Genomic DNA, 43,388 nt, shown 5'->3' on the forward strand with positions numbered 1-43,388 from the left:
TACGATGGAGGACATAGAAAAATCAATAGAAAACACTGTGCCGCTATCTATCACTCAGGCTGAACAGATAGGGAGAATAAGGGAATGGGCGAATGTCCGCGCCGTGGCGGCTACTCCCCAAGCGGACCGTTCTGAATATACCAAAAAAACCGAACAGGCGGGGGGCGATATCCTTTCCTCCCGTGGCGGCCGGACATTGGATTTTTAGATATGAAAATACGTATTTATAAGTTTCTCACGAGAACCAGGGTGGAAGGACCGGGAGAGAGGGCGTGCATCTGGGTTCAAGGTTGTCCGATTCGATGCCCCGGATGCGCTCTTCCAGATACATGGCCTTTTGAAGGCGGTCATGATGTAGATGTTGAGGAGCTTGCCGGGGCAGTGCTAAACGAGTCTCATATTGAAGGGGTGACTTTTGTTGGCGGTGAACCCTTCGAGCAGGCGGAAGCTCTGGCGCAACTAGGCAGTGTCATGCAGAAACACGGCCTGTCCGTAGTTACGTTTACGGGCTATCTGTTCGAAATGATTAATAAATATGACCGCCCGGGGTGGCGTGAATTGTTATCGGTCACAGACCTATTGATAGACGGCCAATATATTAAGGAACTGTCTGATTTAAGCAGGCCTTGGGTTGGTTCTTTAAATCAGAGATATCATTTCCTGACCCCCCGCTACAAAGCCCTGCAGCAGGATCTCAGTAAGATATTAAACCGCATTGAGGTTCGAATAGGAAGCAACGGTGAAATATATGTCAACGGAATGGCAGATATAAAAAACATCAACCAGCTTTTTACCTCAATAAATGATTAAAACGGAGGAAGCTGGTTTTAAATAAGGGTGCTTTTGGCCTCTGAAAGGATTATCTTACTTTTATAATTACGGAAGGATCTTAAAGAAATAAAGCTCATCCCAGTAAGGGTTGAGCTTTTGACATTTTAAATTTAACAGTGTATGTTATTTTTAAATATTTTTGCTAAATTCTCTAAGGGCTTATGCCGGATGACATCCGTGGCATCTTGCGCCGCTCATGTTCAGCATTTTTGATAACCGCTTGGTTTCCTGGCAGACTGCCCAGAAGAGGCAGTTTTCCTCGGAAGCGGTAAAGTGGTCTCCGGTCTGCTCGAAGTTAACGGAATAGCAGCCGCCGGTGCATTTCCTGGAGCACTGCCTGCAGAAGCGGGGCTGATAGCAGATTGGCTCCTGGAAGGGCTTCAGCAGCTTATAGTCAATTCCCGTGTTCACATTGCCGACGATATGTTTCCCTTTTTCATCAGTCAGGCCGAGCATCTTTGAACAGGGGCTCACATCCCCGTTAGGCGCCACGGCCAGCGAGGTGCTGCCCGCCCGGCACCCCCAGCCCCGGTATTCATTTTCGTCCTTTTCAAACTCCTCGATAAAAATCGGGTAACCTTCGCGTTTTAAACAATGGTAATAACGCAGTATTTTTACCAGGTTCAGCCCGTACCGCTCTATCTGCTCTTTGCTCCAGCACTGCGCGCCCTGGGCCGGGGCGATAATAAACTGATTAACCCCCAGCCCCGCTATTACTTTAAAATCCTCCTCCATATCGTCTATCGCTTCGGTGCTTACTGTCATCCTGACCCCGACCCAGGGCTGGTAGCTCTTGATCAGGGGGATTAAATCAACAATTTTGTCCCAGGTGCCCTCTCCGCTTTTGGTCCTCCGGTAGCGGTCATGGTTTTTCCGCCCCCCGTCAAGGCTTAGGAGCATGTTGATTTTGTTGTGGGCGAAAAATCTTAATATTTCTTCGTTAACCAGGGTACCGTTGGACGTTATGGCCCAGGTCACTGTTATGCCGCGCTTTTGGGCGGCCTCCAGCGCGTAGGGGGTGATCCGTTTGATTAAGTCAAACTCCAGCAAAGGCTCGCCGCCGATAAAGGTGATATTCACAAACGGATATGCCGCCCGTTCCATCAGCAGGTCAACCGCGTTTTTGGCCGTGGCAAAGGACATCCTCTCGTGTGCGCCTTTATCGTGGATGAAACAGTAGGCGCAGGTCAGGTTGCAGTTGAAGGTAAGGTTCAGCTCGACAGCTGCCAGGCCTGCCCGGCCCGCGGCTGTTTCGTTTGCTGCCAGGGACGCCAGTTTTAACGCGTCTGCCGGGTCGATAAAAAACTTCTCTGCCAAAACAACGGCAAGGTCCCGGGGGGAGTACCCGGGGTTTTCCCCGGTATACTCCCCGATGAATTTTACCATTTCATTCTGCCAGGTTTGATGATCGGTTTTCTCCATTAACTTATTCCTTTGTTTCTTTTTTTTCTTCGTCCTTGCTGTCATCCTTTACTGAAAATTCCGTTGGCGCCAGGGGCGGTTTTTGCGCCATCGGTCCGGGAGGCGCTCCTACCAGCCCTATAAACTGCTGTCCGCTGCAAACGAAGCCTCCAGGTACGCCGCACTGCGATCCGCCGAACACAAAAGGTGAACACGGCTGGCCAAACTGGAATGGCCCGCAGGGCTGACCAAACTGGAAGGGTCCGCAGGGCTGCCCGAATTGAAAAGGACCGCACTGGAACAGGAAAGTGCAGGGCTGACCAAACTGGAAGGGCCCACAGCCCCCAAACGTGAAAGGCCCACAGGGCTGGCCAAACTGGAATGGCCCGCAGACGAAGATCGGGCAGCCGCCGCCTGAAGGAGGTGCGGGCGCGTAACTGCCGGGGCAGGCAAATCGAAACGTGCAGGTGTCAGGAGGCCGGCAGATATAGCTGCGGGCACAGCTGAAGCCGGGGAAGGAGGTGCAGGCTATTTGCGCCTGCGGGTCCTGGCCCTGGCCGGCCAAACCGGCTGCCGGCTGCTGCTGCTGCATCTGGCCGGGACCCACTATGCCGAAAAACTGCGTGCCGGCGCAGACAAAGCCGCCTGGTACGGTGCATGTGGAGCCGCCGCCCCCTGGTACATAACTGCCGGGGCAGTTGAAGGAAAAGGTGCAGGTGTCGGGCGGCCTGCAGATATAACTTTGGGAGCAGGTGAAGCCGGGGAAGGATTGGCAGGCTATTTCGGCTTTTACGCTGTCTCTTAACTTTTCCGCGATTTCATCCATGTTCAGAGTCCGGGAGGGTGTTTCCCAGACAATATATACAGCCTGAACAGGTATGGTGCCAATTCCCTCATCGGATTCAAGACGTACATACTGCTGGTCCGCCGACAGGACTGTTCCGGATATCTTCCTGCCGTTGGCCAGCTCGATAACGACTGTTTTGCCGGTGTTAGCTTTTAATTGCTCCAACAACTCAAAAACTCCTCTCGTGGATATATTATCCTTTTAACCTAAAATATGTTCCAAGCAGACGTTTTGTTAAAAAACATGTCGTTTGTTTTAATTTTTAAGTAAAAATGTGGCTGACAAAAGATCACAATCTCAAACATACAGGGCTGCAGTAAATGGATAGCCTGCCAATTAATAGTACTTTATGCCCCTTTGCAAGCATAAAATTTTTGCAGGAGGGGATTTTTATGGCTTTGCATGATTTAGGGAAGAAAGTAAAAAAACAGTTTTCCGATTTTCTGGAAATGCCTGGCGATGTAATGATGGACATGCCCAAAATAACCATGGTCGGCGATATCAAGCTGTATATTGAAAACCACCGCGGCATTATCGAATACAGCTCGACAGGGGTAAGGGTCAGCGTGATGGAAGGGGAAGTGGCCGTCGCCGGGGAAGGCCTGATGCTGCGCAACGTGCTGCCGGATGAGATCTGCGTGGAAGGTAAAATCAAGTCTTTGAGTTTTCTTTAATTTTAAAACGGGGTGTTTATTATGATGTTATTTAGGATGATGTCCTGGCTCCAGGGTTACCTGGTCATACACGTTACGGGGGAAGCGCCTGAAAGGTTCGTGAATATGGCCGCCAGCAGGGGGATCTACCTCTGGGATGTGGAGAGGCTGAGAAACGGGGCAGTTATGTTAAAGGTCCACCTGAAAGCGGTCAGGCCTTTGCGCCATATCGCCAGGCGCACGCGCTGCAGGTTTCGTATCCGGCAGCGTTCCGGCCTGCCGTTTTATTTTGCGGCGCTGCGCAGAAGAAGGGCCCTGGCGCTGGGAGCCCTTTTGTTTCTTACAGCACTATATTTTTTATCCTCGTTTATATGGTTTGTTGAAGTGAAGGGTAACGATAAGCTGGATTCGTCCCAGGTGCTGCAGGCGGCCGGGCAGGCCGGGCTGCGCCGGGGCGCGCTTAAATGGAATGTCGATCCCGCCGCGATAGAGAACAAAATTGTAGAACAGCTGCCCCTGGTTTCATGGTCCGGTGTCTATATTAAGGGCACCAAAGCTACCATTGAGGTGGCTGAACGAATAGTTCCCGCGGAGGAAAACAACCGGCCGGCCCACATAGTCGCCAAAAAAATGGGGGTGATCAAAGAGGTGCTGGTTATAAACGGCCGCCAGGCAGTGAAGGAAGGAGGCACCGTTTCTAAAGGACAGGTGCTTATTTCAGGGGAGATACTTCCTGTCGAAGAGCCGGTGAAGAGCGAGGCGGGAAAAAAAGCCGAGCCCCCAAAACCCTCGCGCTATGTGCATGCCAAGGGCATCGCCCGGGCCAGGGTCTGGTACGAGGGCTACAGCGAGGTCAGCCTGGTGGAGACGGGAAAGCGCCCCACCGGCAGGGAAGAAACCCGCGTCAGTATTAAATTCAAGGGCAAGGAAATAATTTTATCTGGAGGCCCAAATGAACCCTTTGAGCAGTATGAAACCAAGACTTTTGTCAGCCGGACGCCGCAATGGAGGAATCTTACTCTGCCTGTCGAACTTATAACTATGAAATATTTTGAATTGGCTGATTTCAGGGAGGAACGCAGCCGGGCGGCCGCCCGCAGGACTGCCGAGGAACGCGCCTATGCCGCGGCTGCTCAGTCCATGCCGGGTGACGCCAGAATACAGGAACGGTGGGTTGAGGAAGTCGCCACAGGCGATTCGGATAAACTGGTAAGGGTGAAGGTGGTAATTGAAACAGTGGAGGATATCGGTGAGGAAGCTGCCTTCAAGCCTTAAAAAGGAAGCCTGATATACAAGTTGTTTATTCAGTTGTGTTTTTAGTACTGCTTAAATTTAAGGAGGTACAATCTGATATTGGCGGAAAAGTATGATGCGAGGGTTGAACTGGATGACATAGGCGCGGCGGCTGAAATATTCGGCCGGAACGACGAGCACCTGTCACATATCGAGAAGACCCTCGGAGTCAGGTTTGTGGCCCGCGGCCAGGAACTGGTAATCAGCGGCGACAGGGAGAAAGTAGAACAGGCGGTTGAAGTGCTGAACCAGCTGCAAAAGTATTACCGGGCGGGGAACCGTCTGACGGCCCACGAGGTCAGCTACGCGATCAGGGCCGCGGTGAGCGGGGTAAAGGACTCACTTGGAAGCCTGGCGGCGGAAGTAGTTATGACTACACCCCGCGGCAAACAAATTAAGTTAAAAACAAAAGGACAGCAAAAATATATCAATGCCATAAAAAGAAACGACGTGGTTTTTGCCATCGGGCCGGCCGGGACGGGTAAAACTTACCTTGCCGTGGCTATGGCCATAAAAGCTCTGCGCAACAAGGACGTAAGCCGCCTGGTGCTGACCCGCCCCGCGGTGGAAGCAGGGGAGAAACTGGGCTTTTTGCCCGGCGACCTGCAGGAGAAGATCGATCCCTATCTCAGGCCGCTGTACGACAGCCTTTATGATATCCTGGGATTGGAGAACACGCAAAAATACCTGGAAAAAAACATAATAGAGATCGCCCCCCTGGCTTATATGCGGGGCAGGACACTGGAAGACTCGTTTATCATCCTGGACGAGGCGCAAAACACCACCCCGGAACAGATGAAGATGTTTCTGACCAGGCTCGGTTTTGGCTCGAAAGCGATCATTACGGGTGATATCACCCAGATCGACCTGCCCCGGGGGCAGGTGTCGGGGCTTATCAACGCGCTTAACGTGTTAAAAGATATCGCGGGGCTGGGTATCCATACCATGACCGGGGAGGATATTGTCAGGCACCCGCTGGTCGAAGAGATCATTAATGCCTACGAAAAAGAGAAATGAGGCACTGTAAAGGCGACTTTAGGGGAGTGAACCATGCTTGCTATCAGCGAGTTAAAGAATAGATTATCAGCCGTCCTGTCCTTTTTAATAAAGCAGCGCAAAGTGCGGCGGGGCAGTGCGGCGGTTTTGTTTTTGCTTCTGTTTACACTGATCATGGCCATCCAGTTCGTGCCGGAGAATTCCAGTGTGGTGGTCGGCCAGGTATCGCCCAAAACATTTAAGGCGCAGAAAAACCTTGTATTTGAGGACAAGGAAAAGACCTCTGAACAGCGGCGCCTCGCCGCGGAAAAGGTTGAAAAGGTTTATTCAAAGGACCCGCAGGTGAGTATCGCGGTACAGAAAGATATATCAGACCTTTTCGCCAGGGTGCGTGATATCCAGGGCGACAACAGCCTGGACGCCGCCGGTAAAACCACCAAACTCAAAGCGGCCCTGCCTTTTGTAATACCGGAAGCAGATATAACTGGCCTTGCTGATTTCGAGTCGAAAGACAGTCAGGCCGTGGAAAACTCAGTGAACAACCTGGTCGGGAACATCATGGACAGCAGGGGCGGGGTTGTCCAGGACCGCCTGGAAGAGGCCAAGAAAACTTTATATGACCAAGTCGAAGGGCTTGGACTGGCCGGTCCTTATGACAGTTTTTCCAAGGGGGTCGTAGGCCGCTTTTTACGTCCCAATACGTTTGTTAACTATGAAATGACACAGCAGAAGCAGGAACAGGCAATGGCTTCAGTACTCCCCACCATGATCTCCGTAAAGGAAGGCGAGAAGCTGATCGGGGAAGGTGAGATCGTCACTGAGGAGCAGTATGTCAAGCTCCAGGCGCTTGGTTTAATAAGGGAGAAACCACCCCTGACTTCCGTGCTGGGCATTTTTTTGCTTGTGGCCATGCTGATGACTGCCGCCCTGATTTATCTTTACCAGCAAAACCGGGAAATATATGAACATGCGGGCCACCTTTACCTGCTCGGGATTATTGTCCTGGTCGTGATGGGTGTTGGGAAAGCAATTATCGCTATTAATGTTACCCAGTGGCCTGAGTTCGGCGCCCAGTTCGGCTATATGGTGCCGGTTGCCGCGGCCGGGATGCTGATATCAATACTGCTTGATTCAAGGCTGGCCGTGCTCATGGTGGCGGTGTTGAGCCTGTTGCTGGGGGTTATGACCGAAAACCAGCTGCGTTTCGGTTTGGTGGGGCTTATTGGCGGCATAGCCGGTGTTTACAGCGTTTCCAAACTCAGCCAGCGGGGCGACCTCGTGCGCGCGGGTTTTTACACCAGCGGCGCCAACGTGGTGGCAATATTCATAGTGGGGCTCGTGAACGGGAGTCCCCTGGCGCTCCTGCTCTCGACCAGCCTTGCCCTCGGCGTGCTCAACGGCATTTTGTCGTCGATCCTGACCAACGGATCCCTGCCGTTTCTGGAAAATACATTTCATATTACTTCGCCTGTGCGGCTGCTGGAAATATCAAATCCGAACAACGCCCTGTTAAAGAGGCTCCTGACGGAAGCCCCGGGGACCTACCACCACAGCATTATCGTGGGGAACCTGGCCGAATCAGCCACGGACGCGCTGGGGGGCGATTCTCTTATGGTCCGGGTGGGAGCGTATTATCATGACATCGGAAAGAGCAAGAGGCCCTATTTCTTTATCGAGAACCAGATGACCGCGGATAACCCGCATGATAAAATAACCCCTTCGCTCAGCACGCTGATCCTGACGTCTCACGTTAAGGACGGGGTGGAGATGGCCAGGGAACATAAACTGCCCCAGGGCATCATCGATATAATTGAACAGCACCACGGCACCAGCCTGGTATCATATTTTTACCACAAGGCCCTGGAAAACGACCGGAACGAGACTGTCACCGAGGAAGAATTCCGGTACGAAGGGCCCAAGCCGAGGACCAGGGAAGCGGCGATAGTGATGCTGGCGGATTCGGTTGAGGCGGCGGTCCGTTCCCTGCAAAACGCGACCCAGGGTCGGGTTGAGGGGCTGGTCAGGAAAATAATCAAGGACAAGCTAAACGACGGCCAGCTGGAGGAGTGCGACCTTACTTTTAAAGATCTCAATGTTATTGCCAGCGCTTTTGTCCGGGTCCTGTCGGGGATCTTCCACAGCCGGGTGGAATACCCGGAGATGTCCCAGGAAATTGAAAGGAGAAATACGAATGGCGGTTCTCGTAAACAACTTGCAGGAAAAAACGGCAGTTGACGATAACACGGCCGCTTTTCTGGCTGACGCGGCAGGTAAAGTTTTAAGCGCCGCCGGATATGGCGGGGATGCTGAAGTGGGCCTGGTTTTTGTCGACGACGACTACATCCATAAGTTGAACCACCAGTACCGGGGCGTGGACAGCCCTACGGACGTGCTTTCCTTTGCCATGATGGAAGGAATTCCCATGGCCGGCGGGGAAGAAGAAACAATCCTGGGCGACGTGGTGATTTCCCTGCAGGCTGTCGGGCGGCAGGCCAAAGAATACGGCCACAGTTTTCTGCGCGAAGCGGCCTACCTGACCATACACGGGGTCTTGCACCTGCTCGGGTACGACCATATTGATGAAGATAAACGAAAAATAATGCGCCTGAAGGAAGAGGAAATAATCGCCGCCCTGGATTTTCGGGGAGCGAAGTAAATATGAGACCATTTTGGATTTATCCGTTGATGCGAGGTAAGGGTGCCCATGAGCCTGCGTAAGTTTTTGAACAGTTTTAACTATGCGGCGGCCGGAATAGTCCATTCAATTCAATCACAGCGCAACATGAAAATTCACATGGCCGCGGCCCTCCTGGTTTTAGGACTGTCAGTTTACCTCAGGATCAGTTCCCGTGAATTTTTAATAATATTCTTTGCGATCACCCTTGTGATCATGGCGGAATTGTTCAACACGGCGATTGAGGCTGTGGTAGACCTTTACGTACAGGATTTTCACCCCCTGGCGCGGACGGCCAAAAACGTAGCGGCCGGCGCGGTCCTTTTGGCTGCGCTGAACTCAATTGTGGTTGCCTATATCATAATCTTCCCGCGGCTGGAGGGTTATTCTTTTTACCTCGCGCCTAAGATAAAAGAAACGCCGCTTAACGTGACCCTGATTGCCCTGGTTATTGTCGTATTGGCCGTGGGTGTGGGCAAGGCTTTTACCAGCAAAGGGACTTTTGTCAGGGGAGGCCTGCCCAGCGGGCATACGGCCGTGGCTTTCGGCGGGGCGACCGCGTTAACCCTGCTGACAGGCAATATCATCGTGGCCACGGTTTCTTTAGTCATGGCCCTGCTGGTGGCCCACAGCAGGCTTGACGCCGAGGTGCACACAATGTTTGAGGTTATTACCGGCGCGCTCCTGGGCATACTGGTCACTATGGCGGTATTTGCCCTGGCCGGCTGGTGACAAAACCGTGTCAAGGGGACGGTTCTTCTGACACGATCGTGTCAAGGGGACGGTTCTTCTGACACGATCCAGAGCAAGAAAACGGAAAACGTGTCAAGAGAACCGTCCCCTTGTACAGATGAATGGGGACACACCTCTATTTAGAGCCTGCTTTTGGGCCGAGGAATGTCCCCGATCGGTATGCCTGTCCTGTAAGAGAGGGACGTTTCTGTAGGCAAGCATTGCTAGACATGAATAAGGTGGGTATACAAAGTGATTTTTCCTATTGAGAAACTGATCAACGCCGCGACCGCGGCCAGGGAAAGAGCATACGCGCCCTACTCGAATTTCAGGGTCGGCGCCGCCATCCTGACAAAAGAAGCCCGTTACTACACCGGCTGCAATATTGAAAACGCGTCATACGGGTTGACCTGCTGCGCCGAGCGGGTCGCCCTTTTCAAGGCTGTTTCCAACAATGAACGGTTCTTTGAAGCTATCGCCATAACGGTCGGCACAAGCGAATTCTGCCCCCCATGCGGCGCCTGCCGCCAGGCGCTGGCGGAGTTCGGGGCGAATATTAAGGTTTATATGGCCAACAATGAGGGACAATATGTCATGAAGACTGTGGACGAGCTGCTGCCGGACACGTTTAGATTAAAAGAGCCAAATCAGGCGGGAGACTGTCCGGAGGTCGAGAGAACAGTGACTAAACTGATCGAGCCGGTCAACCGCTGAACGGCAAAGGCGACAGCGTGTCAAGGGGACGGTTCTCTTGACACGATCGTGTCAAAAGAACCGTCCCCTTGACACGCGCGCGTGGTCGGCTAAAGCCGACCCTACAACTATTGAGCGAAAAGGTGGTCTCGTTTGTCTAAAAAAGAAGGTTTTAAGTCCGGTTTCGTGACCCTGATCGGTAGGACCAACGTCGGTAAATCCAGCCTTTTGAACAAAATTGCCGGCCGGAAAGTGGCTATCATGTCAGATAAGCCGCAGACTACCAGGAATAAGATACTGTTCGTTTTTAACCGGGAGGGATCCCAGGTTATTTTTTTGGACACTCCAGGCGTCCACAAACCCAGGCACAGGCTAGGCGAACAACTGGTGCAGGTGGCGCTGCAGACCCTGCGAGAGGTCGACGCGATCCTGTTTTTAGTCGAGGCTGACCAACCGCCCGGGCCGGGTGACAGTTTCATTATTAAAAAGTTCCAGGATATCAAGACCCCGGTTCTGCTGGTAATCAACAAGATCGACCTGGTCAGGCGGGAGGAACTGCTCCCCCTGATTGAACAGTACAGCAAGCTCTACAATTTTTCTGAGATCGTGCCGGTGTCGGCGCTGACAGGGGAGAACCTGCCCAGCCTGCTCGAAACGCTCGAAGGTTACCTGCCGCCCGGGCCGAAATATTACCCGGACGATATTGTTACCGATCGCCCGGAGACCTTCATCATGGCTGAGCTGATCAGGGAGAAGGTGCTGCAGCTCACCAGCCAGGAAATTCCCCACTCGGTGGCGGTGGTGATTGAAGAGATTAAAACGCGGCCCAACGACGTGGTGGCCGTCCGCGCGGTAATTTATACGGAAAGAGAGTCTCAGAAAGGCATCCTCATTGGGAAGGGCGGCCAAGTGCTGAAAAAAGTAGGCCAGCTGGCGCGGGAAGAGATGGAAGGCTTGCTTGGCTCAAAGATATTTCTCGAGTTGTGGGTAAAAGTCAAGCCGGGCTGGCGAAATAAGGAAGACCAGCTGTGGAGTTTTGGCTACAGGGGTGAGGAGTGACGTACTAAAGGCATTTGTACTATAAAAAATGATTATACCGTTAGCTCATTGAAGTTTTATATCATAAATTTTAATATTCTTGTTAATCCGGTGTGAATATATAAATAAATCTAATATTAATCTTGTTAATCTTTATAATCTTGTTAATCCTGTGAAAGATTCGGCTTGTCATCTGCCCCAGCGCCGGAGAAGGTCGTTCTCGATGCCCAGCAGGTCCAGGGCCCGGCCGGCCGATTGCTTCACTATATCGTCCACCGCCGCGGGGCGGTTGTAAAAAGCCGGCACCGGCGGCATAATCGCCACTCCAATCCTGGCCAGTTTGAGCATGTTCTCCAGGTGGATCGCGCTGAGCGGTGTTTCCCTCGGCATTAAGACAAGTTTTTTGCCTTCCTTGATGGTTACGTCAGCAGCCCTGGCGATAAGGCTGTCGGAGAAGCCGCACGCTATGGACGCCAGTGTTTTCATGCTGCACGGGGCAATGACCATGCCGCTGTGGACGAAGGAGCCGCTGGAAACTGCCGCTGCCATGTCATCAGCCGCGTAACAGCGATAAGCCAGCGCCGCTACCTGTTCGGGCCGGTAACCGGTCTCCAGTGTAATTGTCTGCTCAGCCCAGCGGCTTATGATCAGGTGGGTCTCGATCTGCCGGAGTTTTAAATATTCCAGGATGGTTATACCATACACCGCGCCTGAAGCCCCGGTTATGCCGACTACTATCCTCAAAACTGTCAACTCCCAGGTGAAATTTATAATTGACAACTATTTTTAGCATTTAGCTGGAAAGAGTAAATATATTTGTTATAGTGTCATTATTATAAGAACATTATATATATTTTAAGATTTTTTTCCACCCCGAAAAATATTGAACACGGGCGGGCATTATGAAACTGTATAAAGTCGACGCGATTGTACTGAGGTCTATAGAGTGCGGCAACGGTGACAAGCTGCTGGTCATTTTTTCGCGGGAACACGGCAAGATGAAGGTCATGGCCCATGGAGTGACTAAACCGTCCAGCAGGAAACGCGGCTCCGTGCAGCCTTTCACCTATACCAAATTTCTAATCCACCGGGGCAGGGAACTCGACTCTGTCAGCCAGTGTGAAGGGATTGAGATGTTTCCCTTTCTCAGGGCCGACCTGGGGATAATCAGCTATGCGAGCTACCTGGCCGAACTGGTCCAATGCCTCATACCGGAAGGAGAACAAAACGAACCGCTCTTCCGCCTGCTCCTGGAGACAATGCGCCTGATGAAAGAGAGGGAGGCTGAAATACTAACCCGCTCCTTTGAGCTTAAGGCCGCCGGGCTGATGGGCTACCTGCCCGTGCTTGAGGCCTGCGCGCACTGCGGGGAACCTCCGGCCGGAAGTCTTTTTTTCAGCGCTGAGACCGGCGGAGTGCTGTGCGAGGCATGCGGCGCCGGTGACCCGCGGGCTGTTCCCGTCAGCAGGGGTATGGTGGAGACGTTGAAGGCGCTTTTAAACTGGCCCCAGGACAGGCTGCGCCAGCTTAAAATCAGCCCTGCCGACAGAAAGCGGATTAAAACTTTGTTATACGATTACCTGAAATATTACCTGGAGCGGGACCTGAAGTCAGCTTCCTTTATAAACCGGTTTGCCGAAGAGCCTTGAGGATGTATAAAAATTTGCCCGCCGGGAGTAAATAATACCAAGGAAGGGGGATATAAATGACCAGTGAGCTGGAGAAAATCGACATACTGAGGGCCCGCCTGGACATCAGCTATAAAGAAGCGAAAGAAGCCCTCGACGCGGCAGGCGGAGATGTAGTCCAGGCGCTGATTGACCTAGAAAAGAGAGAAAGCGATTTTGGCGAATACTTTCAAGATAAGGGCCAAGACGTGCTGGGGCGGGTAAAAGGGTTTCTGCATAAGGGGCGTGATTACCGGATTAAAATTAAGCAGGGGGACAGGGTGGTTTTTGAAGTCCCCGCTTCCCTGGGCGCGCTGGGGATCCTCGGGGCGCTTGCCAGCAGCGAAATTGCGTTGGTTGGAGCGCTGGGCGCGACTGCGGCCATGGCGAAAAAATATACCCTGGAATTTGAACGCAAGCCCGGTGAGGGCGCCGAAAACTGCCCCGCAGATGAGGAAGAAGATATTTAACGTCCCAAGGGCATTGACTTTAAACCGTTAATTTGATAAATTGGTAAAAAAATAAATGGGCGATGAGGAAAAGGTAGCCGGACGGTTGTTTCGAAGAGAGCCCGCTGGTGGTGAGAGAGGGCAAACAATGCCGGTGAAAGGCGTTTCCGAGCTGCGAGAGGAACACCAGATTCAGTCGTGGGTCGTGAGTCGTGGGACGTGGGAAGAAAACCACGATGACGGCTGGTTTGGTTAGTAAAGCTTGCGCATGAAAAAGTGGGCTTTTTCTAATGTCCGGTATCTGGAGCCGCGGCGGAGGACAAAGCCAAACAGGGTGGAACCGCGGGAAAAACTCCCGTCCCTGGTAGCAATACCGGGGCAGGGGAGTTTTTTAGTTATTGTTTAATAACATTTGGATACAAGGAGGCAGGACATGAATTTTCAGGAACTCATCCTAAAGCTGAACAGTTTTTGGTCCGCACAAAACTGTATCATCCAGCAGCCTTACGATGTGGAAAAAGGAGCCGGCACCATGAACCCGGCGACTTTTTTACGGGCGCTGGGCCCGGAGCCGTGGCGGGTGGGATATGTTGAGCCGTCGCGCCGCCCCACCGACGGCCGCTACGGGGAAAACCCCAACAGGCTGCAGCATTACTACCAGTACCAGGTGATTTTAAAGCCCTCGCCGGACGACGTGCTGGAGGTCTACCTGGACAGCCTGAAGGCGATCGGAATTGACCCGGACGAGCACGATATCCGCTTTGTCGAGGACAACTGGGAATCCCCCACCCTGGGCGCCTGGGGGCTGGGCTGGGAAGTCTGGCTGGACGGCATGGAGATAACCCAGTTCACTTATTTCCAGCAGTGCGGCGGCATTGACTGCCGGCCGGTTTGCGCGGAAATAACCTACGGCCTGGAGCGGATAGCCATGTTTATCCAGGGAGTCGACAACGTTTATGACATCACCTGGGTGGACGGGATTACCTACGGCGACGTCCACCACAAGGGCGAGGTGGAGCATTCCCACTATAACTTTGAACTGGCGGATACCGGTATGCTGTTCAAGCTCTTTGATTTATACGAGAAAGAAGCGCAGAGCGTTATCGGAAAAGGTTTTATCCTGCCGGCTTACGACTACGTGCTTAAATGCTCGCATGCTTTTAACCTCCTGGATGCGCGCGGCGCTATAAGCGTAACTGAGCGCACAGGTTTTATCGCCAGGGTGCGGAACATGGCCAGGCTGTGCGCCCAGGCCTATGTCGAGCAGCGTGAAGCCATGGGCTACCCGCTGTTGAAGAGGAAGGAGGCGTAAAAGCATGGGTGACAGCAGCAGGGATTTTTTACTTGAAATTGGTGTGGAAGAAATGCCGGCCAGGTTTCTCGATCCGGCCCTGGCTGAGCTTAAGGAATTGGCCGCGGCGGCCTTGAAGGAGCATCGCCTTGCTTTTAAAAACATGACTGCCTGCGGCAGCCCGCGGCGCATCGCGCTGTTGGTGGAGGGAGTGGCCGTCAGCCAGGAGCCCCTGGAAATGGAAGTGAAGGGACCGGCCGTAAAGGTCGCGTACAAGGACGGAGTCCCGACCAGGGCGGCCGAAGGCTTTGCCGCCAGCCAGGGAGTAAAGGTTCCCGACCTGGTGCAAAAACCGGTCGGCCATGTGGATTATGTCTTTGCCGTGAGAAGAGAAGCGGGCCGTCCGGCCATGGAAGTCCTCCCGGCGATAGTTCCCGGCCTGATTACAGGGCTGCATTTTCCCAAGCCGATGCGCTGGCGCGACCTGGAGTTCCGTTTTGCCAGGCCGATCCGCTGGATAGTATCTCTGTTTGGTAAGGACATAGTGGAGTTTGAATTTGCCGGGCTGAAAGCCGGCAGGACTACATACGGCCACCGTTTCCTGAGCAAAGAACCCCTTGAGCTGGGCGAGCCGGCACAATACATCGGGACAATGAGGAAGAACCATGTCATGGTGGATGTGAAGGAGCGCAGGGACGAGATCTGGCGGCAGGTGTGCAGGCTGGCAAGTTCCGTGGGCGGTTTTGTGGAAGAGGACGAAGATCTCCTGAATGAAGTAAACAACCTGGTTGAGTACCCCACAGCCCTGATGGGTGAATTCAGCCCTGATTACTTAAAGCTGCCCAAAGAGGTGCTGGTTACTCCCATGAGGGAGCACCAGCGCTATTTCCCCGTGGTGGACGCTGAAGGCAGCCTCCTGGCAAAATTCATTGCCGTAAAAAACGGCGCCGCCGATCACCTCGATATTGTCAGGGCGGGAAACGAGAAGGTGCTGAGAGCCCGCCTGGCTGACGCCAACTTCTTTTACCAGGAAGACATAAAGTCACCCTTAGCCGGGAAAGTGCCTGAGCTCAAGAAAATTGTTTTCCAGGAGAGCCTTGGCACGGTTTACGACAAAACAGTCCGGGTGGGTGAAATAGCCGCTTACCTGGCTGAGGAACTGGGGGCGGGCGATGAGGACAAAGAAACCGCCCAGCGCGCGTCCATTCTCGCCAAGGCTGACCTGGTCACGAACATGGTCTATGAATTTCCGGAACTGCAGGGTTACATGGGCCGGGAGTACGCGGTGCGCTCGGGCGAAAGCGACGCGGTGGCGGAGGCTATTTTTGAACACTACCTGCCGCGTTTTGCCGGCGACCGGCTGCCGGATACCTTGCCTGGAAAAATACTCAGCATATCAGACAAGATAGACACTATTGTGGGATGTTTCGCTATCGGCATCCAGCCGACAGGTTCCCAGGACCCGTACGCGCTCAGGCGGCAGGCCCTGGGCATAAGCAATATTATCCTGGAAACCGGGGCGGCTCTTTCCCTGAAAAAACTGATTGAGACAGCCTACTCCTGCTACGAGGGGAAAGTCCTGCTGGTACTTTCCATGAATGAGGTCATAGAAGAAGTCACTGAATTTTTCAAGCAGAGAATTAAAGGGATCCTGGATGACCGGGGCTTTTCTTATGACACCGTGGACGCGGTGCTCACCACCGGCTACGATAATTTATACGATGTCCTTCTGCGGGCAAACGCCCTGGCTGAATTCCGCCAGGAACCTGATTTCGCTGATTTGCTAACAGCTTTCATCCGGGCCAACAATCTTTCTAAAAACGCCGACACCCTGCATGTTGAACCGGAGTTACTGGAAGACTTCTCCGAGAAGTCCCTCTACAAGCTTTTGTCGGAAGTGGAGGCTCGGGCCAAAGCATATCTTGATCAGCAGGACTACCGCGGCCTGCTCGGAGCTATCGCGACCCTCCAGGCGCCGCTCGATAAATTCTTCACCTCCGTGATGGTCATGGTGGACGACGAGAAAGTGCGGGACAACCGCCTGGCGATGCTGGCCAACCTGGCCGCTCTAGTGAAACAGGTGGCCGACCTGAGCAAAATCGTAGTAACCGCGTAAAGCACAACGTGTCAAGGGGACGGTAACCGTGTCAAGGGGACGGTTCTCTTGACACGCTTTCGGACCGCGACAGTAGGGACGGTTCTCGCTGTCGCAATTTGAACTAAGGAAAATCTCTTGTTATGTATGGCCGGATTTATCCGGCCATACAATGGGTTACATACATCAGCCCTCAAGCAGGCACCGGACAGAGGTGTGTACCCGTACCTAAAATGATGTGTCTCATTCCGCTAACGGCTGAAGCCGCACCTGAATTCCCGTCTCTTATACTTTTAATTCAGACTCTCAAATTAACGCTTACAGGAAATGTATCCAGTTCATCCGCGACAGTGGGGACGGTTCTCACTGTCGCAATTACGTGTCAGGGGGACTGTATCTCCTGTACCGTTTTCTTCATACAACGTTATCGCACATTTGCCAGTAACGCTTATTTCTGTTACACGCTAGTAGATTTGGGGTAAGGTATCTGCCTTTCTGTTTCAGTGGCAGGTTTTTGATTTTTTAAAATGCGACAACCCATGGATTGAACCGGGCCAAAGGCTACGGTCTGAAAAGTGTCCGCATTCAGGCCAAACTAACGGCCCTGGCGGTAAATTTGAAGCGGATAGCCAGAATGGTATCCGCCTCAAAGGGTTTGTATACGCTTGTTTTTAGGTTGCAATACTGTATGTTGCTGATTAATCGGGATTATTTGATTAGGGGACAAGCCGAGGCGACCTAAAAAGGGTACTTTTTTAGCAGCCTCGAACCGTCCCCCTTGACGCGATCGTGTCAAAAGAACCGTCCCCGTGACACGATCGTGTCAAGAGAACCGTCCCCTTGACACGATTGAACCGTCCCCTTGACACGATTTTGCGGTAACATGGAAATTAATTTTTCAACTAAAAAGGGATGGAAATTATCCGGAAATTAATATATATTATATATGTGTTAAAACAAATTAGTATGTCATATATGCTCTACAAGGAGCGATGGATTTGAAGCTTACGAAGCGGCAGGAAAATATCCTTGAGATCGTCAGCAACTACGGTCCAATCACCGGCGAGCGCATCGCCGAGATGCTAACCCTGACCAGAGCCACGCTCAGGCCCGACCTGGCTATACTGACAATGTCAGGACTGCTCGAGGCCCGTCCAAGGGTAGGGTACTTCCACAGCGGAAAGTCCCGTTACAGGGTTGTTGCAGAAAAACTGAATAGCGTTTTGGTCGACAGTGTCAAGTCAGTCCCGATAGTTGTCAGTGAAAAGTGCTTCGTCTACGACGCGGTGGTCACCATGTTTATCGAGGATGTGGGCACTCTTTTTGTGGTTAAGGAAGGAGGCCTGCTGGAAGGGGTAATATCCCGCAAGGACCTTCTGAAAACGACCCTTGGCGGGCATGATATTCAAAAACTTCCTGTCAAGGTGGTTATGACCAGGATGCCCAACCTGGTCCTCACGACGCCGGAAGAAACGGTATGGCTGGCCGCTAAAAAAATAATGGCCCATGAAGTCGACGCCCTGCCCGTGGTGCGCAAGGTTAGCCTTGCAGATGGAAGCGAAGGGCTGGAGGTAGTGGGACGTTTGAGCAAAACCAATATTACCCGGCTTTTTGTTGAACTGGGAGAAGGGTATTAAGGGGGTGTCCAACATTTCTGATAAAACTGTAATTTACATCGTGTCCGATTCCGTGGGTGAAACCGCGGAGCTGGTGGCCCTGGCCGCGGCAAGCCAGTTTAATCACGGCAGCGTGGATATACGCCGGGTGCCTTATGTCAATGATCCCAACGAGATACCTGAGATTGTGGAAGAAGCCAGCCACTTCAACAGCCTTATCGCTTACACCCTGGTCATTCCGGAATTAAGGGACGTCCTGATCCACGAGGCGGAAAAATGCGGCATTCCGACAGTGGATATTATGACGCCGATGCTCGATGCTCTGTCAGCTGTTATCCACCGCCAGCCGAAGCTGGAGCCCGGTCTGGTCAGGCGGATGGACGACGAGTATTTTCGCAAGGTCGAGGCGATCGAGTTTGCCGTCAAGTATGACGACGGCAAGAACCCGAGGGGAATTATCCGGGCCGACCTGGTCGTTATCGGTGTGTCCCGCACATCCAAAACTCCGCTCTGCATGTACCTGGCCCACAAGCGGATAAAGGTGGCCAACGTGCCGCTAGTCCCGGAAGTGGCCCCGCCCAAAGAAATTTTTCAGCTGCAATCTTATAAACTGATCGGCCTGACCATCAAGCCCAAGCACCTGCATGAAATCCGCAGGGAAAGGCTGAATACCCTTGGCCTGACCTCTAACGCCGACTATGCCAGCATGGAACGGATACTGAAAGAGCTTGAATACGCCGAGGGCATTATGAAGAAAGCAGGCTGCCCCATTATCGACGTGACCAATAAGGCAATAGAAGAGACCGCAACCAGGGTTATGGAGATTTACTACAGGGGTGAAAGGCATGGCAGATAAATACGTCTACCTCTTCGAAGAAGGGGGAGCCGGAATGAAAAACCTGCTGGGGGGTAAAGGCGCGAACCTTGCTGAAATGACCAACATCGGCCTTCCCGTACCCCCCGGCATTATTATTACAACCGGGGCCTGCAAAGAATTTTCCGCTTCGGGGCAAAAGTTCCCCGAGGGCCTGGAAGAGCAGGTCAAAGATAAAATCAAGATCCTCGAAAGCAGCCTGGGGAAAAAATTCGGCGACAAAGCCAACCCCCTGCTTGTTTCCGTGCGCTCGGGCGCGCCCGTTTCAATGCCCGGCATGATGGACACCGTGCTGAACCTCGGCTTGAATGATATTACAGTGGGCGCTCTGGCCGAAAACACCGTAAACGAGCGCTTCGCCCTGGACTGCTACCGCCGTTTTATAACTATGTTCGGCGACGTGGTCATGGGCATTGATCACAGTAAGTTTGAACGGATCCTGGACCGGCAAAAACTAAAGGCCCAGGTTAATTTTGACAACCAGCTCTCGGGCGGGGAATGGCGGGAGGTAATTGAAGAGTATAAAAAGCTTATAAAGAGGGAAACGGGAGACGACTTCCCACAGGACCCCATGAAGCAGCTCTTCATGTCCATCTACGCCGTTTTCAATTCCTGGAATAACGATCGCGCCGTTGTTTACCGCAGGATTAATAAGATCCCGGACGAGCTGGGCACAGCTGTGAACATACAGGCCATGGTGTTCGGCAATATGAGCAACGACAGCGGCACCGGCGTGGCCTTTACCCGCAACCCTTCCACCGGAGAGAAAAAGCTTTACGGTGAATACCTGATTAACGCCCAGGGCGAGGACGTGGTGGCCGGCATCCGGACACCGCAGCCCATAGCGTCCCTGCAGAAGGAAATGCCTGTCATATACAGCCAGTTCGAGGAAATATGCAGGCGTCTGGAAAACCACTACCGCGACATGCAGGATATAGAGTTTACCGTCGAGCGCGGCAAGTTGTGGATACTGCAGACCAGGAACGGCAAAAGGACCGCCCAGGCGGCGATAAAGGTAGCCGTGGACATGGTGAACGAGGGACTTATCACCAGGGAGGAAGCTGTATTAAGGATCGAGCCGGCACAGCTTGACCACCTCCTGCACCGGCGCATTGACCCCGAGGCCAGGCTCAACATCGTGGCCAGGGGGCTGCCTGCCTCCCCGGGCGCCGCTTCCGGCATGGTCGTTTTTGACGCGGACCTGGCGGAGAAGCTGGGCCAGGAAGGCAAAAAACTGGTCCTGGTCCGCACGGAAACAACCCCGGACGATATTCACGGGATACTGTACGCCCAGGGCATACTTACCTCAAGAGGCGGTATGACCAGCCACGCCGCGGTGGTGGCGAGGGGAATGGGCAAGCCGTGCGTATGCGGGTGTGAAGCCCTCCAGATCGACTACGACAAAAACGAGCTCAAAGTCGGCAACCTGGTTATAAAGCAGGGCGATATCATTTCCATTGACGGCTCCACAGGAAATGTCATCACCGGCACCGTGCCGATGATTGACCCTGGATTATCCGCGGAGTTTCAGCAGCTGCTGGAATGGGCGGACCAAATCCGCTCGCTCGGAGTGAGAGCAAACGCGGATAACCCGGAGGACGCCGCCAAAGCGAGGGGCTTTGGCGCCGCCGGCATCGGCCTGACCCGGACTGAGCATATGTTTATGGCCCAGGACCGGCTGCCGGTTGTGCAGGAGATGATCCTGTCAGGCACCCTCAGAGAGAGGGAAGAAGCTGTTAATAAACTGCTGCCCATGCAGCGGGATGACTTTTACGGGATTTTAAAAGCCATGGACGGCTTGCCGGTAACCATCAGGCTCCTGGACCCGCCGCTGCACGAGTTCCTGCCGGACGCCGAGGAACTGATGGTGGAGATTACGCGGCTGAAGCTGACCGGCGGCGATAAAACGGAAATCAGGGAAAGGGAAGAACTCCTGCGCAAGGTCAGGTCTCTTTCTGAACACAACCCCATGCTGGGCCACCGCGGCTGCCGGCTGGGGCTCACCTTCCCGGAAATTTACGCGATGCAGGCCAGGGCCATTTTCCAGGCGACGGCCAGGCTGGTTGAAGAAGGCCTGAACCCGATCCCGGAAGTGGAGATACCCCTGGTTATCGAGGTGAAAGAGCTGGCCTACCTTCGTGAACTGGTTGACAGGGTAGCCAGTGAGGTTAAGAAAGACTCCGGTATTGACTTCCATTATACCGTGGGGACCATGATCGAGATTCCCAGGGCGGCCCTGCTGGCTGATGAAGTGGCTTTGGAAGCGGATTTCTTCTCTTTCGGCACCAACGACCTGACCCAGACAACCCTGGGTTTTTCCAGGGACGACGCGGAAGGCAAGTTTATGCGGGCTTACCTCGACCAAAAAATACTGGCTGACAATCCCTTTATGGTGCTTGACCGCAAGGGTGTCGGCAAGCTGATGAAGATGGCGGTGGAGTTGGGCCGCCGGACCAAACCCGACCTGCTGATCGGGATCTGCGGCGAGCACGGCGGGGAGCCCAGTTCGATCGAGTTCTGCCACAGCATAGGCCTGGATTTTGTCAGCTGTTCACCCTTCAGGGTGCCCATAGCCAGGCTGGCCGCCGCCCAGACCAAGGTCAGGTCCGACCGCTCCGCCAGGCAGGACTACAGCACGCTTTAGCAGTAAATAATAAGGGAGACCTTTCTAAGGTCTCCCTTGCGGCGGCTGTACGGTTCTCAACTGTCGCAAAAAATTAAGGAATGCGACACCGGGAACCGTCCCCTATGTCGCACAAAAAAAGAGTGAAAGAAATGCGACACCGGGAACCGTCCCTATGTTGCAGGAATTTTTTCTGGAACGTGTCATGAGGACAGTTCTGTTGACACGCTTTTGTTTGAAGATTTAATAATAGTAATCGTGTCAACAAAACCGTCCCCAAGACACGCTCCGAGATGGGTTTCTTTCCTTGAGATAGTGTCACGAAAACCGTCCCCTGTGTTGCAAAATAAGAGTATGCGACACCGGGAACCGTCCCTATGTTGCAGGAATTTTTTCTGGAACGTGTCATGAGGACAGTTCTGTTGACACGCTTTTATTTCAAGATTTAATAATAGTAATCGTGTCAACAAAACCGTCCCCAAGACACGCCCCGAGAAGGTTTTCTTCCCTGGAGTTAATGTCACGAAAACCGTCCCCTGTTACCTGAAGGAGATGATCGTTTGCGGCAGATGAGGCTGTTTGTGGCTGTGAATTTCCCATTTGAAATAAAAAAAGCTGTCGGCTCGTTCATCCAGGACTTAAGGAAGGTCAAGGCTGATTTAAAATGGGTTGAGCCTGAGAACCTCCACCTTACTGTGCAGTTCCTGGGCAATGTCAGCGAGGAGCAGGTACCAGACGTGACTGAGGCGCTGAACAGGGGCGCCGCGGGAATAGCGCCTTTTTCCCTTGAATTGAGCGGGGTCGGCGTATTTCCATCCAGGGAAAGGCCCCGTGTTTTTTGGGCCGGCGCCGCCGGTGACACTGCAGCCTTGTTGAAATTAAGCCGGCAGGTGCAGCGTGAGCTGAAGGAGCTGGGTTTTGACCCCGGAAAAAATAAATTTTCACCTCATCTGACATTGGCCAGGCTGCGTTCTCCGGCGGGATTCTCGGATGTTCTGGACAGGGCGGAAAAGGCAGCGGCAAACAAGGTGTTCGGGTCCGCCAAAATATCAACGGTGGACCTCATGTTAAGCGAGCTGGGCCCCAGGGGGCCGAAATACTTCACCCTGGCCAGGGCTTCCCTGGCCGGCTCACCTTAAGGCATATTAGGCAACCGCATGGCATAAAGTTTATTTAACACGGTAGGAGGGGGGATTGCCAGTGTTTATCCTGGCCCTGAACGGCAGCCCGCGCAGAGAGGGAAACACTGCTTTTTTGCTGAATAACGCTCTCGAAGAAATAAAGGCGACCGGCGTTGAAACCAGGCTGGTCCAGGTTACAGACGGGCTGGCAGATGTCAAGAACCCCTACTGCCTGTACTGCAGCACCCCTTGTGACGGGAGATGCTATAAAAACACCAGGCTGGCCGAAATGTTTGACCTGATGCGCAGGGCCGACGGGATCCTGATGGGAAGCCCGGTGTACTTCGGCACGGTGTCCGCCCAGCTCAAGTCCTTCTGGGATAAGACCAGGCTTTTAAGACGCGAAAAATATCTTCTCAATGTCGCGGGCGGCGCCCTGGCTGTCGGCGGCTCCCGTTTCGGGGGGCAGGAAACCACCCTGCGCGCCCTCCAGGACATGATGTTATGCCAGGGTATGATCGTGGTGGGCGACGCCCACAGGGACGACGACGCGGGGCACCAGGGCGCCTGCGCCCAGCAGCCTGCTACGGCGGACCTGCCCGGGCTGGCCCGTTCCAGGATTCTGGCCAGGCATGTCCTCGAGGTGGCGGAGGCCACATCGCTCCTGAGGCGGAAAAGAATTGACGCATAATCCCCGGTGTATTTTTGCGGCTGCCGGGGTTCTTCTTTTTATTAAAAAGAATATTTCCAGCAGGATAACAGTCCTTTTTGGTAGAATCTTTTTTAACCATTTTAAAATCCGGGATAGGACGGTGGCTTTAAATGGACATCCGCCTTCGTTCCGAGGAATTGGAGCGCCAGATTTTATCCCCCCGGGCCTGCTTGAGCAGCGCCAGCCGCGGCCGCCTTGCCGCCGAAGATGAATGCAGCGTGCGTACCGCTTTCCAGCGCGACCGGGACCGGATCATACACTCAAAGAGCTACCGGCGCCTCAAGCACAAGACACAGGTCTTTATCATACCGGAGGGCGACCATTACCGCACCAGGCTTACCCACACCCTGGAAGTGGCCCAGATTGCCCGCACAGTGGCCAGGGCGCTGAGGCTCAACGAAGACCTGGCCGAAGCGGTGGCCCTGGGCCATGACCTCGGCCATACCCCTTTCGGCCACGCCGGCGAAAAAGCGCTGAACGCTGTTTTTAAGCCTGGTTTCAAGCATAACGAGCAGAGCATCAGGGTGGTAGAGCTGCTGGAAGGGGGACGGGGCCTTAACCTGACCTGGGAAGTGCGGGACGGGATTTTAAACCATACCGGCCCGTTAAGGCCGTCAACCCTGGAGGGGCAGATCGTAAAAATTGCCGACCGGGTCGCTTATATCAACCATGATATCGACGACGCGATCCGGGGAGGAATACTCAGAGCGGACCAACTACCGGCTGAATGCCTGGCAGTCCTCGGCAAGGAACACCGGGACCGGATCAACACGATGGTGCTTGACCTGATCCACACAAACCTCGCTGATACCGCTGAAATAAAAATGAGCCCTGCGATCCAGGCTGCTACCGACAAGCTGAGGAATTTTATGTTCGATAATGTCTATATCGGCTCGGAGGCAAAGCGGGAAGAGACCAAAGCATGCCATGTTGTCCAGCACCTTTATAAGCATTTTATGAAACATGACGAACTCCTGCCGCCTGAATACCACCGGCGCATCGCTGACGAAGGCGCCGACAGGGTGGTTTGCGATTATATAGCGGGCATGACGGACAACTTTGCCATCCGGATATACCAGCGTTATTTCCTGCCGCTCCCGTGGATATTGTAGGTCCGCAGCCGCCTCTTATTTTAAAAAACATCGAAATAAAGGATAATTTATTGATATAGCGAAACTTTCAATTAATGAATGCATTTTTCGTTAAGATAATTAATAAAAATTCGGAAGGACTATAAAAATATTTGTTGAACTATTTTAGCAATACAGGTTTTTTGGAAGAAGAAGGGTGATCTTAGGTGGGCTTTATACCCGATGAGATAATCGAAACAGTCCGCCTGCGTTCAGATATTTTGCATGTAGTATCCCGCCATGTCCAGCTCAAGAAAAAGGGTAAAAATTATACCGGTTCCTGTCCCTTTCATGATGATCGCACGCCTTCATTCACTGTTACGCCCGACAAGCAAATTTTTCACTGTTTCGGGTGTAATGTCGGCGGCGATGTTTTTAAATTCCTGATGTTAAAAGAAGGACTGACCTTTTTTGAGGCTGTAAAAACACTGGCTGAACAGGCGGGGATAGTCCTTCCGGCGGATGACAGCCCGGCTGCCCATAAAAGAGACGCCAGGCGGGAGAGCTTAAAACAGATCAACAACCTGGCCAAAGATTTTTTTATTAAAAATTTACAGCATTATGAAGCTGCCGCCGCCAGGAATTATTTGCAGGGGCGGGGGCTCTCACCGGAGGTGCTGGAACGTTTTCAAATAGGGTTTGCCCTGCCCGGGTGGCAGACATTACTCGAATACCTGGGTAAAAAAGGCTTCCAGCAGCAGGATATAGTGGAGGCCGGACTTGCTGTCATCAAGGCTGAAACCGGCCGGACCTATGACCGCTTTCGCAACCGGGTCATGTTTCCGATCTGGGACGCCGCCGGGCGGGTGGTCGGCTTTGGGGGCAGGGTGCTTGACGATACTCTGCCAAAGTACCTGAACAGCCCGGAAACAGCGTTTTTCAGCAAGAGCCGGACGCTTTACGGCCTGTACCAGGCCAGGCAGCACATCAGAGAAAAAGGATATGTTGTTGTTGTCGAAGGTTATATGGATGTTATCACCGCCCACCAGTACGGGGCAGCAAACACGGTAGCCTCGCTCGGCACCGCTCTCACCGTGGAGCACGGGCGGATTTTAATGAACTACAGCCGCAATGTGATAATTGCTTATGACGCTGACGCGGCCGGTGTCGCGGCCACCATCAGGGGACTGGATATCCTGCAGGATCTCGGATGCGAGGTGAGCGTGGTAAGCGTCCCCGACGGTAAAGACCCCGATGATTATTTAAGGCGATACGGGGTTGAACCCTGGGAGGAGTTAATCAGGCGCGCGTCTTCCCTAATTGAATACAAACTGCGCCATGCCGCCGGCAAAGGAAATGTCAGGACGGTAGCGGAAAAATTGGAGGTTATGCGCCAGGTGTTTCCCAGCCTGGCATCAAAGGGTGGGGTTGAAAGAGAAGAGGGTTTGAAAAAGATTACCCGTGCTCTAAATTTAAGCTGGGAGACGGTAGCGGGAGAATTAAAGAGATTTGAGGAAAATTTGAGTAAAAAGTGGACAGATCCGGATAAAATTGTTAAAAACACGCATACTATTATACGAAAAGAGGAAAAATTTGATGCCAGGGGGAAGTCTGAATCAGTACTCTTGCGTCTGGTTTTGGAAGATCCTTCTTTAGCGGAAACAATCCGGTCTGAAATTGGTGAAGTTCCATTCAAAAACCATAATTATCAAAGGATTTTTAAGAATTGTCTTGAATTATATAATAAACCGGGTTACCGACCCGAAGGATTGTTTAACATACTGGATAATGATGACCAAAACCTTTTAAGTCATATCTTAACACTGGATATTCCGGGGGAAAATCCCATAAAAATATTGAAAAGCTACATTGACTCTATTAACCGGTGTATTCGCCAGGAGCGGAGGGAAGAGATCCTGGAAGAAATAAGGGATCTGGAAAAGTCGGGAAACAGCGCCATCTATAATGACCTGCTCCGGGAACTGGTGTTATTAAAAGGGATAGATGAAGCTGAGAAGGCAGGCGATCAGGATCGCGCTGCTGGTTTTTTGAACGAGTATAAAAAGTTATTTAATTTTAATAACGGGAATCACCTTAGAGAGGGGAGGGATAGCATTTGAGCGACGATATCGTTTTTGAGGGAGTAAGGGAATTGATCGAGAAAGGCAAAAAGCGCGGTATACTTACGTACAATGAAATTATGGACAGTCTTCAGGGGATCGACCTTACACCTGAACAAATAGACGAAATTTATGAGAAACTGGCAACCCTGGGCATTGAAGTAGTCCCGGAGGCTGCCGATCTTGAGCCCCTTGACAGTGCGGCACTGGAAACAACAGAGGAGGAAGCGGAAGCGGAAGCGGAAGTTGACCTTACGGTTCCTGAAGGTGTCGGCATTGATGATCCCGTGCGCATGTATTTAAAAGAAATCGGCCGTGTGCCCCTGCTGACGCCGGAAGAGGAAGTGGACCTGGCCAAGCGCATGGAGGAAGAGGACGAAGAGGCTAAAAGGAAGCTGGCTGAGGCCAACCTGAGGCTGGTGGTCAGCATCGCCAAGCGCTATGTGGGCAGGGGGATGCTGTTTCTGGATTTGATCCAGGAAGGCAACCTGGGCTTGATTAAAGCTGTGGAAAAATTTGATTACCGCAAGGGGTATAAATTCAGCACTTACGCCACCTGGTGGATCCGCCAGGCCATAACCAGGGCTATCGCCGACCAGGCCAGGACGATCAGGATCCCGGTCCATATGGTCGAAACCATTAACAAGCTGATCAGGGTGCAGAGGCAGCTGCTGCAGGAATTGGGACGCGAGCCGAGCCCCGATGAAATTGCCAGGGAGATGAATATATCCGAGGATAAGGTCAGGGAAATACAGAAAATTGCCCAGGAGCCTGTATCTCTGGAAACACCGATTGGCGAGGAAGAAGACTCCCACCTGGGTGATTTTATAGAGGACCATGACGCCAGGGCTCCCGCGGAGGAAGCGTCTTTTACCCTCCTGCGCGAGCAGCTGGACGAGGTTTTAAAAACCCTGACAGACCGTGAACAGAGAGTGCTGCGCCTGCGCTTCGGCCTCGACGACGGCCGCGCCCGCACCCTGGAAGAAGTGGGGCAGAAGTTTGGCGTCACCCGGGAGCGGATCCGGCAGATTGAAGCCAAAACTTTGCGCAAGCTAAGGCACCCCAGCCGCAGTAAAAAATTAAAGGATTATCTGGACTAAATTCTCAGTAAATACGTCATTGACTGAGGACACAAAGTATCGTATAATAGTCTCTGTGCCGATGTTCCTCGATAGCTCAACGGTAGAGCAACCGGCTGTTAACCGGTAGGTTGTAGGTTCGAATCCTACTCGGGGAGCCATCTTTTGGGCCCATAGCTCAACGGTAGAGCATCCGGCTCATAACCGGCTGGTTCCAGGTTCGAATCCTGGTGGGCCCACCAGTTCAGAAGTCGGAAGCAGGAAGTCGGAAATCGGAACAGAGGAAATCAGAGGCCGGAATAAAAAGAATCAGGCACAGCAGAGTTTTAGCAAGCAGTCTGACATCCGACATCAGACAACTGACATCCGAAAGTTTAAAAAGAGGAATTTGGCGAAGCCTAATTCCAACAAACAGTCTGATATCCGACATCAGACGACTGACATCCGAATACGGCCCCTTGGTCAAGCGGTCTAAGACACCGCCCTTTCACGGCGGTAACACGGGTTCGAATCCCGTAGGGGTCACCATATATGGGAGTTTAGCTCAGCTGGGAGAGCGCTTGCCTTACAAGCAAGATGTCGGCGGTTCGATCCCGTCAACTCCCACCACAAAAGGCTTTAGCGCCGAAAGTAATTTCGGCGCTAAAGCTTTTTATGATCTAAAAACAAATAAAATTTATCCCTCTATCTTATCCAATTTTCATTAGTTTAAATTATTTTACTTCGGATAATTTAAAAGTGAATAATTCCGGATGTGTAATGTATGATTAACGCCAAAGCACAAAAACAACCCCGTTTTTGTGCTTTGGCGTTCTTAGAGATAAATTTATCTACCAGCCGGATAGAGTCTTGTGCTTTGAAAACAGAAAGGGGCTTTTGTTTTGATTGCGGGAAATATGTTAAATGAATTTCCGGCTCTATATAATTATTTTAAGGTAATTACAGAAGGCTGGAGTATGCCTTCTGTAATTAGAAATCAGAATTAATAAGGAGTTGGTAATTTTGCGAGAGAATCTTGCCAAATTGGTCACGCATATCAATGTGCTGAACCAGAATCCGACCGAAACATCCCCGGAATATATCTTTTTTGACGCGCTGCTGACCGACGAAATGATTGACACCGCACTGAAGATTGAACTCCGTACGCCAACCTATATCGACCAAATCGCTGAGAGAATCGGCAAGCCTCTGGAATATACCGCGAAACTGATCGACGAGATGGTGCATATCGGTATTCTTGAGTACATGACTGATGACAAAGGTGTGGACCGCGTTTATCTTCCTATTTTTGTTCCCGGCAGTATGGAACTGGGAGCAATGGATTATTGGCGTACGGATAAGTACCCGCAGATCGCCTGGGCCTTCCCGGCCTATATTCAGGGTCTGAACAAGGGGTTCTCCAAGTACTTTCCCATGGGCACCGGTCTTGTAAGGGCGCTCCCGGTGCAGAAGGCAATCGAAAATGACAGTAAGAAGGTTGACCTGGAAGAGGTTTCCCACTGGATTGACAAATACTACCCTTCTATTGCCGTCGCCCCTTGTGAATGCCGTCATACCCGCCGGATGAACGGTGAAATCGGGCATGACCTGGAAGGTGAATGGTGCATTGAACTCGGCAGTTTCGCCGAAAGCTGTATCCGCACCGGCAAAGCAAGAAGGATTTCTAAGGAAGAATGCTATGACATTTTAAGAAAAGCGGAAGAAAACGGCTTTGTCCATGAACTTACCAATGTCTATGGACCTGAAGAGTCTACTTTTATCTGCAACTGCCATTGGTCCTCCTGCATGGCGTTGCGTACTTCCTGGTACTGCAACACCCCGAACATGGTTTGTTCAAATTATTTAGCCGGTGTTGACAAAGAAAAGTGTGTTGCCTGCGGCCAGTGTGTGGAAGTATGCCCCCAGAATGCTGTTAAGCTGGGACAGAAACTCTGCGAAAAGAAGCCTGTGGAAATCAAAGGCGCTGTAGTTCCGGGAAATCCTGAATACAGTGAAAAGAACTGGAGACCCGACCTGCTGACCGAACGTGATTATGTTGTTCCGGAAACCGGCACTGCTCCCTGCAAGACAAATTGCCCGGCGCACATTGCTGTTCAGGGGTACATTAAACTGGCTTCCCAGGGCAAGTACCTTGAGGCGCTGGAACTGATTAAGAAGGAAAATCCGCTTCCCGCGGTATGCGGCAGCATCTGCAACCGCCAGTGCGAACAGGTTTGCACCCGCGGCGATATCGATGATCCCGTAGCTATCGATGAAATCAAGAAGTTCATTGCCGAGCAGGAAATGAAGGCTGAAACCCGCTTTGTCCCTAAGAAATTGTTTGACGAGGGCAAGAAGATTGCAGTAGTCGGTTCCGGCCCTGCCGGCCTGTCCTGTGCTTATTACCTGGCGGAACTCGGCCATGATGTTACTGTATTTGAAAAAGAACAGAAGCTCGGCGGCATGCTCACACTTGGTATTCCGTCCTTCCGCCTGGAAAAAAGCATTGTGGAAGCGGAAATCGATATCCTGCGTGCCATGGGCGTAAAGTTTATTACCGGAGCAGAAGTCGGTAAATATGTCACTCTGGACGAACTACGTACGGCCGGCTTCAAGGGCTTCTACCTGGCAGTAGGCGCCCAGGGCAGTCGCAAGCTCGGTATCGAAGGTGAAGACGCTGAAAACGTTATTCCCGGAATTGATTTCTTAAAGCAGGTCAATCTCAGCCGGCAGGCAGATCTGGCCGGCAAGACCGTAGTTATCGGCGGCGGTAATGTGGCGGTCGATGTGGCAAGGGCCGCTGTCCGCAAGGGCTCCGTAGAGGTTGCGCTTTACTGCCTGGAATCCCGCGAGGACATGCCTGCTACCGCGGATGAAATAGAAGACACTGAAGCAGAGGGCATTTCCCTGAACAACGGCTGGGGGCCGAAGCGTATCCTGACCGAGAACGGAAAGGTCGTCGGCGTGGAATTCAAGCGCTGTCTGTCCGTCATCGATCCGGAAACCAAGCAGTTCAACCCGAAGTACGACGAGAACGACACCACCACTGTAGCATGTGACAATGTCCTTGCCGCTATCGGTCAGTCCATCGAATGGGGCAGCCTGCTGAAGGGCAGCAAGGTTGAACTAAACAGCAACAATACGGCAAAGACCGTGCCGATTCAGGATGTCCTTACATTTAAGACCGCTGTGGCAGCCGGCCTGGAGCCCGAAGAATACCACCTGCCGACTCCCTTCGAAGTTTACCAGACCGCGGAACCCGATGTCTTTGTCGGCGGTGACGCTTATTCCGGTCCGAAGTTTGCCATCGACGCCATTGCGGCAGGCAAGGAAGCGGCCGAATCCCTGCACCGTTATGTCTGGGAAGGCCATAGTCTTGTGCTGGGACGTGACCGCAGAAACCTCCGTTATCTTGATAAGGAAAACGCTGATCTCAGCAGCTATGATAAAGTGCCGCGCCAGCGTCCCCTGGTCAGGGAAGAAGCTGTCAAGACTTTCCATGACTCCCGCACCACCTTTACCGAAGAACAGGTCAAGAAAGAGACCGACCGCTGCCTGAGCTGCGGCGTCGCTTATGTTGATGAAAATATCTGCATCGGATGCGGCCTGTGCACCACCCGCTGCAAGTTTGACGCCATCACTTTGCGGAAAGAATATGACGCGTGGGGTATGCAGTATGAAGATCTGCTGGCTGCACTTGGTCAAATTCTGGCAAATGAAAAGAAATAAAAAAAATTATGCATGAAATTAGCGTTTTATACGAAATGGTCCAAATGGCAGAAAAAATTGCGGTGGAGAACAATGTTAAAAGGATCGAATCTATTTCTGTTGAAGTCGGAGAGCTTTCCGGAATCCTTCCGGTATTTCTTGAAAAATACTATCCGATTGTGATTGAAAGCAGAGAGATCCTTAAAGGGTCAACACTGTTGATCCAGAATGTCCCCGGCCAGGCTCTCTGCCGTGAGTGCCAATCATTATATAATGTCATGAAGAACGAAGGCAAATGCCCGAAATGCCGGAGCCGGAATAAGACTATCCTCGGCGGCAGAGAATTTGTGCTGAAGAACATTATGTTCCGGGAAAACGATTAAACAGACCGGTGGTGTAAAAAATCTAAAGGTGCTGATGTTATGTCGGAAATTAAATTAATTGAAGTTAAGCAGAGTATATTCGCTGAGAACGACCAGGCGGCGGATGAACTGCGCAAATATTTGAAAGAAGCAAAGACTTTCATGGTCAATCTGATGTCTTCACCTGGCGCGGGCAAGACCACTACATTGGTACGCACTATTGAAATGCTGAAAGACGAAATGAAAATCGGCGTCATGGAAGCCGACATCGACGCCATGGTGGATGCTGAAAGAATTGCCGCCACCGGGGCCAAATCGATACAGCTGCATACCGGCGGCATGTGCCATTTGGACGCGGACATGACGCGGCAGGGCCTGGACGAATTCGGCATTGCAGGTTTGGACCTCGTGGTGCTTGAAAACGTGGGCAACCTTGTTTGCCCGGCGGAGTTTGATACGGGCGCCTGCCGGAACGTTATGATCCTCAGTGTGCCGGAAGGCGATGACAAGCCGCTGAAATACCCGTTGATGTTCCAGGTCTCTGACTTAGTGCTGATCAACAAGATTGACGCCAAGTGTGTTTTTGATTTTGACGATGATACGGCTGTCAGGAGAATTCGTGAACGCAACCCGAAGGCTGAGGTGCTTTTTATCTCCGCCAAGACTGGTGAGGGCTTCGACAAATGGTGTGACTGGATCCGGAAGAACGTAAAGGAGTGGCAGGCATAAACCGGCAGCAAGCTTTTTAGATCAATAAAAGCGAGGGGTGCAAAATGTACTCCTCGTTTTCCGGTTTATTAAAATGCCTTAATATTTTAAGTTTCATATAATTAAGGCTTGAAATATATCTGTCATCCTTCATATAATTATAACGCTGAATAGTCTATTCATATCAGCTGCCAGGAAGGGTAAAGACGCCCGGCAGCGGAAAAGGAGAAGACTGATGCAACAAATTAAGAATTTTATTATGGCTTTCAGGGGCCATTCGCCCAGAGTGATCTCCATACCAAAACATAATACGGTTGTGACCAATATTGACAGGATAACCGTCAATACTGATTTTGTAAAAAACACGCTTTATATCGGCTATGAATCACAGATGCAAAATACCCTGCGTTTTCTGAATGGAATAACGCTTTTTTTAATTGAAGATATAGACGATTTCAGTATTCCAAATAAAAATGACAACTGCATCGTGGTTTTTCCCCGGGACACAGACCTGGATGAACTCACGGAAAAATGCGCTTCGCTGATCAGCAATCAAAATCTCGTCTTTGAAGATACGTACATCCTGCTTGACGCCTTCCTGTCGCAGGAAAAACTGCAGGATATTATCGAGGTGGCGGCGCAGACCATCAACAACCCGATTGCCATTCTCGACAACAGCTATAAAGTTATAGCCAGCTCCGCAACCTGTACCACAGATGACTTCCAGTGGAATGACATCATATCGCGCGGCTATTGCTCTTATGAATTCATCACCATGTTCAGCAACATAGAAGAAATAAAAAACGAAACCAAACTGAACCAGCCGTTTTTCACCGGCTGCCTGGCCAGTCCGCTCAGGCGCTGCATCAGCAGGCTGACCGTCGGCTGGAACCATATGGGTTATTTGCTGTCCATCGAGGCCAACGGGAGGATTAGCGAGCGGAACCTGATTTTTTTGCAGGTCTTGAGCAGGCTGCTGGCCAAAATGATTGACGCCGGCAACAGGGCGGTGGGCGGAAAACTGTATTCCGATTACGGCAGCGTTTTGCTGGATTGCCTGAACGGCAACTTCAGTGACCGGAAAACGCTCCTGGACTGCATGAAAAACACCAGTTTTAAGCTGAATTCGCGGTACTATATCCTGGTGATCGATATCGGGCTCTATAACAACACCTATGATATCCGGGTCGATCACCTACGGGAACACATAAACCAGGTTTTTAAAGGCGCCATCTCCGTCAGCTATATGAACGACGCGGTGATCCTATTTGAAAGCGGGATGACGGAAAAGGAGATGATGGAGTACCTTTCTAAGCACCGGGACTACTACGCCAAAAACAAGTTGCGGATCGGCTTCAGCGACAGTTTTGACGACCTGTTCCTGAGCCGCAAATACCACGACCAGACCATACGGATCCTGAAGCTGCTGGCGAAGCTCAATCCCTCGGAGTGCATCGTGAGCTACGAGGACTATAAACTATATGACCTGATGCTATCCGGATTAAAAAAATATAAGATGGACATCAAGGGCTATATCAGCAGAGAGTGCGCAAGTATCATCGAATACGACCAGCAAAACGATACCAGGTATTTCGAAACACTCTATTACTATATTCAGTTCAACAGAAACCTGAAGTGCACGGCGGACAAGCTGTTTATTCACAAAAACACCGTTTCTTACCGGATCAGCCGCGCCAGGGAGCTGTTTAATATCGACCTCGAAGACGCAGAGGTCAGGCTGAAATTCAGCTATTCCTATATGCTGCAGGAATTGCTGAAAGCTGATCTGTTCGATTGAAGGAAGGATGAAAACACTGCATATGAGTATTTACAGCGAACTGGCGGACCATATTGATCAAATATACGAAAATCCTTGCCGCAAGCCCCATGATGAAAGCAGGGCTTTTGTCAGGATATTCCGCCGGCTCTTATCTGAAGAAGACGTAAAGGCTGCGATGAGCCTGGACGAACAGGAAATTACTGCCGAGGAATTCGCTTCCAAAACGGGGTTCTCCCAGAACGAGGCCGAAAAAATGCTGGACAGGCTGGTCCGGAAAGGGATCTCCTTTGCCACATATAAAGATGGCGGGACTTTCTACCAGCTGGCGCCGTTCTGCTCCGGCATCCTGGATTTTCTGCTCAATGACGGGCTCGACGTTGAGATAGCACAGTACATCCAGGATTATGTGGATGAGATCAATGAGTTTATCCATGGGCCGGAACGGAAAACATCCGCCGGCCGTTCTGTGCCGATAAATGTTACCGTACCTGCCAACCCATATCATGCTTCTTTTGCTGAAGTGCTTTCTTATATAGATAAGGGTTCCGTTTATTCCGTGTCTGACTGCTTATGCCGCAGCGCCAAGGAAAAACTAGGACAAAGCTGCGGCCACACCATAAAAGACATCTGCATTCAGATCGGCCCATACGCGGAGTTCTTTATCAGGACGGGTAGAGGCCGCCCCATCTCCCGGGAGGGAGCCGTCGAGGTCCTGAAAAAAAGTGAGGCGGAGGGTCTGTTCCATGAGATAGTTAAGCCGCAGAACAATGGATCGTCATACTTTGTATGCAACTGCTGCCCCTGCTGCTGTATTTCCATGCGGACAGTCATTCCCGGTGTTGTTTCCCGCATGGAGTCAACATCGGCTTATATGGCGCAGGTGGATGCTGACAAATGCAGTGGCTGCCTCGATTGTATCGACAGTTGTCCCGCCGGCGCGATAGATATGGAAACAGGCGCCATTGCGATCGATCCGGCAAGGTGCATCGGCTGCGGTATGTGTACTTTCTTTTGTCCCCCTCAGGCCCTCAGTATTATTGAAAAGAGATGAAAAGCTTCGGCAAAGGCTCTTTGTGCTACGGGCATAAAGTGCCTTTTCTATATGCGTTTTTCATCACAGGAGCATATAGAATGATGTAGTAAGCACACAATATGGTAACTATTTTTAAAAGGTCTGTACATGTTCATCTTTTTTGTGTCTGTGTATAATTTTCATAGGATGTGCAAGGAGGTTTCTGTACAAGATTGCATGAGATGGGCGTGGTCATAGAAATTGTTCAAATTGCCGATGCTAAAGCAAAAGAGGAACACGCCCGTAAAGCAAAGCGGCTTGTGCTGCAGCTGGGCCAATTGAGCGCGCTCGTACCGGAACTGGTAGAGGCCTGCTACCCGGCGGCGGTTACCGGGACGCTGCTGGAAAACGCGGAGCTGAAAATAGAAGTAATTCCCGCTAATGGACTTTGTCTGAAATGCAGGCGTGTATTCAATGCCGTGGAAAAAGAGTTTAGATGCCCTGAGTGCGGCAGTGAGGAATGGGATTTGCTGTCAGGGAAAGAAATAATCATCAAAGAAATACAGGTTTGGTGACGGACGGAGGCAATCAAACATGTGCTTAACCTGTGGGTGCGGTGAGCATGACCATGACCACGATGTGAGAATACTGCAGACGATGAAGACCGCCTTTGACAGAAATAATCATATTGCTTCACGTTTGCGTGAAGAGTTTAAGGAAAAGTGCGTCCTGGTCCTGAATCTCGTCAGTTCTCCGGGCGCCGGCAAGACCACGCTGCTTGAAAAGACGGTGCTGGCTCTGTCTTCCGAGTATAAGATGGCTGTGATCGAAGGAGATCAAGAAACGTCCAACGATGCAGAAAGGATCAAAAAGACCGGTATTTCCGCCTACCAAATCAATACCGTAAGCGGCTGCCATCTGGAGGCCGGCATGGTGAAAAGAGCCCTGCCCAGTTTTGACCTTGATGATCTGGATATTTTGTTTATTGAAAACGTCGGGAACCTTATCTGTCCCACAGAATACGACTTGGGCGAAGATTTCCGGGTGCTGGTTTTGAGTGTAGCCGAGGGCGAGGACAAACCGCTCAAGTACCCGGGGATATTTATGAGTTCGGACATTTTCCTGCTGAACAAGATCGATCTGGTGGACATCCTGGAATTCGACATTGAAAAATGCCGTAAATACTTAAAGAGAATAAACAAGCGCGCTGTTACGTTCGAAGTTTCCGTACGTAAAGGCGCCGGCATGGATAAATGGTATGGATGGCTACGGTCCGCTGTGGCCCAGAAGAAGCAGAAATAAAGACGGTATTTCCTATATAATCCGGCTGAAACATTGGTTAGTCAACTAAATGATCCGGAAATGAGAAGCTGCCCTTTAGTGGTTGTTTTATAAAACACTGTTGAGCAAAACGCGTTGGGTGTATACACCATAAATAACTTATGCTGGGTGATGCTAAAAGCCATCAATTTGGACTTGAATTTCAAGTTTTATATAAGGCTGATGATTTTTATTCAAAAAATCAAGAAAGAGGGTGCTTTTTTTGAAAAAGGAAGCGGCTGATATATATGTTAAACTGAGGGACCGTATGAATTCAATCGCCTTCGGCTACGGTCCGACCAAAAGTGGTGTGGAATTCGCCCTGCTGAAAAGGTTCTTCACCCCGGAAGACGCGGCTTACGTCCTGGAAATGGAACTCGATAAGTTCTTCACCGCCGGCGAGTATGCGAACTTTTCCGGCAGAGAAACAGCCGAAGCGGAAAAGATCTTGGAAGACCTGAGCATGAAGGGCCTCATTTACAGGAGGCGCCGTGAGGGTGAAGTAAATACTTACCGGGTGGCTCCCGTAGCGCACGGATTTCTTGAATTCAATGTTGACAATGTCCACAATGACATCAAAGAAGGCAAAGCCGACTGGCTCCCGGATTATGGCGCACATGTGGGCGAAATTTGGGGCAAGCAGTGGTTCGGAAGCACCGAAGTCCCTTTCTTCCGTTCCATACCGGTCAATACCAGCCTGGTTACTGGCAGCGAAGTCCTGCCTTATGACGACGCCATGGACCTGATTAAATCCAAAAAGCTGTTCGCCGTTTCCAAGTGTCTGTGCCGGATTTCAACGGCCGCGGGCGGAGGCTATGACGATCCCCGTAAAGAAGTCTGCCTGGCCTTTGACGATATGGCCCGTTTCTATATCGACATTGGGATCGGTCGGGAGATGACCGAGCAGGAAGCATTGGATATGATCAAGGAAAGTATCGGTATGGGCTTGTGCCTGCACGTGGCAAACTCCAAGGAAGGCGAAGTCATGTGCAGCTGCGATGTCAACAGATGCGGCCTGCTCCAGATGACCAAAATCTTTGGCGGCGCCGCCACCGCACATGTTTCCCACTACAGGATCAATGTTGACCGCGATAAATGCTCCGGCTGCGGCACCTGCGTTACCAAGTGCCCGACACAGTGCTGTTCCCTTGATGACGAGAAAAAGTCTGTCAACGAAGCTGACCGCTGCGTCGGCTGCGGCCAGTGCGTCCCCGTTTGTCCAAAAGGCGCCAGAACCCTGGTCAAGAAGAGTGATGATGAGATCATCGCCCTGCAGGATACTATATTCGACGCTTATGAAAAAATGCAAGCCATCCGCAGGGAACGCGGCGAAATCTGATACCGAACCCAACCTGACGACGATTTTTGAATCCATCCCGGGCCAGTGTTTCCTTCTGTATTGGTCCGGGTATGGATTCTGAAATTATATAAAGACATCCGTTGTATACATCTATCTTATCGAAGGTGCGGCTTATGCATGAATTATCAGTCACCAAAAATGTGTTGCAGCTTGTTATCAGGCACGCCGAAGCCAACAAAGCCAGAAGGGTAGTCGGTGTAAAGCTGGAAATCGGAGAGATGCGCGATATCGTGGAAGACCTGATGCAGAAATGTTTCCTGTATTTGGCGCGAGGTACGGTTGCCGAGGGCGCTGCCTTGAAGATCAATGTGATTCCCCTGACCTGTAACTGCCGGGCCTGCAATGAAGTTTTTCCGGTCGATTGGCGTAAAGGATTTGATCATATGTCCTGTCCGAAATGTGGTGGCGCCAGCCTTGCCCCTTATACCGGCCAGGAGTTTTTTATCAAAGAAATAGATGTGGTATGAGTTCAGGAGGTTGTTTTTATGCATATACTAGATGGTTATCTCAGCCCCCAGGCCTGTGCTGTAATAGGCGCAGCTATGCTCCCCGTTTGGGCAGCAGTTTTTTGGTTTTTGTCAGCTTAATCTTCCTGGGAGGTGACAGGCTGTTTGTCCCACCAACGGGCTTGATCCACGAACCCAGCGCTGGCTGATAAACTTAATCAAACAGCGAGGATCACCATTTGGTAGCTGTTGGCAAATCCGCCGAAGTATTAAGCCGCCGGGAATTACTGCTCAGCGTGAATTTAGTGGATGAACATTTTCATCGTCACTCACATGACGGCGATCACCGGCATTACCATGCTCACGAGTAAAATACAAGGAGGGAGTATAAATGATTAAATTCACAATTCTATATCCTTATGCAGAAGGCAAGAAGTTTGACATGGATTATTACATTAACAAACACTTACCGTTATGCCAGAAACTAATTGGCGCTGCATTTAAAGGTGGAGGAGTTGACGCTGGACTTGATGTCGGTGCCCCTCCTGCCTTTATCGCCATCGGCTATCTGTTATTTGATTCATTGGAAGCCTTTCAAGATGCATTTCCCCTTGTCCAGCAGTCACTTACGGAAGATATCGTAAATTTCACTGATATAAAACCTGTAATGCAGTTTAGTGAAGTAAGAATGTAAATTTCCATGCTCTCTTGAAGAGAAATATGGCAAACCTTTTTGGTCCTGATCGCCATGGTAATAATTGGTTTTAGAGCTCTTATTGGCTTGTTCCCCAAGTTGTGACAAATTGTTGAAATCAAAAAAATCCAGTACTTTAGTCATTTGAGGAAGTTAAATACAGGTAAGGGCATAAGGGGTTCGATCCCGTCAACTCCCACCACAAAAGGCTTTAGCGCCGAAAGTAATTTCAGCGCTAAAGCTTTTTTGTGTCTAAAAATTTATTTTGCTCTAAAGCTTATTTCAGAGAAGTTTTTTTATCTAACCGTTATGAGGCTTCCTACAGGGTTTTAAATTTTATATTGTCAATTGGAAAGGAAGATCATAAAATTATGTCGAATTACATTTGAGGTTAATATTGGCAAATCGTATTAGAAGGTTCTCTTTTAGGAAAAGGGATTTTACGAAAGTATGCCTCTGGAATGTGTAAAAAAATTTATATAAAATGATGATGATCTTGTTAGTTCAACTAGTGTCTATAATGGGTAGTTGATTTTTTGTGAGAGAAGGAACAAAAAAGGTAAACAGCCTGTTAACAAAATAGTAAATTTATGATAAATAGAAAAAGCCTACTATACCAGTCTTAACAAGGTGCAACGAAAGGATTATACAATGGGGAAAGGTGTATTCCAAATAGAGCTCAATACCTATGTTCTTGGGATATTAAGAGATAAAGTGAATGAGCAGCGTAATATTTCCTATGAAAAAACTTTCGATTTTAAAGGCCAAAATAAATATATAAAGCATCGGGCATGGGATAAAATATGCGCTATAATGGATAGGCTTGATGACACTGTCTATTACTTAAACGACCTTAAGTTAAACACCGGAGTATATAGCCGTAGCGCATTTGATTTTTATAACTTTATGAATAACGCATCTGTAGTAGTAGATTGTGTAAAAGAACTTGTCAACATTTTTAATGTGTCTGATAAAGTAATAAGGGAGTCAACAGATATTTTTAGTCAGCTTGGCAATGACGGAAAAGGAACAGATGAAAAGTATTTTGAATACTTGCGTTCTTTATGTTCAGTTCACCCTATAGAAACAAGCCGACACAGAAGATATCAAGATAACGATTTTGAATGTAGTCCATTTGTAGTTTGGAATGACGGAAGAATATGGTGCGATGATGATTGCGACATTTATGCAGTTGTATATACAAGCAAAGACAGAGATAGCAATAAAAGAGTACAAATATATATTTCCAAAATATTTAAATATGTTAAAACAAGATTGGATTTTATTGCAGAAATAACGAATGCCATTGACAAATATCAAAAACAAGTTATTTCTGATTTGAGAAACAGACCTATAAAAAAAGAAGAAGAGTTTGATAACTATATTGATTATCTGAAGAATCAAAATAAGGAATTGGAAGACCGGTATGGCTTAGAGGTTTATCATCCATTTAATTACATTATCAATTTATTTGAACTTAAGTTATCAGACACACACAACCGAAACAAGATAAATTCATACTTAAATGCATTAAAATATGCTATCACATTTGAACATAACAGCATGCAAAATATGAGTTACGTGGGATTTGAAAATAATGGATTGTTATATCCAGAAAAAAATACAGAAACATCTTTGTATATTGAATTATACTCACCTTATAGCGGAAGTGACGAACAAAGAAAATATGGATATAATCTTGAAAAAATCAGTTATCTGAGCTATGATGCAGACTATGGCAATAAGCAATGGGCGTACATACAATTAAAAGAAGCACGTGTATTCCTCGAAAAATATGTTTCATTTGAAGGTGCAAAGGGTGATTTTGAGCATTATGCATTAGTTAAATTAGCATTGTATTTGGACTGTTTGGAAAATAAATGCTTAATAAATAAGAATATTCCTAACGACTTAAAATACCGCAGAAGGCTACTATCAGATGACGAATTAAAGGAATTATTAAGTGATAAATAAAATTTGGATTGGATTATCCATATGCCTATTAGGCTAATAATCGGCAGTTTGGCATTATAAGTTTTGTGGCAATAAAAAGCAGATAATATCTGGCTATATGGTAAAGTGAATTTTTTACAGTGTTTAAGTTGAGAAATTGATGCATAGCAAAAGCAGCTGTTATCAGGATAACATGAGAAAGAGTGGTATATTGGAATGGAAGAAGGGGTATGGGCAAACCCGGAAAACTTTTTTGCGGTTTTTCGCTGCACTAAAGAGATACATGCTAAGGATTTTTTAGGAAAAGGAGAAATTAAATTTAATACACCAAATTCTTGGGTTAAATATGCTTTTGAAAAAGGCGAGGGACGCGGAGACAAACTGGAAGGAACAATGGCAACATTTCATATGTTTGATATCGAACAAGCAAAAAAGTTGAATGAAAAATATAAGAATTACTCAGATTTGATGCGTGTTTCAATTGGCGAACGTGTTTACTTAAAAAGTGCTCGGGATATGGAATTGCCATGTTTTTGCTTTTATATATTAAAACAAAGTATGTTTACATGTCCAAACATAGAAGGAAAGCACAAGTTAACAGCAACGGTACCAGCATCATACTTCAGAGATTTTATGGACAATTTAGATCCTCGCGAAGTAGAAAAATTAGATCAAAAGGATAAGCCTGCTGTTATTATTGTTGAAAATTATCAGGAGTTTGAGCAAAGAATCGTCATAGGGCTTATGGCGCTCGGATTAAAAAGAGAAGAAATAATTATTACGCGGGTTAAATATTATGATTTTGAAGGATATGGTCAGTATGGTTGGTGGGACTTTGGTCAGAAGCCGCCTATGGAATTAGCTATTAAAGACAAACGATTTGAATCACAGAGTGAAGCAAGAATAATCATTAATACGGACGATATAAGAATTAGAAGGATTCTTGAAAAACCGATCGAAATTGGCACATTAAAAGACATTGCTTTGGTAAGTAATACATATCTTCATGAAGGAATGTTAATAGAATTAACTGCAGATATAAAATTATTAGATTAATGGATTGTCTATCACAAGTATGCTAGCTTTGTTAAGCAAAGCTTAAGCCCGACCATCGCATTAGGGCGCAAGGGCGTCGTGAGTGTGGGAACGACAATTCAGCCATTGGAAGGAGGTACTTATGTCATTTTCACAAAAAGTCGCTGAGGATTTATTAGTGCAAGCAGCACGATTTTGTTGCCTGTGTAGACAATATAAGGGGACAAAAATCGAAGTTCATCATATCATTCAAGAAGCGAATGGAGGTAGTGATGAACATGAAAATGGAATTCCACTCTGTTTTGATTGTCACGCAGAAGTTGAATCATATAATACTAAGCATCCTCGAGGACGAAAATTTCAACCTTCTGAATTAAAGCGTCTTCGTGATGATTGGTTCGGATTGGTTGCTTCTGGGAAAGCACCTTCAGCAGCAGTATCTCAAGACGAAGACACAGAACTAATTCGCTTTTATTCACAATGTTTTGATAGGCCTGCATTTCAAGATTATTTTCAACAAGAGGGTACTATGGAAGCCTTTGATAAAGCAATTGAAGATACAATTACTGCTATTAATACTGGATGTCTACTATCTCGGGATGGAAAAACGTTAGCTATGGCAAAAGGGAAATCCTATTTACATAATCAGCAATGGCGTGATCAAATGGACGTGATTGTTGATATTTTAAAGGCTATTCGCTCAAGATATAAACTTGCAATCCAATTAGGTCAGATACAAGTTGGTAATGGAAATCATAGCCGACAGTTTTATTGTTTTCATGATTCAGAACTTGCACAATGGATGGATATGACTAGGGCGGAAGTTCTTCAGTTATTTTCTAATATATGTAAGGAAGCTGGAATTAAAACGTTAATCTTTCCAAGAAAACGTTGGAGAAATAGGCATTACTAATATTCTGAATCATCGTATACAGTGCATTGCCGTGAGGTTACGGGTAGCTGTTCTCACAGGTGGGTACGCCTATCTCCCGTTGGGGGTAAAACGTTACCATTAAAGAGCTTCACATAATTCTAAGTCAATTATACGAAGTTAGGCTCGTGAAAAAGCCCAAGCAATCTTTACAGCTTGAGCTTTGGAATGGCAAAAAAGCAGCCTAACTTTGGATAATTCGGATAGCACGAAACTGCGGTGGTA

At 49.9% G+C, this 43,388-nt stretch carries 38 protein-coding genes, 4 tRNA genes and 1 pseudogene (1 of these 43 only partly in view); 40 read left to right on the plus strand and 3 right to left on the minus strand.

The annotated features are described in order from the left end of the window. Both ACOBQJ_RS14560 and ACOBQJ_RS14565 read left to right on the plus strand, forming a co-directional pair. Window positions 1-208: the end of an AAA family ATPase gene (locus ACOBQJ_RS14560; RefSeq protein ID WP_421072495.1), read on the plus strand. 1,439 nt of this gene lie to the left of the window's left edge; the window shows 208 of its 1,647 coding nt (coding positions 1,440-1,647); the start codon falls outside the window, past its left edge; it ends in the stop codon at window positions 206-208. A 2-nt stretch (window positions 209-210) separates the two neighbouring features. Next, entirely contained in the window at window positions 211-810 is a 600-nt protein-coding gene (locus tag ACOBQJ_RS14565; RefSeq protein ID WP_421072496.1) for a 4Fe-4S single cluster domain-containing protein, read from the plus strand. Window positions 811-990: 180 nt separating this feature from the next. On the opposite strand, the gene ACOBQJ_RS14570 is transcribed toward ACOBQJ_RS14565, so the two are convergent. Continuing rightward, window positions 991-2,253, minus strand: coding sequence for a radical SAM protein (locus ACOBQJ_RS14570; RefSeq protein ID WP_421072497.1), 1,263 nt, complete (start codon window positions 2,251-2,253; stop codon window positions 991-993). Between the two features lie 4 nt (window positions 2,254-2,257). Further along, complete coding sequence (locus ACOBQJ_RS14575) at window positions 2,258-3,247, minus strand: hypothetical protein (protein WP_421072498.1); 990 nt, start codon at window positions 3,245-3,247, stop codon at window positions 2,258-2,260. A 224-nt stretch (window positions 3,248-3,471) separates the two neighbouring features. Here ACOBQJ_RS14575 and yqfC point away from each other — a divergent pair, with 224 nt between their 5' ends. The 8 genes from yqfC (at window position 3,472) to era (ending at window position 11,179) form a co-directional block, all read left to right on the plus strand. Continuing rightward, entirely contained in the window at window positions 3,472-3,753 is a 282-nt protein-coding gene (gene yqfC / locus ACOBQJ_RS14580) for a sporulation protein YqfC (RefSeq protein ID WP_421072499.1), read from the plus strand. Window positions 3,754-3,774: 21 nt separating this feature from the next. Further along, entirely contained in the window at window positions 3,775-5,007 is a 1,233-nt protein-coding gene (yqfD, locus tag ACOBQJ_RS14585) for a sporulation protein YqfD (protein ID WP_421072500.1), read from the plus strand. Between the two features lie 78 nt (window positions 5,008-5,085). After that, complete coding sequence (locus ACOBQJ_RS14590) at window positions 5,086-6,042, plus strand: PhoH family protein (RefSeq protein ID WP_421072501.1); 957 nt, start codon at window positions 5,086-5,088, stop codon at window positions 6,040-6,042. A gap of 33 nt (window positions 6,043-6,075) precedes the next feature. After that, window positions 6,076-8,256, plus strand: coding sequence for an HD family phosphohydrolase (locus ACOBQJ_RS14595; protein WP_421072502.1), 2,181 nt, complete (start codon window positions 6,076-6,078; stop codon window positions 8,254-8,256). After that, window positions 8,213-8,677 carry an rRNA maturation RNase YbeY gene (gene ybeY / locus ACOBQJ_RS14600; protein ID WP_421072503.1) on the plus strand — a complete coding sequence of 155 codons (465 nt, stop codon included), beginning with the start codon at window positions 8,213-8,215 and terminating at the stop codon, window positions 8,675-8,677. The genes ACOBQJ_RS14595 and ybeY overlap by 44 nt, the downstream gene beginning before the upstream one ends. A 48-nt stretch (window positions 8,678-8,725) precedes the next feature. Next, the gene (locus ACOBQJ_RS14605; RefSeq protein ID WP_421072504.1) at window positions 8,726-9,427 is read left to right on the plus strand and encodes a diacylglycerol kinase; all 702 of its coding nucleotides are present in this window, start codon (window positions 8,726-8,728) and stop codon (window positions 9,425-9,427) included. A gap of 252 nt (window positions 9,428-9,679) precedes the next feature. Beyond that, a complete protein-coding gene (cdd, locus tag ACOBQJ_RS14610) occupies window positions 9,680-10,141 on the plus strand; it encodes a cytidine deaminase (RefSeq protein WP_421072505.1) in 462 nt (153 codons plus the stop codon). A gap of 132 nt (window positions 10,142-10,273) precedes the next feature. Then, window positions 10,274-11,179 (plus strand): GTPase Era, encoded by a 906-nt coding sequence (era, locus tag ACOBQJ_RS14615; RefSeq protein WP_421072506.1) that lies wholly within the window; start codon window positions 10,274-10,276, stop codon window positions 11,177-11,179. A gap of 168 nt (window positions 11,180-11,347) precedes the next feature. Here era and ACOBQJ_RS14620 read toward each other — a convergent pair whose 3' ends face one another. After that, window positions 11,348-11,902: a UbiX family flavin prenyltransferase gene (locus tag ACOBQJ_RS14620; RefSeq protein ID WP_421072507.1), complete on the minus strand. Its 555-nt coding sequence runs from the start codon at window positions 11,900-11,902 to the stop codon at window positions 11,348-11,350. Window positions 11,903-12,060: 158 nt separating this feature from the next. Here ACOBQJ_RS14620 and recO point away from each other — a divergent pair, with 158 nt between their 5' ends. The 30 genes and pseudogenes from recO (at window position 12,061) to ACOBQJ_RS14770 (ending at window position 43,145) form a co-directional block, all read left to right on the plus strand. Beyond that, a complete protein-coding gene (gene recO, locus ACOBQJ_RS14625) occupies window positions 12,061-12,807 on the plus strand; it encodes a DNA repair protein RecO (protein WP_421072508.1) in 747 nt (248 codons plus the stop codon). Between the two features lie 56 nt (window positions 12,808-12,863). Next, window positions 12,864-13,295: a DUF4342 domain-containing protein gene (locus ACOBQJ_RS14630; RefSeq protein ID WP_421072509.1), complete on the plus strand. Its 432-nt coding sequence runs from the start codon at window positions 12,864-12,866 to the stop codon at window positions 13,293-13,295. 412 nt (window positions 13,296-13,707) lie between these two features. Continuing rightward, the gene (gene glyQ, locus ACOBQJ_RS14635; protein ID WP_421072510.1) at window positions 13,708-14,586 is read left to right on the plus strand and encodes a glycine--tRNA ligase subunit alpha; all 879 of its coding nucleotides are present in this window, start codon (window positions 13,708-13,710) and stop codon (window positions 14,584-14,586) included. A 4-nt stretch (window positions 14,587-14,590) separates the two neighbouring features. Beyond that, window positions 14,591-16,681: a glycine--tRNA ligase subunit beta gene (glyS, locus tag ACOBQJ_RS14640; RefSeq protein WP_421072511.1), complete on the plus strand. Its 2,091-nt coding sequence runs from the start codon at window positions 14,591-14,593 to the stop codon at window positions 16,679-16,681. Window positions 16,682-17,198: 517 nt separating this feature from the next. Next, a pseudogene (locus tag ACOBQJ_RS14645) lies at window positions 17,199-17,402 on the plus strand (hypothetical protein); the annotation flags it as partial. Between the two features lie 256 nt (window positions 17,403-17,658). Next, entirely contained in the window at window positions 17,659-18,297 is a 639-nt protein-coding gene (locus ACOBQJ_RS14650) for a helix-turn-helix transcriptional regulator (protein WP_421072512.1), read from the plus strand. Window positions 18,298-18,310: 13 nt separating this feature from the next. After that, window positions 18,311-19,132 (plus strand): pyruvate, water dikinase regulatory protein, encoded by an 822-nt coding sequence (locus ACOBQJ_RS14655; RefSeq protein ID WP_421072532.1) that lies wholly within the window; start codon window positions 18,311-18,313, stop codon window positions 19,130-19,132. Continuing rightward, window positions 19,122-21,794: a pyruvate, phosphate dikinase gene (ppdK, locus tag ACOBQJ_RS14660; protein ID WP_421072513.1), complete on the plus strand. Its 2,673-nt coding sequence runs from the start codon at window positions 19,122-19,124 to the stop codon at window positions 21,792-21,794. The genes ACOBQJ_RS14655 and ppdK overlap by 11 nt, the downstream gene beginning before the upstream one ends. Window positions 21,795-22,342: 548 nt before the next feature. Beyond that, window positions 22,343-22,912, plus strand: coding sequence for an RNA 2',3'-cyclic phosphodiesterase (gene thpR, locus ACOBQJ_RS14665; protein WP_421072533.1), 570 nt, complete (start codon window positions 22,343-22,345; stop codon window positions 22,910-22,912). Between the two features lie 61 nt (window positions 22,913-22,973). Then, the gene (locus ACOBQJ_RS14670; protein WP_421072534.1) at window positions 22,974-23,585 is read left to right on the plus strand and encodes a flavodoxin family protein; all 612 of its coding nucleotides are present in this window, start codon (window positions 22,974-22,976) and stop codon (window positions 23,583-23,585) included. Between the two features lie 131 nt (window positions 23,586-23,716). Continuing rightward, window positions 23,717-24,718, plus strand: coding sequence for a deoxyguanosinetriphosphate triphosphohydrolase (locus ACOBQJ_RS14675; RefSeq protein ID WP_421072514.1), 1,002 nt, complete (start codon window positions 23,717-23,719; stop codon window positions 24,716-24,718). A gap of 185 nt (window positions 24,719-24,903) precedes the next feature. Then, window positions 24,904-26,796: a DNA primase gene (gene dnaG / locus ACOBQJ_RS14680; RefSeq protein WP_421072515.1), complete on the plus strand. Its 1,893-nt coding sequence runs from the start codon at window positions 24,904-24,906 to the stop codon at window positions 26,794-26,796. Beyond that, a complete protein-coding gene (gene rpoD / locus ACOBQJ_RS14685; RefSeq protein WP_421072516.1) occupies window positions 26,793-27,896 on the plus strand; it encodes an RNA polymerase sigma factor RpoD in 1,104 nt (367 codons plus the stop codon). Before dnaG ends, rpoD begins: the two co-directional genes overlap by 4 nt. Window positions 27,897-27,961: 65 nt before the next feature. Beyond that, window positions 27,962-28,036, plus strand: a tRNA-Asn gene (locus ACOBQJ_RS14690). 6 nt (window positions 28,037-28,042) lie between these two features. Continuing rightward, window positions 28,043-28,117 (plus strand) — tRNA-Ile (locus ACOBQJ_RS14695). Between the two features lie 210 nt (window positions 28,118-28,327). Beyond that, window positions 28,328-28,403, plus strand: a tRNA-Glu gene (locus ACOBQJ_RS14700). A gap of 5 nt (window positions 28,404-28,408) precedes the next feature. Beyond that, window positions 28,409-28,484: transfer RNA gene (locus tag ACOBQJ_RS14705), tRNA-Val, on the plus strand. A 393-nt stretch (window positions 28,485-28,877) separates the two neighbouring features. Then, a complete protein-coding gene (locus ACOBQJ_RS14710; protein ID WP_421072517.1) occupies window positions 28,878-31,583 on the plus strand; it encodes an FAD-dependent oxidoreductase in 2,706 nt (901 codons plus the stop codon). An 8-nt stretch (window positions 31,584-31,591) separates the two neighbouring features. Then, window positions 31,592-31,945 (plus strand): hydrogenase maturation nickel metallochaperone HypA, encoded by a 354-nt coding sequence (locus ACOBQJ_RS14715; protein WP_421072518.1) that lies wholly within the window; start codon window positions 31,592-31,594, stop codon window positions 31,943-31,945. Window positions 31,946-31,984: 39 nt separating this feature from the next. Further along, on the plus strand, window positions 31,985-32,653 hold the full coding sequence (hypB, locus tag ACOBQJ_RS14720) for a hydrogenase nickel incorporation protein HypB (RefSeq protein ID WP_421072519.1): 669 nt from the start codon (window positions 31,985-31,987) through the stop codon (window positions 32,651-32,653). Window positions 32,654-32,867: 214 nt separating this feature from the next. Continuing rightward, window positions 32,868-34,430 carry a PucR family transcriptional regulator gene (locus tag ACOBQJ_RS14725; protein WP_421072520.1) on the plus strand — a complete coding sequence of 521 codons (1,563 nt, stop codon included), beginning with the start codon at window positions 32,868-32,870 and terminating at the stop codon, window positions 34,428-34,430. Window positions 34,431-34,452: 22 nt separating this feature from the next. Further along, on the plus strand, window positions 34,453-35,463 hold the full coding sequence (locus tag ACOBQJ_RS14730; RefSeq protein ID WP_421072521.1) for an indolepyruvate ferredoxin oxidoreductase subunit alpha: 1,011 nt from the start codon (window positions 34,453-34,455) through the stop codon (window positions 35,461-35,463). A gap of 203 nt (window positions 35,464-35,666) precedes the next feature. Beyond that, entirely contained in the window at window positions 35,667-35,999 is a 333-nt protein-coding gene (locus ACOBQJ_RS14735) for a hydrogenase maturation nickel metallochaperone HypA (RefSeq protein ID WP_421072535.1), read from the plus strand. Between the two features lie 19 nt (window positions 36,000-36,018). Further along, window positions 36,019-36,726 carry a hydrogenase nickel incorporation protein HypB gene (hypB, locus tag ACOBQJ_RS14740; RefSeq protein ID WP_421072522.1) on the plus strand — a complete coding sequence of 236 codons (708 nt, stop codon included), beginning with the start codon at window positions 36,019-36,021 and terminating at the stop codon, window positions 36,724-36,726. Window positions 36,727-36,967: 241 nt separating this feature from the next. Beyond that, a complete protein-coding gene (locus tag ACOBQJ_RS14745) occupies window positions 36,968-38,083 on the plus strand; it encodes a 4Fe-4S binding protein (protein WP_421072523.1) in 1,116 nt (371 codons plus the stop codon). A gap of 134 nt (window positions 38,084-38,217) precedes the next feature. Further along, window positions 38,218-38,571 (plus strand): hydrogenase maturation nickel metallochaperone HypA, encoded by a 354-nt coding sequence (gene hypA, locus ACOBQJ_RS14750; protein ID WP_421072524.1) that lies wholly within the window; start codon window positions 38,218-38,220, stop codon window positions 38,569-38,571. A gap of 370 nt (window positions 38,572-38,941) precedes the next feature. Then, window positions 38,942-39,244, plus strand: a complete 303-nt coding sequence (locus ACOBQJ_RS14755; protein WP_421072525.1) for an EthD family reductase — start codon at window positions 38,942-38,944, stop codon at window positions 39,242-39,244. A 651-nt stretch (window positions 39,245-39,895) separates the two neighbouring features. Next, on the plus strand, window positions 39,896-41,218 hold the full coding sequence (locus ACOBQJ_RS14760) for a hypothetical protein (RefSeq protein ID WP_421072526.1): 1,323 nt from the start codon (window positions 39,896-39,898) through the stop codon (window positions 41,216-41,218). 195 nt (window positions 41,219-41,413) lie between these two features. Beyond that, window positions 41,414-42,253: a hypothetical protein gene (locus ACOBQJ_RS14765; protein ID WP_421072527.1), complete on the plus strand. Its 840-nt coding sequence runs from the start codon at window positions 41,414-41,416 to the stop codon at window positions 42,251-42,253. A gap of 121 nt (window positions 42,254-42,374) precedes the next feature. After that, on the plus strand, window positions 42,375-43,145 hold the full coding sequence (locus ACOBQJ_RS14770) for an HNH endonuclease (RefSeq protein WP_421072528.1): 771 nt from the start codon (window positions 42,375-42,377) through the stop codon (window positions 43,143-43,145). Window positions 43,146-43,388: the final 243 nt, after the last annotated feature.

It is taken from the genome of Pelotomaculum propionicicum (assembly GCF_048984525.1).
In the GTDB taxonomy this organism is placed as follows: Bacteria; Bacillota; Desulfotomaculia; order Desulfotomaculales; family Pelotomaculaceae; genus Syntrophopropionicum; species Syntrophopropionicum propionicicum_A.

Coding starts and splice junctions, on each gene's coding strand:
- yqfC (WP_421072499.1), top strand. CDS start 3,472: ATGGCTTTGCATGATTTAGGGAAGAAAGTAAAAAAACAGTTTTCCGAT.
- ACOBQJ_RS14770 (WP_421072528.1), top strand. CDS start 42,375: ATGTCATTTTCACAAAAAGTCGCTGAGGATTTATTAGTGCAAGCAGCA.
- ppdK (WP_421072513.1), top strand. CDS start 19,122: ATGGCAGATAAATACGTCTACCTCTTCGAAGAAGGGGGAGCCGGAATG.
- ACOBQJ_RS14675 (WP_421072514.1), top strand. CDS start 23,717: ATGGACATCCGCCTTCGTTCCGAGGAATTGGAGCGCCAGATTTTATCC.
- recO (WP_421072508.1), top strand. CDS start 12,061: ATGAAACTGTATAAAGTCGACGCGATTGTACTGAGGTCTATAGAGTGC.
- ACOBQJ_RS14570 (WP_421072497.1), bottom strand. CDS start 2,253: ATGGAGAAAACCGATCATCAAACCTGGCAGAATGAAATGGTAAAATTC.
- ACOBQJ_RS14730 (WP_421072521.1), top strand. CDS start 34,453: ATGAGTATTTACAGCGAACTGGCGGACCATATTGATCAAATATACGAA.
- ACOBQJ_RS14565 (WP_421072496.1), top strand. CDS start 211: ATGAAAATACGTATTTATAAGTTTCTCACGAGAACCAGGGTGGAAGGA.
- ACOBQJ_RS14735 (WP_421072535.1), top strand. CDS start 35,667: ATGGGCGTGGTCATAGAAATTGTTCAAATTGCCGATGCTAAAGCAAAA.
- yqfD (WP_421072500.1), top strand. CDS start 3,775: ATGATGTTATTTAGGATGATGTCCTGGCTCCAGGGTTACCTGGTCATA.
- thpR (WP_421072533.1), top strand. CDS start 22,343: ATGAGGCTGTTTGTGGCTGTGAATTTCCCATTTGAAATAAAAAAAGCT.
- ACOBQJ_RS14715 (WP_421072518.1), top strand. CDS start 31,592: ATGCATGAAATTAGCGTTTTATACGAAATGGTCCAAATGGCAGAAAAA.
- ACOBQJ_RS14605 (WP_421072504.1), top strand. CDS start 8,726: ATGAGCCTGCGTAAGTTTTTGAACAGTTTTAACTATGCGGCGGCCGGA.
- hypB (WP_421072522.1), top strand. CDS start 36,019: ATGTGCTTAACCTGTGGGTGCGGTGAGCATGACCATGACCACGATGTG.
- ybeY (WP_421072503.1), top strand. CDS start 8,213: ATGGCGGTTCTCGTAAACAACTTGCAGGAAAAAACGGCAGTTGACGAT.
- glyS (WP_421072511.1), top strand. CDS start 14,591: ATGGGTGACAGCAGCAGGGATTTTTTACTTGAAATTGGTGTGGAAGAA.
- glyQ (WP_421072510.1), top strand. CDS start 13,708: ATGAATTTTCAGGAACTCATCCTAAAGCTGAACAGTTTTTGGTCCGCA.
- ACOBQJ_RS14765 (WP_421072527.1), top strand. CDS start 41,414: ATGGAAGAAGGGGTATGGGCAAACCCGGAAAACTTTTTTGCGGTTTTT.
- ACOBQJ_RS14595 (WP_421072502.1), top strand. CDS start 6,076: ATGCTTGCTATCAGCGAGTTAAAGAATAGATTATCAGCCGTCCTGTCC.
- hypB (WP_421072519.1), top strand. CDS start 31,985: ATGTCGGAAATTAAATTAATTGAAGTTAAGCAGAGTATATTCGCTGAG.
- ACOBQJ_RS14725 (WP_421072520.1), top strand. CDS start 32,868: ATGCAACAAATTAAGAATTTTATTATGGCTTTCAGGGGCCATTCGCCC.
- ACOBQJ_RS14760 (WP_421072526.1), top strand. CDS start 39,896: ATGGGGAAAGGTGTATTCCAAATAGAGCTCAATACCTATGTTCTTGGG.
- hypA (WP_421072524.1), top strand. CDS start 38,218: ATGCATGAATTATCAGTCACCAAAAATGTGTTGCAGCTTGTTATCAGG.
- ACOBQJ_RS14755 (WP_421072525.1), top strand. CDS start 38,942: ATGATTAAATTCACAATTCTATATCCTTATGCAGAAGGCAAGAAGTTT.
- ACOBQJ_RS14630 (WP_421072509.1), top strand. CDS start 12,864: ATGACCAGTGAGCTGGAGAAAATCGACATACTGAGGGCCCGCCTGGAC.